The sequence below is a fragment of the Kribbella sp. NPDC051137 genome (genome assembly GCF_040682535.1).
Taxonomy (GTDB): Bacteria; Actinomycetota; Actinomycetes; order Propionibacteriales; family Kribbellaceae; genus Kribbella; species Kribbella karoonensis.
In genome coordinates this window covers 169,009-224,088 of record NZ_JBFBBI010000005.1, presented here as the reverse complement: position 1 = coordinate 224,088, position 55,080 = coordinate 169,009, and the positions used below count along the sequence as shown (strand labels likewise).

Below are 55,080 nucleotides of genomic sequence, written 5' to 3'. Positions count from 1 at the left end.
CTGGAGCGGCTGACCGACGCGCAGCTTGCTGAGGACGAGAAGCTGATCGCGTCCCTGCAGTGCCCGCTGTCGATCGCCGAGCTGTGCGGGGTCTGGTCCGAGACCGCGACCCAACTGGCTCACGGCGCCGGTCCGCGCGACCGCCAGGCAGTCGCCGAGGTCCGCCGGATCTGTCTCGACGAGTTCGAACGCCGCAACCCGACCGGCTTCCACCGTTGGCTCGACGCCGGCGCCCCCGCCAACCCCAGCCGCTACCTGCTCCCCATCCCCGGCGAGTAACCCCGCCCTACAGCCGGTTGTAGTGCTTGCGGGCTTCGCGGCTGTGTTTCTGGGCCTCTCGGGCTTCGCGACGGGCTTCGTCGAGTTCGGCGCCGAGTCTGTGGACGAGCGCCTGCGCCTCCGAGAGAGCGTCCCGGGCGTCGTCCAGCTGCTTGTCGAGGTCCTCGACCTGCGCCTCGGCTTCCTGCGCCGCGGCCACCGCCTCCTCGAACGCGCGCTTGGCCTCCGCCTTCGCGGCCGCCTCGCGCTCCTCCTGCTCCTGCCGCTGGCGCTCCTTCTGCTGCTTTTCGGCCGTGACGTCTTGCTCTTCAGCCTGCCGCGCCGCCCGCCGGTCCCGCGCGGCCTGACGGCGCTCGTCGGTCAGCGGCGTGACGTTCGAAGGCTCTCCGTTCTCATCAACGACCCCGAACCCGACATGGCGCAGCGCACTGCTCAACCGCCCCTCACGCACAGCGTCTCCGGCCGCCGGATCCACCAGTGCGGCATCCAGCGTCTCCCGAAGCTTCTGCCCGACGTCAGCACTGACCTTCTGCCCCGCCTCCCCGGCCAGCCGGGCAGCTTCCTTCGCCAGCTGATCCAGCAACTGGTGCCGCCGCGGCGTCAGCTCCCGCAGCCGCTCGCCGTCCAGGTCCGCCGTCGCCTCCCGGAACTCGTCCCCGAGCGCCAGCAGGTCGTCCAGCTGGTCGGGCAACTCCCGGGCGACCAGATTCGCGATCCAGGCCGCGACCGTCGGCTTGCGCAGCGCCTTCAGCCGCGTCGACCCGAGCGGGTCGCCGTCCGCCTTCAGCTGCTTGGCCAGCTCGTTGCGAGTAGCAATGAAGTCGGCCGTCGGCGCCGCGTAGACCGCATCCGCCGCCTCCTCGAAGTCCACACCCGCGACGCTACCGCACCGAAGAACGGGTAGTACCCGCCTCGCGCGCCACCCGACCACTACCCGTTCTTCGGTACGGCCTCCGCCAGCTCGGACCGGAGCGTCTCCAATATCCCGCGGAGCAGCCGGGAGACCTGCATCTGGCTGACGCCGAGCTCGTGCCCGATCTCTTCCTGGGTGAACCCGTTGCAGAACCGCAACTGCAGGATCCGCTTGTCCCGGTCGCCGAGGTTCGCCACCGCCGGCGTGAGCCGGTGCACGTCCTCGACCAGTTCGTAGCCGGGCTCGGCGTCCGCCACCGTCTCCAGCAGACTGGTCCCGCCCTCTGTCGTCCCGGGCGCGTCCAGCGACAGCGTGCTGAAACAGCCGCGCACCGACGCCGCCTCGGCGACCTCGGCCGGATCGGTGCCGAGCGCCTGCGCGGTCTCCTCGTCACTCGGCACATGACCGAGCCGCTGGATCAGCTCCGGCTCCGCGGCCGCGATACTGCCCTGCATCTCCTGGACCCGCCGCGGCGGGCGGATCGTCCACGCACAGTCGCGGAAGTACCGCTTCAGCTCACCGCGGATCGTCGGTACGGCGTACGACAGGAACGCCGTCGCCGCGTCCAGCCGGTATCCGTTGGCGGCCTTCACCAGGCCGAGGTACGCGACCTGTTCGAGGTCGTCGGCGTCGACGCCCTTGCTGCGGTAGCGGGAGGCGATCGAACGGGCCACCGGCGCGTTCAGCAGCACCACCTGATCGAGACAGGCCTGGTGGCGGGGATCGGGAACGCGGTCCGCCTCGAGCAACAGCTCGTGGGTGGCGTCGGCGATGCTCTGCTTGGACTCTTCGATTGCTGCGATCGTCACGGGAGGTACCTCGTCGTGTCGTCGTGCAGGGTGGCAGGGGGCTCGACCACTGCCTCCACCAGATCAAACTCGCGGAGCGCTTTCAAGTACTGGGCTGTTACGGGTGTTTCAAACGACTGTCGCCTGACAGTAACTGTCAGGTTTCGGTGGTTGGGTCTTCACCATGAACGAGTGCTGCGCCGTTGTGGACCTACGCCAGTACACGCTGCGTCCTGGGCAGCGGGACACCTTGATCGAGCTCTTCGACACGTACTTCGTCGACGGGCAGGAAGCGACCGGGATGCACGTCGCCGGCCAGTTCCGCGATCTGGACAACCCGGACCGGTTCGTCTGGATCCGCGGCTTCCGCGACCTGCCCGCGCGGGCGGACGCGCTGAACGCGTTCTACTACGGGCCGGTCTGGCGCGCGCACTCGGCGGCGGCGAACGCGACGATGATCGACTCGGACAACGCGTTGCTGCTGAAGCCGGTCCGGCTCGGACCGCCGTACCCGGTGCTCGACGCGCCGCGATCCGGCAGTACGGCGTCGGTGATCGCCGGCGCGGTGCATCACCGCGGCGCGGCGGACGACGGGTTCGTCGAGTACTTCGAGGACCGGGTCGTGCCGGTGCTGACCGCGACCGGGGCCGAGCCGGTCGCGGTCTTCGAGTCATTGGTTGCCGAGAACAACTTTCCGCAGCTGCCGTTGCGGGACGAGGTGGTACTCGCCTGGTTCGCGCGTTTCTCCGGGACCGCGGCGTACGACGAACATCGGCGGCAACTGACCGCGTCCCGGACCTGGCAGGAGCAGGTGCTGCCCGAACTGGTCTGCCGATCGACGAAGCCGATGCAGGAGCTCCGCCTGAGTCCGACCGCGCGATCCCAGTTCCGGTAAATACGTTGCGGGGCCCGGGACGGGCGGGCATCCTGGGTTGGCCGAGCGGCGACAAGCGCTGCCTGGACCTAAGGAGGGCTGACGGATGGCCATCACTGTGCTGCGGCATGTCCGCACCCACCTCACTTCACGGTTCAGGAGCACTCCCGTTGTCTTTTCCCGAGTACGAACTCACCGATAACACCTTCACCTTCCAGTTCCAGTCGATCGACGAGAACCTGGGACCGGACCAGCGGTGGTCCACCTGGCTGGACGTCGAGCGCGGCTCTCGCGGCCCGGAACCACGCCCCTCGTGGGTTGTGACGGAACAGGCCGCGATCGATACCGAGCTCGGCGTCCTCAAAACCGGCAAGGAAGCCGACGTCTTCCTGCTCGAGCGGGCCGTCGAAGCCATCGGCGACAACCCGGCGAAGTCCTCGCTGCTGGCCGCGAAGCGGTACCGCACCGAGGAACACCGGTCTTTCCATCGCAGTACGTCGTACGTCGAGGGCCGGCGGACCCGCAACAGCCGCGACAGCCGCGCGATGGCGAAGAAGACCGCCCACGGGCGCAGTGTCGCGGCCGGCGGCTGGGCGTACGCCGAGTGGGAGGCCCTCAACCGGCTGTGGAAGGCCGGCGTCCCCGTGCCGTACCCCGTGCAGGTGGACGGCACCGAGCTGTTGATGGAGTTCATCGACGACGGCCAGGGTGGTGCCGCGCCACGGCTCGCCCAGGTCCGGCCGCCGAGGGACCTGCTCGAGGTGTACTTCGAGCAGCTCCGCAACGGCATGCGCGAGCTGGCCCGGGCCGGCCTCGCGCACGGCGACCTCTCGCCGTACAACGTCCTCGCCCAGGCCGACCGGATCGTGATGATCGACCTCCCACAGGTCGTCGACATCGTCGGCAACCCCAAGGGCATGGACTTCCTGCTGCGGGACTGCCACAACATGGCGACCTGGTTCACCAACCGCGGCCTGGAAATCGACGAACAAGAACTCTTCGCCGACCTGCTCACGATGGTGTTCTGACCGGCGATACTGGTCGCATGTCCGACAACGACCGCATCACGAAACGAGGCTTCCAGTCCGGCGCCACGATCCCATACGTGGTGCCGGACTCACTGGACGACCTGAAGGGTCCGGCAAGTGGTGTCGTGTCACTTCCCCCGGAACTCCGGCCGACACCCGCCAACCGCTACGACCTGGATGTTCTCGGCAGCGCCATCTCTTTCTACGCGCACGTGATCAGTGAGGCGCGTCGCGTCGAGGACTTGACGCGGTACCTGAACCGCGACCTGCTGCTGCAGGTGTGGCCGTATCTTGTGCTGCCGCGCTACTGCTTCCCGAAATGGCACGCACGCTTCCCGGAGCTCGCCGCGGCCGGACGCCCCGATCCTCAACGTCGGCCCGCCCCTTTGCGGTGAGGAGCCGGCCCGTCGGATGGAGGAGTCGCCGTCAGCGTGTGGCGGTTGCGGCGGCTCGGCCTGCGGTTCTGCCGGTGAAGAGGCAGCCGCCGACGAAGGTGCCTTCGAGGGAGCGGTAGCCGTGGATGCCGCCGCCGCCGAAGCCGGCCACCTCGCCTGCGGCGTACACGCCGGGGAGCGGGGTGCCGTCGGCGCGCAGTACCCGGGAGTCGAGGTCGGTCTGCAGGCCGCCCAGCGACTTGCGGGTGAGGATGTTCAGCCGTACGGCGATCAGCGGGCCCGCCTTGGGGTCGAGGATCCGGTGCGGCGGCGCGACCCGGATCAGCTTGTCGCCGCGGTAGTTCCGGGCGCCGCGGAGCGCGGTCACCTGCAGGTCCTTGGTGAACGTGTTCGTCAGCTCCCGGTCCCGCGCGAGGATCTGCCGCTCGAGGTCGTCCAGGTCGATCAGGTTCTCGCCGGTCAGGTCGTTCATCCCCCGGACCAGGTCCAGAAGGTTGCCGCGGACAACGAAATCCGCGCCCTTGTCCATGAACGCCTGCACCGGCGGCGTCGCGCCGCCCCGGGCACGGCCGAGCACGCCCTTGATGTCCTTGCCGGTCAGATCCGGGTTCTGCTCCTGCCCGGAGAGCGCGAACTCCTTCTCGATGATCTTCTGGGTCAGCACGAACCATGTGTAGTCGTATCCGGTCCGCATGATGTGCTCGAGCGTCCCCAGCGTGTCGAACCCGGGGAACAACGGAACTGGCAGTCGCTTGCCGGTGGCATCGAACCAGAGTGAAGACGGACCGGGCAGGATCCGGATCCCGTGCTGCGGCCAGATCGGGTCCCAGTTCTGGATACCCTCGGTGTAGTGCCACATCCGGTCGCGGTTCACGTACCGCCCGCCGGCCCGCTCGGTGATCGCCAGCATCCGGCCGTCGACGTGCGCCGGTACGCCGCTGATCATCCGGCGCGGCGGTTCGCCCATCCGCTGCGGCCACTGCTGGCGGACCAGGTCGTGGTTGCCGCCGATCCCGCCGGAGGTGACGATCACGGCCTGCGCGGTCAGCTGGAAGTCCTCGACCTCGACCCGCGAGCTGGACACCCCGCGCGCGACGTCGCTCGGTTCGAGCAGCTTGCCCGCGACCCCGTCGACCACGCCACCGGTCACGGTCAGCTCGTCGACGCGGTGCCGGAAGCGGAACTCGACCAGCCCCTTCGCGACGGCCTCCCGGACCCGGCGCTCGAACGGCGCGACCAGCCCCGGCCCGGTGCCCCAGGTGATGTGGAAGCGCGGTACGGAGTTCCCGTGGCCGTCCGCGTGGTATCCGCCGCGCTCGGCCCAGCCGACCACCGGGAAGAACCGGACGCCCTGAGCGTGCAGCCACGGACGCTTCTCGCCGGCCGCCCAGTCGACGTACGCCTCGGCCCACTGCCGGGCCCACTTGTCCTCGTCGTCCAGCCGGTCGAACCCGGCCGAGCCGAGCCAGTCCTGCAGCGCGAGGTCCCGGGAGTCCTTGATGCCCATTCGGCGCTGCTCGGGCGAGTCCACGAACAGCAGCCCGCCGAACGACCAGAACGCCTGCCCGCCGAGCGACGCCTCCGGCTCCTGGTCGAGCAGCAACACCTTGCGCCCGGCGTCCGCCAGTTCGGCGGTCGCGGCCAGCCCCGCCAGCCCCGCCCCGACCACGATCACATCAGCGTCCATGCCGACCATGTATAGCGCACTTGCGAAGATGGGGCTGTGACGATCCTTTCTGCGCAAAACGTCGTACTTCCCGCAGCTTCGCTCGGTCCGGAGAACCCGCTCGCGCCGCTTCGCACCCAGCGCGAGGTGCATCACGTGGAGAACATCGCCGAGCTCCCGGCCGACCTGCGGGCCAACATCGAGTACGGCGGCCTGCACAGCCCGCTGCCGTGCCTGAACCAGGACGGGTACGACCGCACTCTCGTCGAGACGTCGCTGCCCGCGCTCGTCCTGGAGAACGACCACGTCCGCGCGACCGTGCTGCCGACGCTCGGCGGCCGGCTGTACTCGCTCGTGCATCACGGGACCGAGCTGCTCTACCGCAACCCGGTGTTCCAGCCCGCGAACCTCGCGCTGCGCAATGCCTGGTTCGCCGGCGGGGTCGAGTGGAACGTCGGCAGCACTGGCCACTGGACGGGGACCTGCGCGCCGATGCACGCCGCTCGTGTCGAAGGCCCGGACGGTACGCCGGTCCTGCGTCTGTGGGAACTCGAACGCACCCGGAACCTCGTCACCCAGCTGGACTTCTGGCTGCCCGACGACTCGGAGTTCCTGTACGTCGGAGTGCGGCTGCAGAACCCGTCCGACGCCGACGTCCCGGCGTACTGGTGGTCGAACATCGCCGTGCCGCAGTCGCCCGACCGGCGGGTGCTGGTGCCGGCGGACCAGGCGTGGCAGTTCGGGTACGGCAGCCGGCTGGACCTGGTCGACGTGACGACGGACCTGACGTACCCGATGCGGCATCCGCGGGCGATCGACTACTTCTTCGAGCCACTGCCGGACGAGCCGGCGTGGATCGCGTCTGTCGACGGTCAGGGCGTCGGGTTGGTGCAGGCCTCCACCGAACGGCTGCGCGGGCGGAAGCTGTTCGTGTGGGGGCAGGGGGACGGTGGGAAGCGGTGGCAGGAGTGGCTGGCTCCGGGGATGGCCGGTGACGGGTACGCCGAGATTCAGGCGGGGCTGGCGCGGACGCAGATGGAGCACCTCAGGCTGCCCGCCAGCACCTCGTGGAGCTGGCTGGAGGCGTACGGATGCCTGTCGATGGACGCTGGTGACGCGCACTCCCAGGACTGGACGACGGCGCGGGTCGCGGGCGCGGCGATGCTCTCTCCGCTGCTGGGGAATTTGGCTGAGCGGGAGCGGGAGTGGTTGCAGGTTGTCGATGCTGCTCCGGTGGAGCGGCTGGCGATGGGGTCCGGGTGGGGCGCGTTGGAGTTGAAGCGCACCGGCTGGGATGTGTCTGCCGGTACGCCGTTCAGCGAGGACACCCTGACGGAGCGGGAGCTGGCGTGGCTGCCTCTGCTCGACGGACAACTGCCCGCGGAGGGCGACGTACCGGACGGGACCCTGGTCGCGTGGCGGGAGTTGTTGGAGGCGGCTGAGGACAACTGGCTCGTCTGGTACCACCGGGGTGTGGCGCGGCACTACGACGGTGATGTGGACGGTGCCGTCGAGGCGTGGCAGCAGTCCGGCGACAACGCCTGGGCTCTACGCAACCTCGGTGTAGTTACGGGCGAGTTGGACTACTACGAGCGCGCCGTCGCGCTTCAGCCCCGGTTGGTACCGCTGGTGGTGGAGGCGGTCGCGGCCGCACTCGACACCGACGTACCCCGGGCGGAGCGGATGCTTGCCGCGGCGCCCGACGACCCGCGGGTGCAGTTGCTGCGCGTACGGCACGCGTTGGAGACCGGGAATCCGGCGAAAGCCCATGAATTGCTGGCCGCCGGGATCCAGTTGGCCACCGTCCGGGAGGGCGCGAACCCGCTCACCGACTACTGGCTGGCCGCCGAGGAGGCGCTTGGCACACAGCGGCCAGTTCCGCCGCAGTACCGGTTCGGAATGGGCGAAAACTGACAACTACAGGTCAACTCTACCTCTAGAAACACCGCTCCACCGGACTCTACTATGGTCCTGTAGAAGAAAAAGTGATCCTGTAAAGGTTTCGTGAAATTACACGGAACCAAGTGGAGTCCGGTGGCGTCCCATCGGTGTACGGCAAGGGCCGTGCAAGGCAGTTTCGACAAACGACCGCGTCGCTCGCGGGCGGCGCGTCGGGGGTGAGTGCCATGTTGACGATCGTTGTACTAGGTGGGTTCGGCCTGGTGCTGGTGGTCGCGGCTTTCATCGTGACCGAGGTTCTGGCCGGCCTGCGCCGGGACGAACTCCCCACCGGCACGGAGGAGAAGACCGCGGGACGAGTGATCCGGGTGCGTGGCCCGGTCCGCGGCCAGCTGGCGAACGGTGCCCCGGCGGTCTACACCGAGGTCATCGTCGAGTACTACACCCGCCGGGGTGAGGGACCGTACGAGGTCGCCCGGAAGTTCCCGGTCGGGAGCCGGATCACCTACGCCAAGGGCGACCGGGTGATCGTCGCGTACGACGTCCGCAACCCGCGCCGCGCCCGGCTAGCGGGCCGGGTCAGCCACTGGCCGACGATGGGGCCGTACTCCGCGGCTCCGGCGGCCTGACGGACCACCTGCTTGGGCCCTCAGGGCTCAAGCAGGCAGATGCGGGGCGAGCAGGTCGTAGAGCACCGGCCGGCCCCGGTCCAGGACGTACTCCGCCTCGTCCCCGTACAGCCGGTCCGCCAGGTGGGCCAGTGCCTCGCCCATCGTGATGCTGAGCGTCACCGCCAGGCGGAAGTCCCGGGAGTCGCGGGCGCCGAACCGCGCGGCCAGCAGCTCCGCGAACTCGCCGGCGTGCTGGTCGTCGAACTCACCCGGCTTCGCCTCCAGCTCCGGATCGCCGAGCCCGCTCAGCGCGACCGCCTTGAAACCCGGGTCCGTGCGGTGCATCTCCCGGAACGTTTCCAGCGTCACGTCCACAGCCCCGCGCCAGCTGGCCACCTCGGCCAGCCGCTCCCGGACCGCGTCGGTGTAGCGCGCCTGGTTCCGGCGCTCGATCGCCTGGATCAGGCTGCGCTTGTCCGGGAAGTACCGGTACACGCTGCCGACCGCGATCTCGGCCCGCTTCGCGACCCCGCTCGTCGAGGCCGCGTCGTACCCGCGCTCGACCACCTCGGCGCAGGCCGCGTCCAGGATCCGTTCGACCTGGCGGCTGGCCCGGTCCTGGGTGGGCGTACGGCGGAGCGGATACGCGCCCGATGTCACCATTTACTCATTGTCCACCGAACCGGGGACCGCGTTGCCACCTCTTTGTGACAGATTGCCGACAGTTGGTCATGAGGAGGGGAAGTTCTTATGCGCGTCAACAAAACTGTCGTTGCGGGCCTCGCGTCCGCCGCACTCGCCGCGACCGGAGTGGCCGGTACGGCGTACTCCCGGCACGGCTCGCAGGGCGACGACCTGCGGCTGAACCAGGTCCAGGTGGTCGGGTCGCACAACTCGTACCACCGTGAGCTCAGCCCGGCCGAGCAGAAGGTGCAGCAGCAACAGAACGCCGGCTCGGTGGACCTCTGGTACTCACACGCACCGATCGGCCAGCAGCTCGAGGACCAGAACGTCCGGGCGCTGGAGCTCGACCTGTACCCGGACCCGCAGGGCGGGCTGTACACGTACCCGCTGATCCGGAAACTGACCGGGCAGGGCCCGCTCACCGATCCCGCGATGGCGAAACCCGGGATCAAGGTCATGCACGTCCCGGACTTCGACTACAACACGAACTGCGACACGTTCGTGCTCTGCCTGCAGCAGGTGAAGACCTGGTCCGACGCACACCCGAACCACGTGCCGATCGCGATCAACCTCGAGCTGAAGCAGTCCGACCCCGCCGTCGTCGCGGCCGGTGGCGTGAAGGCGCCGCCGTGGGACGCAGCCAACCTGGACAGTGTCGACACCGAGATCCGCTCGGTGTTCAGCGAGCAGCAGTTGCTCACGCCGGACGACGTACGCAAGCCCGGCCTGACGCTCGAGCAGTCCGTGCTGACCGGAGGCTGGCCGAAGCTGAACAGTGTCCGTGGCCAGGTGATGTTCTACTTCGACAACGGCGGTCCGGGCGAGATCCGCGACACCTACACCGCGGGTCGGCCGAGCCTCGAAGGGCGGGCGGTGTTCACCCGCGGACCGGAAGGCGCGCCCGACGCCGCGGTCACCGAGGTGAACGACCCGCGCGGCGCGAACCAGGCGGAGATCCAGCGCCTGGTCCGGAAGGGCTACCTGGTCCGCACCCGTTCCGACGAGCCGATGGCGACGATCCGGGACAAGGACTACAGCCGGCTCGGGATCGCGCTCGCGAGCGGTGCGCAGTGGGTGACGACGGACTTCCCGGTGGCAGGTATGGCGGCCCGCTACGACAGCGACTACGTCGCCAAGCTGCCGGGACACACTCCCGTACGATGCAATCCCGTCACCGCATCCGCGAAGGCGGCCGTCTCGGAAGGGTGAGCCCAATGTCGGAGCATGTGGTCGACGTCAGCTGGAGCCGTGGTGAGCACGAGTTCACCTACGACAGCTACAACCGCGACCACGAGTGGCGCTTCGACGGCGGTGTCACGGTGCCGGCGTCGGCGAACCCGGCGTACCTCGGGAGTCCGGGCCCGGTCGATCCGGAGGAGGCGTTCGTGGCGGCGCTGTCGTCCTGCCACATGCTGACGTTCCTGGCGATCGCGGCCCGGAAACGGCTGGTGGTCGACTCGTACGACGACCACGCGGTGGGCGTGATGGCCAAGAACGAGGCCGGGCGGCTCGCGATCACCCAGGTGACGCTGCATCCGAAGATCGTCTGGGGCGGCGCCGAGCCGGACGCCGAGACACTCGACCGCCTGCACCACCTGGCGCACCGGGAATGCTTCATCGCGAACTCGGTGACGACCGAAATCACCGTTGCATAAAACCACCCGCCGACCGGCCTGAGCCTCGCGCAAGCGGCGTCAGGACGGTCGGCGGGTGGTTGCGGTGCACCTCTGTGGCGGTGCACCGGTAACGGATCCGGGGGCGCCTCGCACCAGGGCGCCTCTGCGTTTGGTGTGCGACTTCCGTGCGGTCTGGCTCGGTGGGCAAGACCGTCCGGGTGCGCCACCCGGTTCCGTTCGTCCGGCTGGCGCCTTACTGCTCGGCGGCGGCGTCGGTCCGGTCGTCGGTGGTCTGGTTGCTGTCGACGGCCAGCAGGTCCTCGAGATCACGTACCTGCTCGGTGGCCATCGTGCTCATCAGTCGGTGGATCGTCATGCCGGTGAGACGCGGAGCGTGACGAGGTATGACGGCGAAACGAGTTGTGACCTGAGTCACTACTTCTCGTCGAGCCCGTCCAGCCGGAGCGGTACGAGTTTGCGGGCGTCGTCGTACGACGTGCCGGTGAGTTCGAGCAGGTCGATGATCGTGGAGCGGAGCTGGCCGAGGACGACGACCGCGGACAGCCCGGTCGGCAGCGGGAGATCCGCCGTACGGCGGCCGAGTTCGCCGAGCACCCGGTGCGCCGCGACGTCGGCGGCCGGTTCGAACAGGGACTCGCCGATCAGCCGGGTGCCGTCCGCGAGCCGTTCGAGCAGCATCGGGTACTCGGCGGGCATGCCCTCGTCCCGCCACACCGACACCGCGCAGCGGCGGACCAGCACCCGGGTGTTCCGGATCGCCCGGTCGAGCGGTACGACGAGGTCCGCGATCTCCTGGACCCGCCCGCGGTGCCGCCGCCGGAACGGGGACAGCCGTACCACCGCGACGCCCTCCTCCGCGGCGCTGCGCAGGTCGTCGAGCCGCGACTCGCTGGCGCGGGCCCGGCGGAGCGCGTCGGTGACCGCCTCCTCGTCCCGGGATCGCAGGCCGTCCGCGGTCTCGTTGAGGATCTCGGCCAGCTCGCTGAGCACCCCGGCGGCCTGCTGCCGCGGACGCCGGATCGCCGCGGCCGGGGCGATCGTCGCCGCCGCCAGTGCGACCAGACCGCCGAGCGCGGCGTCCTGCCAGCGGCTGAAGCCGGCGTTCGGGTTCGGGAGCAGGGTCGTGACGATCGCCGCCTGGACGCCGGCCTGGGTGGTCATCAGGTTGCCGGCACCGAGCAGTACGGCGACGCTCATCGCGAGCGCGATCACGAAGACCAGTTGCGCGACGCCGGTCCCGAACGCCTTCACGAACAGGTCGCCGACGCCGACACCGACCGCGACGCCGACCATCACCTCGGCGACCCGGCGGAGCCGCTGGCCGAAGCTGAACCCGAGACAGACCATCGCGGCGACCGGCGCGAAGAACGGCTGCTTGTGGCCGACGACGTACCGGGCGAAGGCCCACGCCACGCCCGCGGCCAGCGCGCACTGGGCGATGAAGAAGGCCCGGCTGCGCCAGCGTTCCACCCGGCGCCGGATCGAGGCACGTGAACGCCGCGCGGCCTGCGGGGCGATGTCGTCCCGCAGTTCCCGCAACTGGTCCAACGTCAACCTGACCGGATCCACGGGCCCCATTCTCCGTTGAGCTTGATTCCGCTGCCTGCAACGCGCCAAGGTTTGCACATGAGTGACGACAATCGTGAGGACTACGGCAGCTACTCGGTGGACGACGAGGATCAGCTGCAACCGGGGGACACCCTCAACGACCGCGGCGTGGACGACCTGCTGGACGAGGGGTACTCGCCGCCGGAGAAGTGGTCCGCGGGCGAAGGCTTCGGGACGACCGCCGACGAGGCGCTGCAGGGCGAGACCCTGGACCAGCGGATCTCGCAGGAGGTCCCGGACGTCGACCCGTACGCCGAGGACGGTGAGGACGTTGGTGGACCCGAGGTCGGCAACACCCGCTCCGGCCGGCTGGTCGCGTCCGACGAGGGCACCCGCGAGGACAACGACAGCGAGCTGTACGCCTCCGACGTCGGCATCGACGGTGCGGCCGCCGGCGCCGAGGAGGCTGCCGTCCACGTCGTCGACGAGGACGACTTCGAGCTGTCGGACGACGACGAGTCCGACCGGCAGAACTACCGCGACGTCGACCTCGGTGACGTCGGGGACCTCGAGGACTGAACTGGTGTCACCGGCGGGGGTGGGCTCTTGGAGCTCACCCCCGCCGGTCGTATCTGAGGCCGTCCATCAGCAGGTGCACCATCCGCGGGCCGAACGACGGGTCCGGGCCTGGCGTACACAGATGGGCGATGGCCTGCAGCAGATCGTCGGCCGGGACGTCCGAACGAATCGCCCCGGCGGCCGCGGCCGCGTCGAGCAGCTCGGCCAGCGCCGGGCCGACCCTGATCAGGAAGTAGGCGGCCAGGCCGTCGAAGGCCGGATCGCCGGAGTGCAGCGCCGGCGCGAGCCCGCGCTTGGTGCCGAGAAACTCCGTGTAGGCGTCGATCCAGCGTCGTAGCGCCTCCTCCGGCGGGTGCGCCGCGCTGAGCGCCGGACCGAGCTCCGCGATCTTGTCGATCCCGGACTCGACGACCGCCTTGACCAGGTCGGCGCGCTTCGGGAAGTGCCGGTACAGGGTGCCGACACCGACGCCGGCCAGATCGGTGATCTCCTTCGCCGGCGCGTCCACGCTGGTCCGCTCGAACACGACCCGGGCCGCGTCGATCAGCATGTCGACGTTCCGCGCCGCGTCGGCGCGCCGCCGCCGCGTGGGCTCCTCGGGCATCCACAACCTCCACTTGCGTAACCGGAAAGGCTTTCCGTATAGTTCTAATCGGAAAGTGTTTCCACTTTACTCCAGGATAGGGGAGGGCGTTCGATGCAGTACCGCACACTGGGCCGGACCGGGATCAAGGTCAGCCCGTACGCACTGGGCACACTGATGTTCGCCACGTCGATCGGCAATCCCGATCCTTCGGACTCGGTCCGGATCGTTCACAAGGCGCTCGACGCCGGCATCAACTTCGTCGACACCGCCGACTCGTACCAGGACTCAGAGGAGATCGTCGGCCGGGCGCTGAAGGGCCGCCGTGAGCACGTCGTGCTGGCGACCAAGGTCAGCCGTCCGATGGGCTCGGATCCGAACCAGCAGGGCGCCTCCCGGCGCTGGATCATGACCGCGGTGGAGGACTCGTTACGCCGGCTGCAGACCGATTACCTCGACCTGTACCAGATCCAGCGGCCGGATCCGACGACCGATATCGAGGAGACGCTGTCCGCGCTGACTGACCTGATCAGCAGCGGGAAGGTGCGCGCCGTCGGCACTTCGGTGATGCCGGCGTCCGACCTGGTCGAGGCGCACTGGGTTTCGGAACGCCGTGGCCTGGCGCGGTTCCGGACCGAGCAACCGGCGTACTCACTGCTGAACCGCGGAATCGAGCGGGAAGTGCTGCCGGTCACGCAGCGGTTCGGTATGGGGGTGCTGGTCTGGGGTCCGCTCGGCCAGGGGCTGCTCACCGGCCGGGTGCGCAAGGGACAGCCGGTCGACCTGCGGCGCGCCGAGTTCGTGAAGCACGTGACCGACGAGCGCCGCGTCGACGTCGTCGAGGAACTGGTGAAGCTGGCCGCCGACGCCGGGATGCCGCTCACGCACCTTGCGATGGCGTTCGCGATCGCCCACCCGGCCGTCACCAGTGCGATCCTCGGGCCGCGCACGATGGCGCACCTGGACGACCTGCTGGCCGGTGCCGAGGTGCGGTTGCCGGACGACGTGCTGGACCGGATCGACGAGATCGTCCCTCCTGGCACGGACGTCGGCACACTGGATCAGGCGTATCAGCCGCCGGCCGTTCTGGACCCGGCGCTGCGTCGCCGTTCCCTCGCGGACCGATCGGCCGCATGAGTCCGGCCGCCCCTCCGGTGCACCGTGGCGGGGGAGGCGTGAGTCGGTCAGCTGTGAGTCGGTCAGCGGCGGGTGACCGTGACCTCGGCGCCGCGGCGAGGGACCAGGGTGACGTTCTTCGGCTGGGCCGGTTCGGGTCTGGGGTCGGGGGCCTGGAAGTCGAAGGCGGTGAGGGCGGCGCGGAGGATCTCGGTGCCTTCCATCAGCGAGAAGCCGGCGCCGATACACCTCCGCGCGCCGCCGCCGAACGGGATCCACGTGCCCGGTGCGGGCGGGTCGTCGGAGAGGAAGCGCTGCGGGCGGAAGTCCTCCGGGTTCGGGAAGTGTTCCCCGTCCCGGTGGACCAGCCCGATCGCGGCCATGATCGTCGTACCGCGGGGAAGCCGGTAGCCCGCGATGTCGGCGGTCTCGGTGAGCCGGCGGCCGACCTGGTAGACGACCGGGTGCAGCCGCAGCGCCTCCTTGACGATCGCTTCCAGTTCGTCGTCCGCGCCGGCATCGGCCGCCCGCTGGCCGAACGCCAGGTCCTCCGGCCGCCGCGCCAGCTCGTGGAACGCCCAGGCCATCGCGGTCGCCGTCGTCTCGTGCCCGGCCAGCAGCAACGTGACCAGCTGGTCCCGCAGCTCCACGTCCGACCAGTTGCCTGCGGCAAGCAGCCGCGAGAGTACGTCGTTGCGCCCGGCGAACGTCTCGCGGCGGCGGGCGATCTCGTCGTACAGGATCTCGTCGATCTGCTGCTGGGTGTCCAGGAACGTCTTCCACGGGCGCACCTTGAGCAGCGGCGGATAGAAGCCGCCGAGCATGATCACCGGCGACACCGAGACGATCTTGTCCAGCAACGGGCGAAGGGTGTTCAGCCGGTCCACGTCGGTGACGCCGAAGATCACCTGCAGGATGATCTCGAGGGTCAGGTTCCGCATCCGGTGGTGCACCTTGAACGGCGTACCGGTCGGCCACTTCGCGACCTCGGCCTTGGCCAGCTCGTGCACCATCCCGGCGTACCCGCGCAGCGCCGCGCCGGAGAACGCGGGCATCAGCTGCTTGCGCATCCGGACGTGGTCCTCGTCGTCGAGCAGCAGCAGTGAGTGCGAGCCCATGATCGGCTCCAGCACCGTGTTGCCTTCGCCGGCGTGCATCACCGCGGGCGAGCCGCCGAACACCTCTTTGATGTGCTCGGGCCGGCTCAGGACGACGCAGACGCGGCTCGAGGGCACCAGCCGGATCGTGAACACGTCGCCGTACTGCTCCAGCATCCGCGGGAAGAACGTCCGGCGGTGGCTCGCGAACAGCACGGTCTGGGCGAGCGTAGGCAGCTTCGGCCCGGGCGGCAGCGTCCGCGCCGTCTGCCGATCAAGCGTCCGCGAACCGAGCAAAGGTGTCGGAGCCATACTCGCCACGCTACGTCAGCCGGATGAACACCAGGAATCGAGCAGCTCAAGCCCAGCCACGCGCCGGGGCCGTGCACAAGAAGCGGGGGCCGGAGACAGGCAATACGCTGTCTCGGGCCCCCGCGCGGGGTGCAAGCCCCCGTTGTCAGGCGCGCTTGAAGCGGAGCGTCAGGATCTGGAACGGGCGGAGCTCGATCGAGACCCCGTTCGCCTCCAGGTCCCGGTCGGCGAGGTCGCGCTCGAGGAGGTCGACCTCGGTGGCGGCCGCGGCCGGGAACGACGGGGTGACCGTCGCGCGGGAGCGCCCGCCGGTGGACTCGTACAGGCGGACGATCACGTCGCCGGACTTGTCGTCGGCCAGCTTGACCGCCTCGACGATCACGTTGCCGTTGTCGACCGCCACGATCGGGTCGACCGCGCCGGCGCCGGTGACGACCCGCTCCGGGAGGTTGATCCGGTAGCCCTCCTCGATCGCCTCGGGGATCCCGGCGCCGACCACCAGCGCGTGGTTCACGGTGTGCACGCCCTGGTCGGTCTGCGGGTCCGGGAACCGCGGCGCCCGGATCAGCGACGTGCGGATCGTGGTCGTCGTACCGCCGTCCTCGCGGGCGGTCCGGTTGATGTCGTGGCCGTACGTCGAGTCGTTGACCACGGCAACGCCGTACCCCGGCTCGCCGACGTGCACCCAGCGGTGTGCCGCGATCTCGAACTTCGCCGCGTCCCACGAGGTGTTCTGGTGGGTCGGCCGGAAGATGTGCCCGAACTGCGTCTCGGACGCGGACCGGTCCGCGTGCACGTCGACCGGGTACGCCGCCTTCAGGAACTTCTCGGTCTCGTGCCAGTCCATCTCGGTCTCGATGTCGACCCGCTTCGCGCCCGGGCGGACCCGCAGCGTCTGGGTCACCGTGGACCGGTTGAAGGACCGCTTGACCACGACGGTCGCGACCCCGTCCACGGTGCTGAAGTCGACGCTGTCGACCTCGGTCACGTCCCGGACGTTGTTCTTGTAGAACGAATCGACGTCCCACGCGTCCCAGTGGTTCGGGGTGTCCACGTGCAGCTGCAGAAGGTTGCCGACGGCACCTGGTGCGATGACCTCACGCTGCGCCTCGACGTCGTACAGCGAGGTGATCAGGCCGCGCTCGTCGATGGTGACCCGGATCAGGCCGTTGTCGACGACGCCGTTCTCGACCGTGACGTCCTGGCCCTCGACCGCCGCGACGCCCGCGCCCAGGCCGGCGACCCCGTTGCGTCCGTGCGGCGCCGCGTTGAAGACGATCTGCTCCGAACCGTCACCGGCCAGTGCCTGCTGCGCCTTGGCGATGATCGCGTTCAGCTCCTCGGCCACCCGCGCGTACGTCGCCTCGGCCTCGCGGTGCACCCACGAGATCGACGAGCCCGGCAGGATGTCGTGGAACTGGTGCAGCAGCGCGACCTTCCACAGCCGGTCCAGGTCCTCGTACGGGTACGCGTCGAGCTTGCCCGCGACGACCGCCGCGGCGCTCCACAGCTCGGCCTCGCGGAGCAGGTGCTCGGTGCGCCGGTTGCCCTGCTTGGTCTTGGCCTGCGAGGTGTACGTCGCCCGGTGGATCTCCAGGTACAGCTCACCGGACCAGACCGGCGCGTGCTCGGAGTACTCGTCCTCGGCAGCGCTGAAGAACTCGGTCGGGGACTCGATCGTCACCTTCGGCGAGGACTCCAGGTCCTTGACCCGGCGGGCGGTCGCGACGAACTCACGGGTGGGGCCGCCACCGCCGTCGCCGTACCCGAACGGGACCAGCGACCGGGTCGCGGCGCCGTTCTCGGCGAAGTTCCGCTGCGCGTGCGCGAGCTCACGACCGGACAGGTCGGAGTTGTACGTGTCGATCGGCGGGAAGTGGGTGAACACCCGGGTCCCGTCCAGACCCTCCCACCAGAACGTGTGGTGCGGGAACTTGTTCTCCTTGTTCCAGGAGATCTTCTGGGTCAGGAACCACTTCGACCCGGACAGCTTCACCAGCTGCGGCAGCGCCGCGGTGTAGCCGAACGAGTCCGGCAGCCAGACCTCCTGGGTGTCGATCCCGTACTCGTCCAGGAAGAACCGCTTCCCGTGCACGAACTGCCGGGCCAGCGCCTCGCTGCCGGGCAGGTTGGTGTCGGACTCGACCCACATGCCGCCCACCGGCACGATGTGGCCCTCGGCAACGGCCTTCTTCAGCCGCTCCCAGACCTCCGGGTAGTTCTCCTTCACCCAGGCGTGCTGCTGCGCCTGCGAGAACGCGAAGACGAGCTCCGGGTACTCCTCGGCGAGGGTGGCAACGTTGGACACCGTCCGGGCCACCTTGCGGCGGGTCTCCCGCAGCGGCCAGAGCCACGCGGAGTCGATGTGCGCGTGCCCGACCGCGGACAGCTGGTGTGCGCTCGCGTGCGCGGGCCGGCTCAGTACGTCGGTGAGCTGGGCGCGGGCGTCCGCGGCGGTACCGGCGACGTCCTCGTAGTCGAGCGCGTCCAGCGAGCGGCTGAGCGCGCGGAGGATCTCCCGGCGCCGCGGGTCCTGCAGCGACAGCTCCTTCTGCAGGCCGTCCAGCGCCTCGAGGTCGAGGATCAGGTCCCACACCTCGGCGTTGAAGATCGCCAGGTCGGCGCGGGTCAGCTGGTAGATCGGGTGGTCGCCGAGGCCGGCCCCGATGTCGGTCTTCGCGTATGCGTTGTCGAGCGGGATCTCCGGGTTGGCGGCCGCCTCGACGTAGAACTCGACGGTGTCGCCGGCGGAGGCCGCCGTACCGTCGGGGCCGAGGATCGACAGCGGGGCGTACGTCTGCCGCGGGTGCAGGCCCTTGAGCGGCCGGCCGGTGGTGGTGTGTACCAGGCCCTCGGCGGAGAAGCCCGGGCCGCCGCTGAAGCCGAGGTCGATGACCGCCTCGATCTCGCTGCCCGCCCACTCGGCCGGCACCTGGCCGCTGAACTTGAACCAGGCGGTGCCCCAGGCGGGTCCCCACGGCAGGCCGATCTCGGCCTTCTCGTAGGTCTGGGAGAGCGCCTCGGCAGGGGTCACCGGCTCACCGGGTGCGTGCCACACCTCGATGTCCAGCGGGACGGCCGCGCCGTAGATCGCGGGGCGGAGCCGCTCCCGCAGGGCGCGCCTGAGCCGCTCCTCGATGAGTTGACGGTCGTCGTGCACGAAATCAGCCTCCGGGAAAGGATCCTCACACGGCCGCTACGGCCGCACGGATGACAACGCTGTCACACCAACCCCGCGCGCGTCCAGACGCAGTTTCACCACGAAACTCCGGGTAGCGGTTGGGTTGCGGGCCGACGGCACGGCTACCCGCTCGGCCTGATTGTTGTCTAGGTTGTCTGCATGGATCGCCCCCGCCTGCTCACCCCTGCCCGGCCGACCGGCCTGACCCGCCGCAGCCTGCTCGGTTTCGGCGCCGCCGCCGCGTCCGGGCTGCTGCTGCCGGGTTGCTCCCGCGGCCGTGCGGACGAGCCCGCGCCGTCGGAGAAGGCCGTCTTCGCCACCGGGAACGCCGGCGGCGTCTACAACGTGTTCGGCGCGGCGCTCAGCAAGCTGGTCAGCGAGGTCACGGGCGTGGAGCTGGCCCCGGTGGTGACCGACGGGTCGGTGGACAACCTGAGCAGGGTCGCCACTCGCAAGGCCGACCTCGGATTCTGCACGTCGGACACCGCGCTGGCGGCGTACGAAGGGACGGACGCGTTCGCCACCGGACGGCTGCACTTCAGCGCGCTGGCACGCGTGTACGACAACTACGTGCACGTCGTCGTACCGATGGCGTCCAAGGCGACCAGCCTTACCGACCTGTTCCCGAGCGAGGACGCCCCGACGCGGCGGACGGTCGTCGGCGTCGGGCCGAAGGCCTCCGGTACCGAGATCGTCGCGAACATGATCCTGGACCGGGCGAAGGCCGACGCGATCAAGGCGAACCCGAAGCTGGACCCGGCCAAGATCGACGTGATCCGGCGGAACATGTCGCTGACGGAGATGGCCGCGGCCGTCCAGCCGAAGGGGCAGGCCACCAAGGGCGTGCTGGACGCGTTCTTCTGGAGCGGTGGCGTCCCGACCGACCCGATCGCCGCGCTGCAGAAGACCATCGGGTTCCGGCTGCTGGACATCGGCGGCGTCGCGCAGGCGATCGCGCTCAAGGAGTTCGGCGGGTTCCTGGTCGCGCCGATCCCGCCGTCGCAGTACGGGCTGGCCAGTTCGGTGCCGACGCTCGCGATCCCGAACTACCTGATCGCCCGTACCGACCTGTCGGACTCGTGGGCCTGGTGGACGGTCAACACCCTGTTCCGCCGGCAGAACGACCTGGTCAAGGGCGTTGTGATTCCCGGGCAGACCCCGGCGGCCCCCGGCGCCAGCCCGACCCCCACCGGCAACCCCGAGGCCGGCGCGCTGGACCCGCGGTCCGCCATCGCGACCATGCCGGTCCCGCTGCACCCCGCCGCCGAACGCTGGTACCGCCAGAACCACATCTGACCCGCCCCGCCCACAGCAACGGTGGTCCCATCGTCTTGCCGGTTGTCAGTCCGTGACAGGACGGGAGAACCGGCAACGCGAAGGGACAACCCTCGAACGGGTCAGGCGTCGTAGTCCTCGAGGAGGGGGACGCGGACCTCGATCACCAGGCCGCCGCCGATCGGCGGGCGGGCGACCACCCGGCCGCCGACCCGGGCCGCCTCGGAGCGGACGATCGCCAGGCCCAGACCGGTACCCGGCATCTCCCGGTGGTGGGCGCTCCGCCAGAACCGCTCACCGACCTTCTTCAGGTCCCGCGAGCCGAGGCCGAGACCGTGGTCGCGGACCGACATCACGACCTCGGTGCCGTCCCGCGTGACCGAGACCTCCACCGGCGGGGCGCCGTACTTCGAGGCGTTGTCGAGCAGTACGTCGAGGATGTCGTCCACCTCGAGCTCCGGGGCGACCCCGCCCGGGACCATCTCGCCGACCACCAGCTCCATGTCGTCCGCGGCGTACACGGCCTTCCAGCCGACCAGCCGCTCCTTGACCGCCTGCGCCAGGTCCAGCGGCTCCTCGTTGCCCTCGGCATCGGCCGCCGACGGGCGGTCGGAGCCGGCCAGCCGGGACAGCCGCTGCACGATCCGGCCGAGCCGGTCGATGTCGCTGAGTGCGAACCGTGCGGTCGGGGACAGCCGGGACAGCCCCTCGATGTGGATCCGGGCCGACGTCAACGGCGTACGCAGCTGGTGCGACGCGTCCGCGACGAACTCGCGCTCACGCTGTCTCGCCTGGTGCAGGCTCAGCGCCATCGAGTTGAAGCTGTCGCCGAGGCGTCTCAGCTCCGGTGCGCGGCCGTCGGTCGAGACCCGGGTGTCGAGCGCGCCGCGGGTGATCTGGTGGGTCGCGTTGTCGAGGTCCTGCAGCGGCCGCAGCACCCAGCGGGTGATCGGCCGGACGATACCGACGATGATCGCGCCGATGCTGATCAGCAGGCCGCCGAGGAGCAGCAGCAGCCCGTTCTGCACCTGGTCACGGGCCTTCTCGGTCGGCACCCGCAGTACGGCGGCACCGAGCACGGAGCCGTTGTTGACGACCGGACGGGAGACGATCATCTCGCCGGAACGCCACGGCCACATCGCCGGCGGCTCCGGCGGCAGCCGGCCCGCGAGCGTGCTGTGCAGGGCGGTCGCGATGTCGTCCTCCTTCACGTCCACGCCGGACACCGACGTGGCGATCACGCGGGAGTCGACGTCGACGACGAAGACCGGGGTGTCGTAGAGCTCCTGGTAGCGGACCGCGAGCTCGCGCAGGTTCGCGATGTCGCCGGTCTGCAGCGGGCCTTCGGCCATCGCGGCGAACCAGTCCGCGTCGTTGCTCCGGGACAGGAACAGGGTGCGCGACGTACTCGTGGCGATGAAGTTCGCCAGCGGGATGACGGCGACGATGGCCAGCGCGACGACCATCGGGACGAGGGACTGCAGTAGTCGACGGCGCAACGGTCAGTCCGAACCCAGGCGGTAGCCGACGCCGCGGATGGTCTGGACCAGTTCGGGGCGGCCGAGCTTGGCGCGCAGGCTCGCGACGTGCACGTCCATCGTCCGCGACGACGCCTCGAACACGGACTGCCACGCGTACAGCGCGACCTGTTCCCGGGGGACCACCCGGCCGTGGTGCGCGGCCAGTACTGCGAGCACGTCGAACTCCTTGCGGGTCAGACTGATGGGCTTGTCCGCCACCTGGACCGTACGGGCCTCGATGTCCACGGTCAGGTCGCCGACAGTCACCCGGGGGCGGGGCTGCAAGAGACCGGTACGACGAAGTACAGCATCAATTCGGGCCAGTAGCTCGGAAATGGCAAACGGTTTCACCACGTAGTCGTCGGCGCCGCTGCGCAGACCCCGGACCCGGTCGGCCGCCTCACCACGCGCGGTGACCGCGATCACCGGGACGTCGGACACGGTGCGAATCTGCCGGCACACGTTGATGCCGTCCCCGTCCGGCAGCCCGAGGTCCAGCAGGACCAGGTCGCCGGGGTCCGCCGCCAGGGCGTCCGCCGCCGTCCGCACGTGCGTCACCATCAGGCCGTAACGCCGCAGGGCGGGTATCAGGGCATTGGCGATATCGAGATCGTCCTCGACCAGCAGAATCCGGACCGCGCCACTCATGCGGTGATCGTAGGCCAGGTCACGGCCTCATGTGTCAGATCTTGGTAAAGACGTAATCACGTGACTCCACGCAGTGTTCGGCAAAGTTAGCCTTCCGGGCACAGGAGGGAGCCGGTCGATGACTGTCGGTGTTGATGACGGGAAAGGGGCCACCGCGCCCTCCGAGGAAGAGTTGGCGGAGTACGAGCAGGAACGCCCGGCGCGGCGGCTGCGCCCCGGCCTGGACCTGGTGCTTTCGGTCTGGTGCGCAGTCGTCAGCGTCGGTGTTCTCGCCCAGGTCTTCTTTCCATTACCACAAGGCACGCAGTTCTACCTGGTGATCTTTCTCGCAGCGGTCCTGCCGATGACTCTGCTGTGTTACCGGGGCTTTCCGGGCCGCAGGCGCACGCACGACGACCCCGGGATCTTCGACTGGGTCCTCGTCGTGTTGGCCTTGGCTGTCTCTGTCTACCCGCTCCTGAACTTCGACGGGTACCTGGAGCGTCGCCAGGCTCCTACGGCGCTGGACGTTGCCGCAGGCGCCTTGTTGCTCGTGCTCCTGCTCGAAGCGTGTCGCCGTACGACCGGCTGGGTGCTGCCGATCTTCTGCCTGGTCTTCATCGCGTACGCCTACTACGGCGGGTACTTGCCGTACACGTGGGCGCTGGCGCACCAGGGCTTCAACTTCGACGCGATCATCGCCCAGCTCACCATGGGTACCGCGGGCTTCTACGGGACCCCGTTGAGCGTGGCCGCGTCGTACATCGTGCTGTTCACGATCTACGGCGCGGTGCTCGACTACTCCGGTGCCGGCAAGTTCTTCATCAACCTGTCGTTCGCGGCCTTCAAACGCAGTCGTACGGCGCCGGGCCGGACTGTCACGCTGGCGGGCTTCCTCCTCGGCACGGTGTCCGGCTCCGGTACGGCGACCGCGGTGTCGCTCGGCACCGTGTCGTGGCCGATCCTCCGCCGGGCCGGGTATCCGCCCGAGCCGGCCGGCGGGATGCTCGCCGCGTCCGGGATCGGCGCGATCCTGTCGCCGCCGACGCTCGGGGCGGCGGCGTTCATCATCGCGGAGTTCCTGCAGGTGTCGTACCTGAAGGTGCTCGGGTTCGCTGTGATTCCGACGATCCTGTACTACCTGGGCATCCTGCTCGCGATCGAGATCGACGCCCGCAAGCACGGGACGACGTCCGCGGAGGTGTCGAACGACTCGGCGTGGCGGCTGCTGCTGCGGTTCGGGTACCACTTCTTGTCGCTGTTCGTGATCATCGGCTTCATGGCGGTCGACGTACCGCCGTTCAAGGCCGTGGTCTACGCGGTGATCATCCAGTTCGGACTCTCGTTCCTGGACCCTGAGCACCGGTTGACCGGGCGGCCGTTGTTCAAAGCGCTTGCCCAGGGCACCCGTTCGGTCCTGCCGGTGGTGGCCACCTGCGCGACCGCTGGCGTGATCGTCGCGGTCACCACGCAGACCGGGCTCGGGCTGAACCTCGCCGAGATCATCGTGAACGCCGCGCACGGGCTGACCGACAACCACACGGTCGTCCTGATCCTGACCGTGGTGCTGTCCGGGCTGGCCGTGATGATCCTCGGGCTCGCGGTGCCGGTCACCGCGTCGTTCATCATCGCGGCGGTGATCATCTCGCCCGCCCTGGTGCACCTCGGGGTGACGCAGCCCGAGGCGTACATGTTCATCTTCTATTACGCCGTACTGTCCGAGGTGTCGCCGCCGACCGCGCTGGCCGCCGTGGCGACGGCCGCGATCACCGGCGGCCGGGTGATCCCGACGATGTGGCAGGCGTGGAAGTACACGCTGCCCGCGTTCCTGGTGCCGTTCGCGTTCGTGCTCACCGACAACGGCTCGCACCTGCTCGGTCAGGGATCGTTCGTCGGCATGGTCTGGACCACGTTGGTGTCGATGCTGGCCGTCGCGGCGCTGGCCGTCGTCACCGGCGGCTGGGTGTTCGTCCGGGCGACCTGGCTCGAGCGGGCCGTCTGCGTACCGGCCGCCGCGCTGCTGCTCTACCTCGCGCCCGTAACCATCACGGCCGGAATCTGTTTGCTACTTGTCGCCGTGGTCATCAACCTGGTCCGGCGACAGCGCCAGGCCACTGCCGAGGAAGGAACCGCATGAGATTTCGACCCCTTGTGGCGCTTCTTGCTGTCGTCTCCCTGGCCGCCTGTGGTGGACAGCGTCAGCCTGCCGGCTCCTCGGACGGCGGCGGACGGCTGACCATTGCCACCGGCAACACCACCGGCGTCTACTACCAGCTCGGCGGCGCGCTGGCCTCGGTGATCTCGCAGAAGATGTCCGGCTACCGGGCGACCGCGAGTGAGACCGGCGCCTCGGTGCAGAACATCCAGGGCCTGGTCAGCGGCAACTACGACGTCGCGTTCTCGCTCGGCGACTCCGCGGCGGACGCGGTCAACGGCGTCAACAGCTTCAAGAGCAAGCAGGACGTGGTCGCACTCACCCGGCTGTACAACAACTACACGCAGGTCGCCGTACGGACGTCGGCCGGCATCAACTCGATCGCGGACCTGAAGGGCAAGCGGGTCTCGACCGGCTCGCCGAACTCCGGGACCGAGGTGATCGCGCACCGGCTGCTCGAAGCCGCGGGACTGAACCCGGCGAAGGACGTGACCGCGCAGCGGCTCGGGCTGCCGGAGTCGGTGGACGCGATGAAATCCGGGTCGATCGACGCACTGGTCTGGTCCGGCGGGCTGCCGACCGGCGGCATCACCGACCTGGTCACCAGCATGGGCAAAGGCGTGAAGCTCTTGCCGATCACGGATCTACTGCCCAAAATGCAGGAGAAGTACGGCGAGGTGTACTCGGCGGCACCGATCCCGGCGGCGACCTACAAGCAGCCGGCCGACGTCGCGACGATCGTCGTACCGAACGTCCTGCTGGTCCGCAAGGACATGAAGGACGACCTCGCCGAGCAGCTGACGAAGACGCTCTACGACAACCTGGATGCGCTGGTCGCGGTGAACGCGGCCGCGAAGGGCATCACGCTGGACAACGCCGACAAGACCGACCCGGTGCCGTTGCACCCGGGCGCGAAGAAGGCGATCGACGGCCTGCGATAACCCACGGACCGTCCTCCCCCGCACACCAGGCGCAGCGGGGGAGGGCGCAGGGTCCCGGCACCGCACCTCAGGCGCAGCGGCGACGGGTCCCCGACCGGCTCCCACAACCAGGCGCAGTGGGAGTCGGCTCACCCGGTCCGGTTCCGGCGGAGGCATCCGCCGGGGCCGGGCCTTTCTACCGCTGTTCTTCCTCGCTGGGCATCGGCGTTCCGTAGAGGTAGTGCGAGAGCGCGGAGTCGCGCTTCGGGTGCGCGTGGTACTTGATCGGGACGACGCGGCCCTCGGCGCTGTCCCAGGCGCTGTCAGCCATTCGCCACATCCGGTGCGCGATCCGGCCGGCCATCCCGGTGTGCGGGGAGGCGGGGTGCGCCCTGGTCGGCGCGACTTCCTCGGCTTCGAGCAGGTCCTCGGTCAGTGTGTTCACGTCCGGGTCGGCGAGCTCGTCGGTGATCTGCCGGCTGTACTCCGCCTCCATCGCCTCGTGCTCGTCGAGCAGCCGGTCGATGTGCTGCCACAGGTCGTCGTGCTGGAGATGCAGGAACCGGCTGTCGCCGTACTGCCGCCCCTTCAGGTAGCGCAGCGAGCGCTCCAGTTCCTTCGCGTTCCCGACGTACTTGCCGACCAGCCCGTCCCCGTCCGGGAGCCGCCGGATGTGCGGCACCAGCACGTCCTCGGCCGCCGCGAGGTGCTGCGCGGCGATCGCGTAGAACCAGTCGGTCTGATGCCGGTGCTCAGGATGCGCCGCATCCGGGTGATGGGCCGGCTCGGCCAGCTCACGAATCCGCGCGTGTTCGTAGGTCAGGGCCATTTCGAGCGTCGAAGCGGTCACGACAACCACCTCCAGAGGTCTCCCTCCAGCCTGTGCCCATCCGTCCCAAACCGCAACCGCCCCTCACCCCTCCGTAACCTTCCGGGCACACCAGGCGGAAACGTCGAACGCCCGCCGCGGGGAGCGGCGGGCGTTCGGGGCGTGCAGGGGGATCAGGCGTCCGAGCTCTTCTTCCAGAGGTTGATGCCGGCTTCGACGGCGTCGGCGTCGATGGCCTCGAGCTCCTCGGCGGTGAAGCCCAGGTTGCGGACAGTGGCGAGGTTGTCCTCGAGTTGCGCCACGCTGGAGGCGCCGATCAGTGCACTGGTGACGCGGTCGTCACGCAGTGTCCAGGCGAGGGCGAGCTGGGCGACGGACTGGCCGCGCTGCTTCGCGATCTCGGCCAGCGCGCGGACGTGCTTGAGCGTGTCCTCGGTCAGCGAGTCCGGGTTCAGCGACTTGCCCTGCGCTGCCCGCGAGTCGGCCGGGATGCCGTCCAGGTAGCGGTTCGTGAGCACGCCCTGCGCCAGCGGCGAGAACGCGATCACGCCGACGCCGAGCTCACCCACCGCGTCCAGCAGGTCCTCCTCGATCCACCGGTTCAGCATCGAGTACGACGGCTGGTGGATGAGCAGCGGCGTACCGAGCTCCTCCAGGATCCGCGCCGCCTCCCGGGTCCGGTCGGCGGAGTACGACGAGATGCCGGCGTACAGCGCCTTGCCGGAGCGGACGGCCGCGTCCAGCGCGCCCATCGTCTCCTCGAGCGGCGTGTCCGGGTCGAACCGGTGCGAGTAGAAGATGTCGACGTAGTCGAGCCCCATCCGGCTCAGCGACTGGTCCAGGGACGCGAGCAGGTACTTCCGCGACCCGCCGCCCTGACCGTACGGCCCCGGCCACATGTCGTACCCGGCCTTGGTCGAGATGATCAGCTCGTCCCGGTACTGCTTGAAGTCCCGCGCGAAGTGCGTCCCGAAGTTCGTCTCGGCCGAGCCGTACGGCGGACCGTAGTTGTTCGCCAGGTCGAAGTGCGTGACGCCGAGGTCGAACGCCCGCCGCAGGATGTCCCGCTGCGTCGCGAACGGCTTGTCGTCGCCGAAGTTGTGCCACAACCCGAGCGAGATCGCCGGAAGCCGCAGCCCGCTCCGGCCCGTCCGCCGGTAGGTCATCTGGTCGTCGTACCGGCCCGCAGCCGCCACATAATCAGTCACGAAGCCCCAGTCTGCCCCATGGGCGAACAAGTTCAAACCCCCTTGTTTTTCAGCAGAAACGCCATCACTGACATCAAGAACCCCACCTTCTTGATCGTCAGACGAGGTCGGCCCACGGGGCGGGCGGCGTGGTGGTGAAGAAGTGCAGGAGGCCGAGCAGGCGGCTCGTCGTGGGAGCGGTCCAGTGGCGTTGGCCGGGCCACGGCGCGGCGGGGAGTTTGGCGAGCGCCCAGGAGAGGTGGAACCAGAGGATCGCGGCGGCGAGATCGTGCTCGGAGTCCGGGGAGTGGGCGTGCTGCCGGTAGGCGGGGAGCAGGGCGGCCACCTGGGTCAGCGGGAGCTTGGCGAAGTCCATGGCAGGCGGGGCCACGCGGCATCACCCCAGTCGATCAGCGCGCGGAGATCGTTGCCGGGTCCCACCAGAAGGTTGTGGGCGGCAACGTCCCCGTGGATCAGCACCTTCGGGCCGCCGGCGTCGACGCGCCGGGCCAGGCGCGTGAACCAGTCGGTCAGCCAGGTCGCCGTTCCGGGGTCGATGTACCCCCGATCGGCCAGATCGTCGATCGTCCCCCACGGATCCCCCCACCCATCCTCAGGCACGCCCACCGGCACCTCCGCCGGTCCAGACGCCGGCTCACCCGCCGGCGCGCCTGGGCGTGCGGCCGGATCGGGGTGCTTGAGATGGTGGAGACGTGCGAGCTGTTCGGCGAGTCCTTCAGGAACGTCGGTGGGCTCAGTGCCGTGCACCCGCTGCATGACCACGTACGGCGCATCGATCAGCCGGCGGTCGGCGTCGTACTCGATGACGGCCGGTGTCAGTACGCCGACCGACCGGGCGGCCGGCACGACGCGGATCTCCTTGCGCAGGTCGTCCTCGTACCCGGGCCGGCTGACCCGCAGGAACAGCTCCTCGCCGAGCACGAAGCCCCGGTTGGCCACCCCGCCGGCGACCTCCCGCACCTCCTCCGGGTCGACCCCGTGCCGCCGCGCCACCGCGGCGACCTGGTCCAGGAAGTCGTCCTGCTCGCCCAATCCACAGCTCCGTCGCTCGTGCGGACCGCCGCCCCGAGAGGTGGGTACGACGGCATCCACCGAGTTTGATGTACTGCGGGCGTGCGTGTCGATGTGGATCCGGAGAGCGCCGGGCGCCGGGAGTTCTATGCACTGCTGAACTCCGTGGTCGTCCCGCGGCCGATCGCCTGGGTGTCGAGCCGCTCCGCCGACGGCGTGCTGAACCTCGCGCCGCACTCGTTCTTCACGGTCGCGTCCGTGCAGCCGCCGATGGTGCAGTTCACGTCCGTCGGCCGCAAGGACAGCCTGAACAACGTCGAGGCGACCGGCGAGTTCGTGGTCAACTTCGCCGCCGAACCGCTCTACGAGCAGGTGAACGCCTCCGGGACGAACTTCCCGCCGGAGGTCTCGGAGTTCGAGGCGATCGGGGTCACCGCCGAACCGTCCCGGACGGTCGCGGTACCGCGGGTCGCGGAGTCGCCGGTCGCGCTCGAGTGCACGCTGCACACCACGCTGCCGATCGGCGACTGCACGGTGGTCATCGGGCAGGTCCGGCATCTGTCGATCGACGCCGCCGTGCTGGACGGCGACCATCCGGACGTCCGCCGGCTCCGCCCGCTCGCCCGGCTCGGCAAGGACGAGTGGAGCACGCTCGGCGAGGTCCGCGAGATCTCCCGGATCCGCTACGCCGACTGGCCCGGTCATTTCACACCTCCTGCTGGTTGAGGACAGCGGTCGTCAGCGAGTCTCTTCACCGGCGGCGAGGCGGCGCGCGAGCGCCTCGAGCTCGGCCGACGGTCGTAGCCGCAGTTCGCCGGGCGGAGCCGTGGTGGCGCAGTGCCAGACCAGCTCGGGCGTCACCAGATAGACCTCCGCGGACAGCGGTCCCGGATCGCGGGCGTAGGAGCGCGCCGCGAGACTCAGCATCAGCCCCAGGGCCGGGATGACGCTCAGGTCCTTGATGACGTGCAGCATCAGGTTGTCGCGGGCCGGCAGGGCGGCGAGCACGCCGTACGGCGCGTGCGGGACCTGCAGGCTCTCGCGCAGCACGGTATCGAGGACCAGCGCACGTGAGGCGCCGTATCCCGTCCCGCTGACGTGGGCGATCCGGATGTCCTCCTCGTCCAGAAACGACACGTGATCCCGGAGCCGGCGGAGGTTGGCGAGGCCGAACCGGTCCGCGTCCGTCCGGTTCAGTCCCAGGTCGGCGGGCTCCAGGAACATCGTGATGATGTCGTCCTCCTGCTTGGACGGCACCGCGATCAGCCCGGGCAGGAAGTCGGGCCGATCCACCGTCCACTCGGGCGGCAGCGAGTCCCGGGCCACGATCCGCTGGATCAGCTCGTGCTCGGGGTCGGCGGGCGGCTCCGGTGGACCCGCGCGGAACTGCTCGACAACGGCCGCGAGGTGTTCGCTGACGATCTCCGGCCAGCGGTCCTCCTCGAAACGGCCGACGACGCGGGCGAGGTTGCAGAGCCCGAGCACCGGGTCGTCGGTGGCGGGGTCGACCGGCACCAGCGCGGCGTCGTCGTGATAGGTCAGTGACAGGCCGAGCCCGGCGGCCGCGGTCAACGCGAGCTGCACCAGCCGGTCGGCCTGTCGCCGGGTCAGCGGTGGCAGCATCGGGTCGGGAAGGCCCGGAGGGTCGAGGCGGCGGTCGTTGCCGTGGTTGTTGCCGTGGGCATGTTCTGTGGTGTCGACGGGCATCGCGGGCCTCCAGATCGGCGGAGCTGCGGGGAAGTCGGCAGAGAAGGTACGAGGATCGGGCCCGCCCGGAACCGCCGATCCGAACCTGTGGACAACCGGCCGGATACCCTGCGGCAGTCCCGGCAGGAAGTCCCAAGGAGTGTGCGTATGTCCAGCAGCCCGTCGTCGCGTCCGACCTCGGAGACGCGGCTGTCGCTGTCGCACATCACCGCGCAGAACGAGACCAACCCGCTCGGCACCGTGCACGGCGGGGTGATCATGACGCTGGTCGACTCGGCCGCGGGTGTGGTCGCCGCCCGGCACTCAGGCGGGCCGGCGGTCACCGCGTCGATGGACGAGATGGTGTTCCTGGTCCCGGTCCGGGTCGGCGACGTCGTGCACTTCAGCGCGCAGGTGAACTGGACCGGACGCAGCTCGATGGAGGTCGGCGTCCGGATCACCGCCGACCGCTGGGACGCGGTCGGCCCGCAGGTACACGTCGCCTCGGCGTACCTGGTGTTCGTCGCGGTCGACGAGGACGGTCAGCCGCGCGAGGTACCGCAGGTGCAGCCCGTGACCGACGAGGACCGGCGGCGGCTCCGGGAGGCGGAGATCCGCCGCAGTCACCGGCTCGCACGCCGGGCCGCGATCATCGCCTCCCGTGAGAGCGACCGATAAAGGTCATCGGGCAGTCCGTAGCAACCGCGGCCAACCGGCAAGCAGGTCGGCCGCTGCCCGGGCCGCGACCTCCGGCGCAGAGGTCATCGCCGCCACCCGGTAACTGACGAGGGCTCCCTCGTGGAGCAGCAGCAGCCGGTCTGCCAGCTCGCCGGGATCGGCGAATCCCGCGGCCCGGGCCTGTGCCTCGAACTCCGCGCGCAACCACCGCTTCTGGCCGACGATGACCGGCATCGCGGGGTGGTCGGGCGCGGCCAGTTCGACGCTCGCGTTGATGAACCCGCACCCGTTCCGCGACCCGGCCAGCCAATCCGTCAGCGCCGCGAACAGCGCCAGGATCATCGCCTCGGGCGTCGTCGGGTTCCGCTCCGCCAGCTGGTCGTCGAGGAACCGGTGCCAGGTCCGGTCCCGTTCCTCCAGGTACGCCGCGATCAGCCGGTCCTTCGAGCCGAATCGGTCGTACAGCGTCTTCTTGGTCACGTCGGCCGCCGCGGCGATCGCGTCGACGCCGACCGTCCGGATCCCCTGCTCGTAGAACAGGGTCGAGGCGGCCGCCAGGATCCGCTCGCCCGCAGGCGTCAGCCGCGGCGCTGCAGGCACGCCGCGGTCCACGAGCAGTGTCATCTGCTGGTCCAGCATACTGACAGTATACCGACCGGTGTGGTTACTGTCTCGGGCATGAAGGTTCTGAGCTTGGCAGCCGGTGCCGGTTTCGTCGTGTTCTGGAGCTGCGGCTTCATCGGCGCCCGCTGGGGAACGGAGTACACGAACGCCTTCGACCTGCTCGCCTGGCGGTTCCTGCTCGCGGGTGCGATCGGGGTCGTGATCCTGGCCGTACGGCGGCCGCGGATCTCCCGGCGCGACCTGGCGACCCAGGTGTGGATGGCGTTCCTGACCCAGTTCGTGTACCTGGGCCTGATCTTCACCGGCATCGACCACGGCATCACCGCGGGCGTCACCGCGCTGATCGGTTCGCTGCAGCCGATCCTGATCGCGACTGTCGCCGGGCCGCTGCTCGGCGAGCAGGTGAACCGGCGCCAGTGGTTCGGTCTGGTCCTAGGCCTCTTCGGTGTCGGGTTGGTCGTCGCTGACGATCTCAGCGCGGGTCACGGCTCGCCGTTGCTGTTCCTGATACCGATCGGCGGACTTCTCGGCCTGGTGGCCGGCACGTGCCTCGACAGGCGGCGTCGCCCGAGCACGAGTTCACTCGACGCCCTCGCGATCCAGAGCCTCACCTCGGCCGTGCTCTTCACCGCATTGGCCGCGTCGACCCACAAGCTCACGGTGCCGAGCGAGCCAGGCTTCTACGGCGCGGTCCTCTGGCTGGTGCTGCTGGCGACCGGCGGCGGCTGGGGCCTGTACCTCGTGAACCTCAAGCTCTCCGGCGCCACGAGGATCAGTTCGCTGCTCTATCTGGTCCCGCCGACCACGATGCTGTTCGCGTTCCTGATCTTCCACGAGACGATCGGCGTCCTCGCGGTGGTCGGCATGCTGATTTGTGCCGCCGCCGTACTGCGGATCCGGATCGGCGAACAAGTACGCTGCGGGGATGGCGGAACCCCGGTGGCTGAACCAGACCGAAGCGCAGGCGTGGCGTGCGTACATCGCGGCGCAGCGCGTAGTGAGCAGCCGGATCGAGCAGCAGCTACAGCGCGACGCCGGCATTCCGCACACCTACTACGAGATTCTCGTCCGGTTGTCCGAGGCGCCGGGCAACCGGCTGCGGATGAGTGAGCTCGCGGTCGCCACCCTCGGCTCGCGCAGCCGGCTCTCGCACGCCGTCAACCGGCTCGAGCAGAACGGCTGGGTGAAGCGCGAGGGAATCGAGTCCGACCGCCGCGGACAGGTCGCGATCCTCACCGAGCTCGGCCGGCAGAAGCTCATCGACACTGCGCCCGGCCACGTCGAGGAGGTGCGCAGGTCGATCTTCGACGCGCTCACCCCCGAGCAGGTCGAGCACCTGTACGACGTCTGCGCCACTCTGGCCCGGCACTCGGGCGACACCGTCGACCGTGCGGCGTGGGAGCGAAACTGAGATGAGACGTCCGGTCGCGCTGATCGCGCTGACTGCACTCGTCGTCTCCGGCTGTGGTGGCAAGGGCTCCCAACCGACGGCCGGGCCGAGCACCGTCCCGTCGTCGACGGTCCCGGTGACCGAAGGACCGAGCAGCCCGGCGAGCACCCCCACCGCCGAGACAGCAAGCCCGACCCGGCCGACCCGGTCGCCCCATACCACCCAGGCGCCGAGCTGCGTGGACCAGAAGCTCAAGGCGCTCACCCTCCGCGAGAAGGCCGGCCAGCTGATCATGACCGGCATCGACGGCGCCGGTATGACGTCGGCCCAGCGCGCCGTCGTACAGCAGCAGAAGTCCGGCGGCGTGTTCCTGGTCGGCAACGGCGGCAGCCTGGCGAGCACCCGTACGGCGATGGCCGCGGTGCGCTCGGCCGGCACCGTCGAAGGCGTCCGCCCGTTCATCGCGGCGGACCAGGAAGGCGGCAGGATCCAGCGGCTCAAGGGCCCCGGGTTCGACCGCATCCCGGCCGCGACGGTCCAGGGCACCTGGTCGAGCTCGAAGCTCACCGCACAGGCGCAGGAGTGGGGCAGCCAGCTGAAGCGGGCCGGCGTCAACGTCGACCTCGCGCCGGTCGCCGACGTCGTACCCGCGTCACTCAAGTCGCAGAACGCGCCGGTCGGCCAGCTGGACCGTGAGTACGGCGACACGCCGCAGCAGGCGGGGCAGGGCGTCGAGGCGTTCGTCCAGGGCATGCGCAAGGCCGGCATCGCGACCTCGGTCAAGCACTTCCCGGGCCTCGGCCGGGTCCGTGGCAACACCGACTTCGCGGCCGGCGTGGTCGACGACGTCACAGTCCGCGGCGACGCGAACCTGCAGCCGTTCGCCGACGGGATCAAGGCCGGTACGTCGATGGTGATGGTCTCGACGGTCACGTACAGCAAGATCGACCCGAAGAACCGGGCGGTGTTCTCGCCGACCGTGATCCAGGGCATGGTGCGCGGCGACCTCGGCTGGCAGGGCGTGGTGATCACCGACGACGTCGGCTCCGCCGCGGAGGTGAAGGCGGTACCGGCCGGCGACCGGGCGACCCGGTTCGTGGCGGCCGGCGGCGACATCGTGATCAACGCCGAGCCCGGGCTGACCGCGGTCATGGTGAACGCGCTGGTCGCCGAGGCTCAGCAGGACACGTCGTTCGCCGCGAAGCTGACGAGTAGCGTGCGACGTGTGCTGACTCTCAAGCAGGACTACGGCCTCGTGAGCTGCGGATGAGCGAGGAAGAGGAGCCCGACTACCGGTTCACCCTCGCGAACGAGCGCACCTACCTGGCGTATCTGCGGACCTCGCTCGCCTGCTACGCCGGCGGGCTCTCCGCGGTGCAGTTCCTCGACCTCGGCCCGGACCGCTGGCCGGCCCGGATCATCGGGATCGTGCTGGTCCTCACCGGAATCGTCACCACCGCCGGAGCGTTCCGGCGCTGGCAGCTGAACCTGACCGCGATCCGTCGCGGCGGCGCGCTGCCGGCCAGCCGGCTGCCGCTGATGCTGGGGGCAACGATCGCGACAGTCGGCCTGATCGGGCTGCTGTTCTCCCTCTGGCGCTGAGTGTGGGAATGAGCACACCGGATCCAGGGCGGCAGCCGGAGCGGACGCTGCTCGCGTGGCGCCGTACGGCTCTCGGACTGATTGCCAACGGCACGCTGTTGCTCGCTTCCGGCCACGGATCGTCAGAGGTCCGGACCGGTCTCGGAATCGTCGTTCTCGTGCTCTCCCTGGGCTGCTGGACCGCGGTGAGCGCCGTCTACCGGCGGTCCGAGGGGGGTGCCGTGCACCACCTCGGGCACGACCGCGTACTCCGGGTCGCGGCCGGTCTGGTGCTCGTTGTCGGCCTTTTCGACCTGTACGCCGTGCTCACCAAGTGAAACCGATCGGTTACCAACCGTGTGTGATGTGCAAGGCCTGTTCATAACGACGCGATACGTTGATCCGGCCGGATGCCGCGTCAGCGGTAGGTTCCCCCTAGCATGTTCACGGTTTGTCCCTCGTTCACCCGGAGCTTGAAGTGCCGTTACGTCTGCGTCCGAACGACCCGACGTTCTACGACCTTTTCACCGAGTCCGCCAACCACCTCGTGGACGGATCCCGGATCCTGGCGGAGCTGCTCGGCAGTACGGCGGGTACCGGTCTGTCCGCCAGCCACCAGATCGCCGCCCAGATGAAGGACGCGGAACACGCGGCCGACGAGACCACGCACTCGATCATTCGCAGGGTCAACTCCACCTTCGTCACGCCGTTCGACCGCGAGGACATCTACCGGCTGGCCTCCGACCTCGACGACGTCATGGACTTCATGGAGGAGGCCGTCGACTCCGTCCACCTGTTCAACCTGGAGAAGCTGCCGGAGGAGATCGCCGAGCAGATCGAGGTCCTCCAGCGAGCCGCCCAGCTGACCGCGGAGACGATGCCCAAGCTGCGGACCATGAAGGACCTGGCCGAGTACTGGATCGAGATCAACCGGCTGGAGAACACCGGTGACGCGGTCCACCGGCGGCTGATCGCCAAGCTGTTCAGCGGCGACTACGAGGCCCTCATGGTGATGAAGGTGAAGACCGTGGTCGACCTGCTGGAGGCCGCGATCGACGCCTTCGAGAGCGTCGCGAACACGGTCGAGCAGATCGCGGTCAAGGAGAGCTGAGCGTGGAGCTCACGCTCGTCATCGCCGTCGTCGTCATCGCGCTCGCGTTCGACTACACCAACGGCTTCCACGACGCCGCCAACGCGATCGCGACCTCGGTCTCCACCCGGGCCCTGACCCCGCGGGTCGCGCTCGGCATGGCCGCGGTGATGAACTTCCTCGGCGCGTTCCTCGGCACCGAGGTGGCCGAGACGGTCGGCAAGGGCATCATCAGCGCACCGGCGGGCCGGCACGGGCTGGTGATCGTGATCGCGGCCCTGGTCGGCGCCATCACCTGGAACCTGATCACCTGGTACTTCGGCCTGCCGAGTTCCTCGTCGCACGCGCTGATCGGCGGCCTGGTCGGCGCCGGGCTGGCGTCCAGCAGCGTCGTGCTGTGGTCGGGGATCCTGGACAAGGTCGTGATCCCGATGGTGCTGTCGCCGGCCGTCGGCTTCCTCGGTGCGTTCCTGCTGATGATCGCGATCCTCTGGCTGTTCCGGAACCGCAACCCCGGCAAGACCACCCGCGGGTTCCGGCTGGCGCAGTCGCTGTCGGCCGCCGCGATGGCGCTCGGGCACGGTCTGCAGGACGCGCAGAAGACCATGGGCGTGATCTTCCTGGCGCTGCTCACCACCGGGCACGCGAACGCCAAGGACGGCATCCCGATCTGGGTGAAGCTCGCCGCCGCGACCGCGATCTCGCTCGGTACGTACTCCGGCGGCTGGCGGATCATGCGGACGCTCGGCCGCCGGATCATCCACCTGGACCCGGCCCGCGGCTTCGCCTCCGAGGCTGTCTCGGCGGCGGTGCTGTACGTGATGGCGATCGGCCTGCACGCCCCGGTCTCGACCACCCACACGATCACCTCGGCGGTGATGGGCGCGGGCGCCACCAAGCGGCTGTCCGCGGTCCGCTGGGGCGTCGCCAAGGGCATCGTCACCGCCTGGGTCCTGACGATCCCGGCGGCCGGCGTCGTCGCCGCCGGCGTCTACGGTCTGGTCCACCTGATCTTGGAGTAAATTCCCCGGGCCGGTTCATTCAGAATTCACTCACCGAGCCTACGGTCGATCGAGGTTGCAGATCGTCCGCCTAGGGGAAGTGATCGCGAATGGACCTGTCGTTCCTCGTCGTCGTGGTGATCGTCACCGCGTTGGTGTTCGACTTCACCAACGGGTTCCACGACACCGCAAATGCGATGGCGACCTCGATCGCCACCGGCGCGCTGAAGCCCAAGGTCGCGGTCGCCGTGTCCGCGGTGCTGAACCTGGTCGGCGCGTTCATCTCCACCGAGGTGGCCAAGACGATCTCCAGCGGCATCGTCGACGACGCCAAGGTGACCGTCCCGGTGATCTTCGGCGGCCTGGTCGGCGCGATCCTCTGGAACCTGCTGACCTGGTACCTCGGTCTGCCGAGCTCCTCGTCGCACGCGCTCTTCGGCGGCCTGATCGGCGCCACCTGGATCGCGTCCGGGAGCAGCGCCGTCCATTTCGGCACCGTCGTCCAGAAGATCATCGTCCCGGCCGTCGCGGCCCCGATCGTGGCCGGCGCGGTCGCGCTGCTCGGGACCTTCCTGGCGTACAAGATCACCGCGCGGGCCCGGAAGAAGTCGGTCGAGGACGGGTTCCGGGCCGGCCAGATCGCGTCCGCCTCGCTGGTGTCCCTGGCCCACGGCACCGGTGACGCCCAGAAGACGATGGGCGTCATCACGCTGGTGCTGATCGCCTCCGGCAGCCTGCACTCCGGCGCCAGGCCGCCGATCTGGGTGATCCTGGCGGCCGGTACGGCGATCGCACTCGGCACCTACCTCGGCGGCTGGCGGATCATCCGGACGATGGGCAAGGGCCTGGCGGAGATCGAGTCCCCCCAGGGCTTCTCCGCGGAGACCAGCTCCACGTCGGTACTGCTGATCTCGTCGCACCTGGGCTTCCCGCTGTCCACCACGCAGGTCTGCTCCGGCAGCATCCTCGGCGCGGGTCTCGGCAAGCGGCTCGCCGAGGTGCGCTGGACGGTGGCCGGCCGGATGGCCGTGGCCTGGCTGCTGACGCTGCCGGCCGCCGCGGTCGTCGGCGCGCTGTCCGGCGAGGTCGCGGACTCCGGCAACGTCGGGGTCGCGATCATCGCGGTCCTGGCGACCGCTGCCGGCGGCGCGATCTACGCGGCCTCCCGGCGCCGCCCGGTGACCTCGGACAACGTCAACGAGTACCCGAGCCCGGCCGCCGCCGCGACCACGCCCGCAACGGTCTGAGAGGAGTACGGGGATGCACATCAACTGGACTGCCCTCGGCGAGGTCGCACTGGTCAGCCTGATCTTCGGCGTCGGCCTGGCGGTGCTGTTCGCGTTCGGAGTGACCGCGATGTCGCGGCGTGCGGTGGCGATCGACGAGAAGCGGCAGCCGTCCTTCGTGGACACCGGCGTGGCTGCGCTGTGCTTCGCGGCCTGTCTCGCTGCCGTGCTCTACGGGCTGTACTTGATCATTCCGCAGTTCCACTAGCGGTTCCAGCGGCGTACAGCCTTGGCCACGTCCTTTGCGCGGATGGAGCCGAGGTTGTACTCCCAGGCGGCCAGTAGACGGCTGCCGAGCACCTCTGCGTCCAGGAACATGCGGGGTCGTACGGCGACCGCCCAGGTGGCCGCAGCCGCGTGGCCCTGCTGGTGGAGCAGGTCGTCAACGGTCGCCTCGATCCGGCCGCTCTGCTCGTCCGGAAGGCCGTCCGTGGCCCAGTCCTGCACGATCTGCGGGTCGTCGGCCGTCATCCGCGCCAGATAGGTCAGCGGGCCGCGCCAGAAGCCCTTGCTGCCGATGCTGTCCAGCGTCTCCAGCGGGAACCAGCCGTTCTGGTTGCGCCGTCCGTTCACCGCGGACTCGATCTCGCGGGCGCGGTCGGGGGAGAGGTCGCGGGTCGCCCAGTCCACGAAGTACGCGCCGGCGTCTGGAATGTGCTCGGCCACGTGCGGCGCAGGTGTCAGCGCACCGGGCTCGAAAAGATGCAGCTCCTCCGGTGAATCGAACACTTGCCCGCCCCCGCCTGCTCGAGTGCACGGGCGGCGGCAGCCGCCCGCCGAACAGGAACCCCCCAGGTGCCTGTCACATCAACGAATGCTTTCGTACCCTCGATCCGCCCCGAGGGTCAAGGGTTCTGCCGTCGTTCGGCCCGCCGCGCCAGCTCCTCGCGGTCCAGCCGCTCCGCCTCCGCCGGGGTCGGCGCGCCGCCGCCGTACGCGGCCGGCAGCCACCAGGCACCGTGCGGCTGTTCCGGATACCCGCGGATGCTCTGGTCGAGCATCCCGGCCATCGTCGAGCGCAGCCGGGCGGTCGCCTCCGCCGGGTCGTCGTCCGGCGTCACGGTGAGCGGTGCGCCGATGCTGATCGAGATCGGGCGGTGCCGGGTGAAGTCCCGCGGGTGGTCCTTGGTGAACATCCGCTGGGTGCCCCACAGGATCATCGGCAGCACCGGTACGCCGGCCTCCGCCGCCATCCGGACCGTGCCGGACTTGAACTCCTTCAGCTCGAACGACCGGCTGATCGTGGCCTCCGGGAACACCCCGACCAGTTCGCCGGCCCGGAGGTAGTCGACGGCCGTCCGGTACGACGCGGCGCCCGCCTCCCGGTCCACCGGGATGTGGTGCATGCCACGCATCAACGGACCGGAGTACCGGTTCCGGAACAGCACTTCCTTGGCCATGAAGCGGACCAGCCGCCTGGCCGGCAGCGCGCCGTACCCGCCGAGGATGAAGTCGACGTAGCTGATGTGGTTGATCGCGACCAGTGCGCCGCCGGAGCGCGGGACGTGCTCGGTCCCGGTCCGGCGGATCTTCAGGTCCAGGGCCAGGAAGGCGGTCTTGGCGAAGCCGATCACGGGCGGGTACACGAGGTCTCGCATGTCCCGATTATGGTGTGCGGTGACAACTACAGACCGCGGGAGCTCGCACCGTAGTGGGCTGAGAGGGCGGCTGGACCCAGGAATCTGACCTGGCCGGCGCCGCCGACCGCAGAACCTGTCCGGGTAATTCCGGCGTAGGGAGCAGCAGCATGGTCAATGTCAGCACCGGCCCGATCTCGGGGTCGGAGAAGATCCGCCGCGGCGAGCTGGGCGTGCCGGCGCGGCGCGTCAATCTCACCAACGGCGAGTACTTCGACCTCTACGACACGTCGGGTCCGTACACCGACGCGTCCGCGCGGATCGACGTACAGGCGGGACTGCCGCCGCTGCGGCGGGACTGGATCGCCGGGCGCGACCGGCGTACCCAGCTCGGCCACGCGCGGGCCGGGACGATCACCGAGGAGATGCGGTACGTCGCCGTCCGGGAAGGGCTCGATCCGGAGTTCGTCCGGGCGGAGGTGGCGCGCGGGCGCGCGGTGATCCCGGCGAACCGCTGCCACCCGGAGAGCGAGCCGATGATCATCGGGAAGAAGTTCCTGGTGAAGGTGAACGCGAACATCGGCAACTCCGCGGTGTCCTCCTCGATCGAGGAGGAGGTCGAGAAGCTCGTCTGGGCGACCCGGTGGGGCGCGGACACGGTGATGGACCTGTCCACCGGGAAGAACATCCACGAGACCCGGGAGTGGATCCTGCGGAACTCGCCGGTGCCGATCGGTACGGTGCCGCTCTACCAGGCGCTGGAGAAGGTGAAGGGCGATCCGGCGGCGCTGTCGTGGGAGGTGTACCGCGACACCGTGATCGAGCAGTGCGAGCAGGGCGTGGACTACATGACCGTGCACGCCGGCGTGCTCCTGCGGTACGTGCCGCTGACCGCGCGACGGATCACCGGGATCGTGTCGCGGGGCGGTTCGATCATGGCCGCGTGGTGCCTCGCGCATCACCAGGAGTCCTTCCTGTACACGCATTTCGCGGAGTTGTGCGAGATCTTGCGGGAGTACGACGTGACGTTCTCGCTCGGCGACGGGCTGCGGCCGGGGTGCATCGCGGACGCCAACGACGAGGCGCAGTTCGCCGAGTTGCGGACGCTCGGGGAGCTGACCCGGATCGCCTGGGAGCACGACGTCCAGGTGATGATCGAGGGGCCGGGACATGTGCCGATGCACAAGATCGCGGAGAACGTGCGGCTCGAGGAGGAGCTCTGCGGTGAGGCGCCGTTCTACACCTTGGGGCCGCTGGCAACCGATGTGGCGCCGGCGTACGACCACATCACGTCGGCGATCGGAGCCGCCCAGATCGGCTGGCTGGGCACGGCGATGCTCTGCTATGTCACGCCCAAGGAACACCTGGGGCTGCCGGACCGTGACGACGTGAAGACCGGGGTGATCACGTACAAGATCGCTGCCCACGCGGCCGATCTGGCGAAGGGCCATCCCGGTGCGCAGGCCTGGGACGACGCGTTGTCGAAGGCGAGGTTCGAGTTCCGCTGGGAGGACCAGTTCAACCTCTCGCTGGATCCGGACACCGCACGGTCCTTCCACGACGAGACGCTGCCCGCCGAGCCCGCGAAGACCGCGCACTTCTGCTCGATGTGCGGCCCGAAGTTCTGCTCGATGCGCATCACCGCCGACATCCGCAAGTACGCCGAGGAACGCGGCCTGACCTCGACGGAAGCAATCGAGGCCGGCTTCGCGGAGATGTCCGAAACCTTCCGCACCGCCGACCAGAAGCTCTACCTGCCGATCGCGGACTGAGCGGCGCTCGCATCCGGCCCGGGAGCCGTCCTCCCGGGCCGGACACGGGGAGTGATCGGGGTGAATCGGTTCAGGTTTTGGCCTTCACTCTGCGTAAATAAGGCTGTAGCCTTAACCCGTCGGAAGGAGGTACGGGCGATGGTCTTCGTTCTCACGGTAGATCAGCGGGGCAGCCGAAGCACGAGTGATCTCGTACCCGAGCTACTGACGTCCTTGAACCATCGGCCGCGGCGTACCGGGCTGTTGCGCAGGTTCGAGCGGACCGCCGGGGACGAGGTGCAGGGTGTGCTGGACGAGGCCCGTGCGACCGTCGACGTGATCGTCGAGCTGCTGCGGTCGGACAGCTGGTACGTCGGCCTCGGCATCGGCGACGTCACCGAGCCGCTGCCGCGCAGTACCAGGGCCGGTAGCGGTGACGCGTTCGTGTTCGCCCGGGAGGCGGTGACGCGGGCCAAGTCGAGCCCTCACCACGTGAACGTGGTCGGAGCGGACCCGCACGGCGCAGAGCAGGTGGAAACGGTGCTGTGGTTGATGGCGTCCGTACTGCGACGCCGTAGCGAGCGCGGGTGGGCCGTGGCCGACCTGTTGGCCGAAGGACTCACCAGGCGGGAGATCGGCGTGAAACTCGGCATCAGCCAGTCGGCAGTGACCCAACGCGCCCAGGCGGCCGGTGTCGTCGAGGAACAGCGCGGACGGGTACTTGCGGCGGACCTCCTCGGCCAGGGGGTTGCTGCGTGACGGCGCTGGTCCTCTCGCTGACCGCGGTCGCGCTTGTTCTCGCAGTACTGGCGTGGATCCCCAAGTCGGGGTCCAACTTCGAGATCGCCATCAGCGGCGTCATGCTCGCCTGCTTGGCTGCTGTCGGCGTACTGCTGCTCGTCAACGACGGTGTGGCGGGCTGGGCCGAGCACTGGTGGGACGTGCTGCTCCTGGTCGCAGGAGGGCTCGCAGTGGCCGGGGGAGGCCCGCTGACGACGTCTGTGCTGGCTTTGGCGGACAGACGGAGCACACACGCCCAGTCGACGCAGAAAGCCGGAGAGGTACTGCGTGGAGGCGCGCTGATCGGTGCGCTCGAACGACTGGCCATCTACGCGTCACTGGTGTCGGGCTGGCCGGAGGGCATTGCGATCGTGCTGGCCATCAAGGGACTGGCCAGGTACCCGGAACTGCGCAGCCCGGATCAGCCCGCCTCCGTCACGCCGCAGGCCGTTGCCGAACGGTTCATCATCGGCACCTTCACCAGTGTCCTCTGGGCAGTCACCTGCGCAGGACTCCTACGCTCCCACTGACGCCTTACGTCCGCACGACGTACGTGTTGACGACCTTGTCGTGCCAGGTCTGCTTCTGGTCGTCCCAGAGCGGCCACAGGGAGTCGAAGAAGCAGGCGTTGTTGAAGATGCCGCTCAGAAACTCGCGGAGGAACGCGCGGCCGGCTCCGATGGGCTGGCCGGTTCTGGAGTCGACCAGCCGGAGATGGAGGACGCTCTTGCCTACGCTCTGGCCGGTCTTGCCCTGGCGGAACACCCGGTTCCACAGACCCAGTCCGAGGCTCGCCGCGAAGCAGACCAGGAACACGATTCCGACCAACGGCGGCATCGAGTCGTCCGCCGAATCGTTGGCCGACTGACTGATGGCCGCCCCGATCATCGCCCCGTACCCGAGCAGGATGGGAACCCCGGTGATCAGGCCGTCGATCAACGACGCGCCCACCCGCGGCAACCAGTCCGCCAACGGCGGCACCGGCGCCCCGTACCCATAACCAAGCTGCCCATAAGGCTGACCATAGGGCTGTCCGTATGGCTGCTGACCATATGGCTGCTGTCCGTACGGCTGCTGACCGTGAGGCTGCTGTCCGTAGGGCTGTTGGCCGTACCCCGGTGTGCTCATCCGAGATTCCCTTCTGCTGGGAAAGCATCGGACGCCGCGGCCAGTTGCAGGCCACGGCGTCCGGGAGCTGTCGGTGCGGTCAGACCTTGACGACGTACGAGTTGTTGATCTTGTCCGCGAACGTCTGCTTCTTCTCGTCCCACAGCGGCCACAGGAAGCCCAGGTAGCACGGCAGGGCGTCGAGGATGTGGGTGATGTCGCGCAGGATCGTCTTGCCGATGCCGAGCGGCTGACCGGTGTCGGCGCCGACCAGCTTGATGTTGACGATCTTCTTGCCCCAGGTCTGGCCGGTCTGGCCCTGCTGGATCCAGCGGTTGTAGACGAACAGGCCGATACCGATCAGCGACAGGATCAGGCTGACGATGCTCAGACCCGTGTTGTTGCCGCTGTTCAGCGCGTTGCCGATACCGCTCGGGATTCCGACGATGAAACCGTCGATCAGGTAGCCGCCGACACGCAGCGGCCAGCTCGCCAGTTGACCCGACGGCGCACCGCCGTACCCGTAGCCGGCCTGCCCGTACTGCCCGGGCTGTCCGGGGAAGCCGGGCTGCTGCCCGTACTGTCCCGGCTGCTGACCGTAACCCGGCTGCTGCCCGTAGCCAGGCTGCTGGCCGTACCCAGGCTGCTGCCCGTACTGCCCCGGCTGCCCAGGCTGCTGGCCGTAGCCCGGCTGCTGCCCATAGCCCGGCTGCTGCTGCCCGTACCCGGGCTGCTGGCCGTACTGTCCCGGCTGTCCGGGCTGTTGACCGTACTGACCCTGTCCGGGCTGCTGCCCGTACTGGCCCGGCTGACCGGGCTGCTGGGGGTCCTGCGGGCCGTAACCCGGCGGTGGCGTCGGAGTGCTCACGACGATCCCTTCTGGCGTTAGTGCATTGAGGAGTGAGTTGCAGGCTAATCGTCGGACGGCTCAGATCCGCCGACGGATCCCTGGTATTGAGAGATACTCTTTGGGTTTGTGAGCGTCTCGCAGAGCGTCGTCCTCCGGCCAACCGGTCCGGTCCAGCCGCTGGACCGCCGGGTGTGGGGCCTGACAACTGTCGGTGTCGGCGGCTTCCTGCTCGCCGGCGTGTATCAGTTGTCCGGTCAGCGGATCGGCATTCCGTGCATCCTGCACGCGACCACCGGCCTGAACTGCCCGCTCTGCGGGTCGACGCGGATGGCCGCGGCCATGCTCCGCGGCGACTTCGGCGGCGCCTGGCACTTCAACCCCGTGGTTTTCGTGCTCGGTCCGCTGATCGGCGTTGCCGTCGGCTACCAAGTGCTTGCCTGGTCGCTCGAATCGCTCCGGCTGGTCAGACTGCCGCGGCTGCGGATGAGCCGCCGCGCCGCCGACTGGACGGTCTACGGCATCATCGCGCTGCTGATCGTGTACGGCGTGGCACGCAACCTGGTCTGACGACGGGCGGGCGGCCGTTGCCGCCCGCCGCGCTGCCTACTGGTTCTGCAGCCGGACGATCGTGCTGATGATGCCGATGATCAGCGCGACGATGCCGCCGATCCAGGCGACCCGCGCCAGCGTGTCGGGCTGACCCTGCTCGCGGAACTTTCCCTGCGCGATGAAGCCCAGGATGATCGCGGCCGGGGAACAGCAGAACCAGCAGACGATGCCGATGATCGACAGGATCCTCGGTGTGTTGCTCGGCGGCGCGGTGGCACCGTAGCCGGCGTTCCCACCGGGGTACTGGCCGTAGCCGCCGGGCTGCTGACCGTAGCCGCCGGGCTGCTGGCCATAGCCGCCAGGCTGCTGCTGCCCGTACCCACCGGGCTGCTGCTGGCCGTAGGCACCGGGCTGTTGCTGCCCGTAGCCACCAGGCTCCTGCTGACCGTAACCGGGCTGCTGGCCGTAGCCCGGTTGACCTGGCTGACCAGGCTGGCCGTACTGACCCGGCTGCTGCCCGGGATAGCCCTCCGGTCCGTTCGGGTTGTTCTGGTCGTCGCCGGGAGGTGGCGTCGGTGTGCTCACCGCGGTTCCCTTCTGAGAACGTCGTGGAATCAGCGAAGCCTATCTTTCCCACAGGTTCGCAGTCATGCCCCCACTCCGAGGGCCAGGGCGCGGTGGATCAGCCGAAACGGCCGGTGATGTAGTCCTCGGTCGCCTTCTCGGTGGGGTTGGAGAAGATCTGCTTGGTCGGGGCCATCTCGATCAGCCGCCCCGGTTTCCCGGTGGCCGCCAGGTTGAAGAACGCGGTCTGGTCGGAGACCCGGGCCGCCTGCTGCATGTTGTGCGTGACGATGACAACCGTGAACCGGTCCTTCAGCTTCTCGATCAGGTCTTCGATCGCCAGCGTGGAGATCGGGTCCAGGGCCGAGCACGGCTCGTCCATCAGGATCACCTCGGGCTCGACCGCGATCGCCCGGGCGATGCAGAGCCGCTGCTGCTGACCGCCGGACAGGCCCGCACCGGGCTTGTCGAGGCGGTCCTTGACCTCGTTCCAGAGGTTGGCGCCCTTCAGGGACTCCTCGACCACCTGGGTGAGCTTCTTCTTGTCCTTGACACCGTTCAGCTTCAGGCCGGACGCGACGTTGTCGAAGATCGACATCGTCGGGAACGGGTTCGGCCGCTGGAAGACCATGCCTACGACGCGGCGGACCGCGACCGGGTCGACCCCGCTGCCGTACAGGTCCTGCTGGTCCAGTGTCACCTTGCCCTCGACGCGGGCGCCGGGAATCACCTCGTGCATCCGGTTCAGGGTCCGCAGGAAGGTGGACTTGCCGCAGCCGGACGGGCCGATGAACGCGGTGACCGAGCGGGGCTCGATCGTCATCGACACGTCCTCGACGGCCTTGAAGTCGCCGTAGTAGACGTTGAGGCCGCTGACCTCGATGCGCTTAGCCATAACGGAAAAGGAACCTCTCGCTATTTCGACTTGACGGCGCTGAACCGGGCGACGACCCGGGCCAGCAGGTTGAGGACGAGGACCAGCAGGATCAGCGTGAGCGCCGCCGCCCAGACGCGGTCGTTGGCCGGCTGCAGCGCCATGTCGTTGCGGTCCTGGTTGATCATCGTCGGCAGGGCGCCCATGAAGCCGCTGAACGGGTTCAGGTTGATGTTCTTCGAGTACCCGACCAGGATCAGCAGCGGCGCGGTCTCACCCATCACCCGGGCCAGACCGAGCATCACGCCGGTGACGATGCCGCCGAACGCGGTCGGTACGACGACCTTCAGGATCGTCTTCCACTTCGGCACGCCGAGCGCGTACGACGCCTCCCGCAACTCGTCGGGCACCAGTTTGAGCATCTCTTCGGTGGATCGCAGTACGACCGGGAGCATCAGCAGCACCAGCGACAGCGACACCGCGAAACCGACCCGGTTGAAGCCGAACACCGTGATCCAGACCGCGTAGACGAACAGCGCGGCGACGATCGACGGGACACCGGTGAGGATGTCGATCATGAAGCTGACCACCCGGGCGGCCCGGGTCCCCTTGGCGTACTCGACCAGGTAGACCGCGGCGAGGACCGCGATCGGCACCGCGATCACGGCGGTGATCAGGCCCATGATCAAGGTGCCCATGATCGCGTGGTACGCGCCGCCGCCCTCGCGGCGCACGGTGATGCCGCGTTGCGACTGGTTCCACCAGTCCGCGTTCAGGATCAGGTGATAGCCCTTGGTGACGACCGTGTAGAGGATCCACAGCAGCGGGATCATCGCCAGCACGAAGGCCAGCACCATCAGCACGGTCGCGAGGGTGTTCTTGAACGCCCGGACACCGGACTTGCCGGACAGGTCCAGGACCTTGCCGTCGTACGCCGCCTTGTCGGCTGTCGCAGTGGTCATGAGCCGGCTCCTTCGGCAGCAGTGGACGAACCGGCGCGCCGGTTGCGGCGGGTCCGCCGCGCGCCCGGGGCGCTGCGTTCGACGATGATCCGCGCGATCGAGTTGACCAGGAAAGTCACCACGAACAGCACCAGACCGGCCGCGATGTACGCGCCGGTCTTCTCCGGTGAGTCGAACTCGGCGGCGTTGTTGGCGATCTTCGACGCGAACGTCTCGCCACCGGCGAAGATCGACGAGTTCCACGGGTCGTTGGCGTTCGGCACCGACAGGATGATCAGTACGGCGACGGTCTCACCGAGGGCCCGGCCCAGACCGAGCATCGAGGCGCTGACCACACCGGAGCGTCCGTACGGCAGCACGGCCATCCGGATCATCTCCCACTTGGTGGCGCCGAGCGCCAGGGCGCCCTCGCGGTGCGCGATCGGAGTCTGCGCGAAGATCTCCCGGCTGATCGCGGTGACCACCGGCAGGATCATGATCGCCAGCACCACCGAGGCCGTGAAGACGACGCCGACGTCACCGCCGGCCGGTGCCTTGAACAGCGGGATCCAGCCGAGCGCGTCGGAGACCCCCGTGATCACCGGGCGCAGGATCGGCGCGAAGAACAGGATGCCCCACAGGCCGTAGATGATCGACGGTACGGCGGCCAGCAGGTCGACGGCGTGCGCGACCGGAGCGGCCAGCCGCTTCGGGGCGTAGTACGTGACGAACAACGCGACGCCGACCGCGATCGGTACCGCGATCAGCATCGCGATGATCGAGCTCACCACGGTGGTGTAGAAGAGCGCGGCGATGCCGAACTGCGGGTTGTCGCCGCCCGGGTTCCAGACCCGGGAGAACAGGAAGTTGCTCTTGTCCCCGGCCAGCGCCGGGATCGCCAGCGCCAGCAGGAAGATGCCGACGAACGCGACGATCAGGACCACCAGGCCGCCGGAGCCGCGGGCCAGCCCGCCGAACAACCGGTCGCCCAGGTGACCGACCGGGCCGAGGGCCAGCGCACGGTCGTCGCCGGCCTTCGCGGCGGGCGTGACCGGCGTACCTTCCGTGCTCTCGACGCCGGACTCGGTCAGTACCTCGGTGGACTGCTGTGTTGCCTCGTGCTCGGCGTGTTCGGCGGCCAACCCGCCGAACCGCGGGGTCGGGCCGGCGTCCTCGTGGACCAGATCCTCGATCGCGGGATCGGTCCGGCCGGTGGCCGCGCCGTCCGGCCGGTCGGGCGGTGCCGTGCCGTCTGGACTACTCATCGATGGTGCTCCAAGCGCCTGAGTCGTGACGTGTGACGTCTGGTCTCTTCCGTGGCACGAGCCCCGGCCGCCTCCGATGACTCGGACCGGCCGGGGCTCGCATCAGTACTGCCTCGCGATCAGCTGATCGCCTGGATCGCGGCGGCGACCTTCGTCTGGACCTCGGACGGCAGCTGGCCGTAGTTCAGGTCGGTCAGCGACGACTGGCCCTCGGAGCTCGCGAAGTAGCTCAGGAAGCTCTTCACCATCGCGGTCTTGTCGGCCGGGAGACCCTTGGTGCAGGCGATCTCGTAGGTGACCAGGACGATCGGGTAGGTGCCCGCGGCCTTGGTCGCGTAGTCCAGCTTCAGCGCCAGGTCCTTGCCGGTCGCGTCGGCCGGCTTGGCCGCGGCGAGCGCCTTGCCGGCGGACTCGGCGGACAGCTCGACCGGAGCGCCGGAGCCGTTGTCGATCAGCGCGATGCCGAGCTTGTTGTCGATCGCGTACGACCACTCGTCGTAGGTGATCGAGTTCTTGGTGCTCTTCACGGCCTCCGCGACGCCGGAGGACTTCTCCTTGCCGGATCCGGTGCCGGCCCACTTCTTGGCGGGCTCCTTGGTCCACGCGCCACCGCCGGCGGCCTTCAGGTACTTGCTGAAGTTCTCCGTGGTGCCGGACTCGTCGGAACGGAAGAACACCGAGATCGGAGCCGACGGCAACGTGACGCCGGAGTTCAGCTTGGCGATCGCCGGGTCGTTCCAGGTCTTGATCGTGCCCGCGAAGATCTTCGCCGCGGTCGGGCCGTCCAGGACCAGCTTCGACACGCCGTCGACGTTGTACGCGATCGCGATCGGGCCGACCACCATCGGCAGGTCGATCGCCGGGTTGCCGCCGCAGCGCTTGGTGGCCGCGGTCATCTCGTCCGGCTTCAGCGCCGAGTCCGAACCGGCGAAGTCCACCTGGTTCGCGTTGAACTGCTTGATCCCCGCGCCGGAACCGGTCGGGTTGTAGTTCACCGTGACGTCGGCGCACTTCTCGTTGTACTTGCTGATGATTTCCTCGATGGCGTTCTTCTGCGCCGTGGAGCCCTCAGCATTCAGGGTGCCCTTCGGGCAGTCGGCCTCGGCGCTGGACGACGATCCGGCCGACGGCGAGGACGAGCCGGACGACGACTGGGGGTCGCTGCCGCACGCGCTGAGCGCGAGGACGCCGATGGAAGCCACGGCGACGGAGCCGACGCGGAACAGGCGGTTGACGGACACGAGAGTGTTGCCCTTCTGCGGGAATCAGACTTCTGAACTTCCACAGACGGTAGGGAGACCAGGTGACGCGGCGGTCCGTCGCTGGTGAACGAGCGGTGAACGGTTCCGGTAGCGTGCGCGACGGATGGCGTGCCGACAGGCGGCCAACAGGTGAACTGAGTTAAGAGCCGTCACTCTCCGTTCAAGGGGACACTCATTTGCTCACGTTTCGGTAACGCTCAGCGCATCAGCTGGAGAAGTCTTCCGGGGCTACCCCGTCCAGGAACTGCCGGAAGCGCTCCAGCTCGGCCTGCTCCTCCTCGGGAGTGGCGACGCCGGCCTCCCGTAGTACCTCTTCGGTGCAGCGGATCGGCGTACCCAGGCGGACCGCGAGCGCCACCGAGTCGCTCGGTCTGGCCGAGACCCGGACGCCGTTGGCGAGCACGAGCTCCGCGTAGAACACCGCGTCCCGGAGCTCGACGATCTCGACCGCCTCGATGTGTACGTCGAACGCCTGGATCAGGTCGCGCATCAGGTCGTGGGTGAGCGGGCGCGACGGACGCAGGCCCTGCTCCTCGTAGGCGATCGCCGTCGCCTCGACCGAACCGATCGAGATCGGCAGGTAGCGGTAGCCCTCGGTCTCGCGCAGCATCATCACCGGGGCCCGGTTGGGCGATTCCATCCGGATCCCGATCAGTGTCAGTTCTCGCATCATCGTCATGGTGCGCCCCGAACCTCTCCTCAGACCGGCACCCGGTGGGACGCCGGTTCCTCGGGTAGGAACATACCCGTCACCTCCAGTGTCACCCGGACGCCCCTGCCGCCGTACCGCGATCGTCACCCAGCCGTGTCGCCACAGCTAGCTAAGGCGCGCCGAACCGCTCGGTGACCACGCGGCCGTCCTGGAGGCGGTGGGCGACCAGGAACGCGCCGGTGGCGAACTTGCCCACCTTGAGGCCCAGTTCGCGGGACAGCGCCGGCAGCACCGGGCGATGCGAGCAGACAACGGTCACCTTGCCCGGGCGCCACACCCGCTCCGCGAGACCGCGCAGGCCGTCCGGGTCCGCGTCGTACCCGCGCTCGGAGATCTCCGGCCACAGGTGGACCCGGCGGTCGATCGAGGCGGCGTACGGCGTGACCGTGGCGACGCAGCGCTCCGCGTCGCTGCTGATGATCCTGTTCGCGCCGAGTGTCTGGAGCACGCCGGTGAGCCGCTCCGCCACCGCGGTACCCGGATCGCTGAGCGGACGGAGCGAGTCCTTGCCGTCCCAGTCCTTGCGCTTCACCGCGTCCGCGTGCCGTACGACGACCACCGTCGCGACCACAGGCACCACGCGCGCGAGTGCGTCCAGAATGTCCACGTCACGCGGGTAGCTGAGCCTGCCGCGGGCCTTGTCGACGCTGAGCCAGCTGATCTGGTCCACTTCGTCGTTCGGCTCGAAGCCCCCGTCGTCGACCGGTACGGCGGACCAGTAGTGCACGAGCTTCTCCGCCGTACCGCCGTTCTTGCGGATCGCGTACCGCTGCACACCGAGCGGCGGGCCGAACACCACGCGCTGCCCGGTCTCCTCCTCGATCTCCCGCTGCGCGCCGAGCAGGACGTGCTCGTGCGCGGTCAGCTTGCCCTTGGGCAGTGACCAGTCGTCGTACCGGGGGCGGTGCACCAGCAGCACCTGCCGGGTGTCGCCGCGTTCCCGCCAGACGACACCTCCCGCGGCGATAACGGTCGCCGGGTTGCTCATACAAACACCCTAGGGGTCAGCTGATCGGGTCCGACGTACGCCGGCGGCCGCGGGTCGCGATCAGCCGCTCCTGCAGGTCACGCAGCGGCGTACCGTCGGCACCGTTCAGCCGGGGCTGCCAGCTGTCGTCGGGCTGCAACCACCAGGAGCCGGTGCCGTCGTCCATCGCCAGGTCGAACATCTCGCCCAGTTCGGTGACGTGGTCCGGCTCCTTCAGTTGCACGAGCACCTCGACGCGGCGGTCCAGGTTCCGGTGCATGAGGTCGGCGGAACCGATCCACACCTCCGGTTCGCCGCCGTTCTCGAACAGGAACACCCGGCTGTGCTCGAGGAAGCGTCCCAGGATGCTGCGGACCTGGATGTTCTCCGACAGCCCCGGTACGCCGGGACGCAGCGTGCAGATGCCCCGGATCCACAAGTCCACCGGTACGCCGGCCTGCGACGCCCGGTACAGCGCGTCGCACAACGCCTCGTCGACCAGGCTGTTCACCTTGATCCGGATCCGCGCCGGACGGCCCGCGTGGTGGTGCTGGATCTCGCGGTCGATCCGCTCGACGAGTCCCCGCCGGACCGACTGGGGAGCGACCAGGATCCGCCGGTAGCCCGCGCTGCGACCGAACCCGGACAGGTGGTTGAACAGCAGCGCTACGTCCTCGGTGACCACCTTGTCGCTGGTCAGCAGCCCCAGGTCCTCGTAGAGCCTGGCCGTCTTCGGGTGGTAGTTGCCGGTGCCGATGTGCGCGTACCGGCGCAGTCCGTCCGGCTCGTCGCGGACGACCATCGACAGCTTGCAGTGCGTCTTCAGGCCGATCACGCCGTACACGACATGGCACCCGGCATGCTCGAGCTGGCGGGCCCACTTGATGTTGGCCTGCTCGTCGAACCGCGCCTGGATCTCGACCAGCACCAGGACCTGCTTACCGGCCTCGGCCGCGTCGATCAGGGCGTCGACGATCGGGGAGTCGCCGCTGGTCCGGTACAGCGTCTGCTTGATCGCCAGCACGTGCGGGTCCGCGGCGGCCTGCTCGATGAAGCGCTGCACGCTCGTCGAGAACGAGTCGTACGGGTGGTGGACCAGGACGTCGCGCTGCTTGAGCGCGTGGAACATGTCGGCCGGGTTGGCCGTCTCCACCTCGGACAGGTGCGGGTGCGTCGACGGTACGAACGCCGGGTACTTCAGCTCGGCCCGGTCCAGGCTCGCGATCGCGAACAGGCCGCGCAGGTCCAGCGGGCCGGGGAGCTCGAACACCTCCGCCTCGGTGACGCCGAGCTCGGACAGCAACAGCGCCTTCACCTGCGGGTCGATCGACTCCTCCACCTCGAGCCGGACCGGCGGACCGAACCTCCTGCGCAGCAGCTCCTTCTCCAGGGCCGCCAGCAGGTTCTCCGCGTCGTCCTCCTCGACCTCGAGGTCCTCGTTGCGGGTCACCCGGAACGTGTGCTGCTGGATCACCTCCATCCCCGGGAACAGCTGGCCCAGGTGGGTGGCGATGACGTCTTCCAGCGGTACGAACCGGCCGTCCGCGACGTTCACGAACCGGGGGAGCAGCGGGGGCACCTTCACCCGGGCGAAGTGCTCGCCGCCGGTGTCCGGGTTCCGGACCACGACCGCCAGGTTCAGGCTCAGGCCGGAGATGTACGGGAACGGGTGCGACGGGTCCACCGCCAGCGGCGTCAGCACCGGGAAGATCCGGTCCCGGAAGAACCGGGTCATGTCCTCGCGCTCGCTGTGCTCCAGCTCGTCCCAGCGCAGGATCTCGATGCCCTGCTCGGTCAGCGCCGGCTGCACCGACTTCCGCCAGGTCTCCGCGTGCCGGTCCATCAGCTCACGGCTCTTCGCCAGGCTGCGGTCCAGCACCTCCCGGGGCAGCAGCCCGCTGGCCGCCCGGACCGCGACGCCGGCCGCGATCCGGCGCTTCAGGCCGGCGATCCGGACCATGTAGAACTCGTCCAGGTTGCTGGCGAAGATCGCCAGGAACTTGGCCCGCTCCAGCAGCGGGATCTGGTCGTCCTCCGCGAGCTCCAGGACCCGCTGGTTGAACGCCAGCCAGCTCAGCTCCCGGTCCGAGAACCGGTCTTCCGGGAGGTCGCCGGCCGCGTTGATGTCGTACGGCGGTTCTACGTCGTACTCCCGGTTGTGGGACGCCAGCAAATCTCCAGCCACATCGACAAGGATCCCACCCTTTGGTGAACAACGGGTAGCCGTCCGCGCGTTGCCGAATGTGACGTTTTCGTTGCCTGCCGGAGGCTCTTGCTAGCGTCACTCCTTGTGGACCTACGACTGGACTCGGTACTGCGGGACAAGCTGAACGCCGTACAGGCGAACGCGCTGGCGCCGCTGTACGCGCTGCCCGCCGCCGTACGCCGACGCCTCGCCGGCGCACCGATCCAGATCGACGGCAACACCCTCGACCCGGACATCCAACTGCTCCTGCGCCTCGACAACCTGTTGCCCCACACAACCAAGACCGACGCCGCGACCGCCCGCGCCCACTTCCGCCAACTGTGCAGACTGATCCCCGGCACACCTCCCGAAGTACAACGAGTAACCGACCTGACCGTCCGAGGCGCCGCCGGCCAACTAGGCGCCCGCCTCTACACCCCCCGCCCCACCACCCCAGCCGAACCCGCCGCCCGAGTCGAACCCGCCGCCTCAGCCGAACCCGCCGGATCCGCCGGATCCGCTGGAGGCGCCGGACGTGAGGGACCCGACGGACCTGACAGCTCGGCCGGGGCCGGCGAGGCGGCGGCGGGAGACGCGTCTGGTGTTGCGGCGGATCGGCGGTCCCACGACGGGATCGGACGTGGTCTGCTGGTGTTCTTCCACGGCGGCGGGTGGGTGGTCGGCGACCTCGACACCCACGACGCGGTCTGCCGCTCGATCGCCGCCGAGGCCGGGATCCGCGTCCTCTCCGTGGACTACCGCCTGGCCCCGGAGGCCCCCGCCCCGACCGCCGCCGAGGACGCGATCGCGGCCTTCACGTGGGCCGTCGACCACGCCGAAGACCTCGGTGTCGACCCCGCCCTGGTAGCCGTCGGCGGCGACAGCGCCGGCGGCAACCTCGCCGCCGTGGTAGCCCAGCAAACGGTCCTGAGAAACCTCCCGCGACCGGCCCTCCAGGTCCTCCTCTACCCAGGCGTCGACCTGGTGGCCCGCCGCCCCAGCCGAGACCTCTTCTCCGAAGGCTTCATCCTCACGGAGGAAGACATCATCTGGTACCGCGACATGTACACCCCCGACCCCACCCTCCGCCCCGACCCGATCGTCTCCCCCCTCCGCGCCGAAGACCTCACCGGCCTCCCCCCGACCTACCTCACCACCGCCGGCTTCGACCCCCTCCGCGACGAAGGCCGCGAATACGCCCAAGCCCTCCAAACCGCCGGCAACCAACTAACCCACATCCACCACCCCACCCTCCCCCACGGCCACACCAACCTCCTCACCGTCCCCGGCACCACCCGCAAAGCCCACACCCACCTCACCAAATTTCTGAGAGACGCACTCCACTAACTCCTGGACAGACAAGGTGTACGGCGTCGCAGAAGCCTGCACGGACCCCAGGCAATCGCCCGCCTGTGTCCACCCGACGACGAAGCCCCCGGGACCGACCGAAGTCCGTGCAAGGACGTTCGTCCGTTGTCAGCGTTCCGGCTCTACCAGGACGGGTACCGCTTCCCGAACCTTTAGGGGTGTCTGTGGTCCGGTAATCGCCAAGGTCCCGGCGATGGGCATCGGCTGACTGCCGCCAATTGAGAATGCCGCTGCATAGTTCACGGTCACAGACAGCT

59 protein-coding genes and 1 riboswitch (2 of these 60 cut by a window edge) are annotated in these 55,080 nt (G+C 69.1%); of the genes, 29 read left to right on the top strand and 30 right to left on the bottom strand.

Annotated features, from left to right (window positions below):
* A protein-coding gene (locus AB0M51_RS27065; protein ID WP_344200451.1) for a hypothetical protein crosses the window boundary here: on the top strand, positions 1-279 show its 3' end. It extends 384 nt beyond the left edge of the window; only the last 279 of its 663 coding nucleotides appear in the window; the start codon falls outside the window, past its left edge; the stop codon is at positions 277-279.
* Between the two features lie 7 nt (positions 280-286).
* On the opposite strand, the gene AB0M51_RS27060 is transcribed toward AB0M51_RS27065, so the two are convergent.
* A complete protein-coding gene (locus AB0M51_RS27060) occupies positions 287-1,150 on the bottom strand; it encodes a hypothetical protein (RefSeq protein ID WP_344200448.1) in 864 nt (287 codons plus the stop codon).
* A gap of 59 nt (positions 1,151-1,209) precedes the next feature.
* Complete coding sequence (locus AB0M51_RS27055; RefSeq protein ID WP_344200445.1) at positions 1,210-2,001, bottom strand: sigma-70 family RNA polymerase sigma factor; 792 nt, start codon at positions 1,999-2,001, stop codon at positions 1,210-1,212.
* A 163-nt stretch (positions 2,002-2,164) separates the two neighbouring features.
* Here AB0M51_RS27055 and AB0M51_RS27050 point away from each other — a divergent pair, with 163 nt between their 5' ends.
* From AB0M51_RS27050 to AB0M51_RS27040, 3 genes are all read left to right on the top strand, one after another.
* Complete coding sequence (locus AB0M51_RS27050; protein WP_344200443.1) at positions 2,165-2,875, top strand: NIPSNAP family protein; 711 nt, start codon at positions 2,165-2,167, stop codon at positions 2,873-2,875.
* Between the two features lie 149 nt (positions 2,876-3,024).
* The gene (locus AB0M51_RS27045; RefSeq protein WP_344200440.1) at positions 3,025-3,882 is read left to right on the top strand and encodes an RIO1 family regulatory kinase/ATPase; all 858 of its coding nucleotides are present in this window, start codon (positions 3,025-3,027) and stop codon (positions 3,880-3,882) included.
* A gap of 17 nt (positions 3,883-3,899) precedes the next feature.
* Complete coding sequence (locus AB0M51_RS27040; protein ID WP_363751023.1) at positions 3,900-4,277, top strand: hypothetical protein; 378 nt, start codon at positions 3,900-3,902, stop codon at positions 4,275-4,277.
* A 31-nt stretch (positions 4,278-4,308) separates the two neighbouring features.
* Here AB0M51_RS27040 and AB0M51_RS27035 read toward each other — a convergent pair whose 3' ends face one another.
* The gene (locus tag AB0M51_RS27035) at positions 4,309-5,964 is read right to left on the bottom strand and encodes an FAD-binding dehydrogenase (protein ID WP_363751021.1); all 1,656 of its coding nucleotides are present in this window, start codon (positions 5,962-5,964) and stop codon (positions 4,309-4,311) included.
* A 36-nt stretch (positions 5,965-6,000) separates the two neighbouring features.
* Between AB0M51_RS27035 and AB0M51_RS27030 the strand changes: the two genes are divergently transcribed.
* Both AB0M51_RS27030 and AB0M51_RS27025 read left to right on the top strand, forming a co-directional pair.
* Positions 6,001-7,857, top strand: a complete 1,857-nt coding sequence (locus AB0M51_RS27030; protein ID WP_363751019.1) for a DUF5107 domain-containing protein — start codon at positions 6,001-6,003, stop codon at positions 7,855-7,857.
* Positions 7,858-8,069: 212 nt separating this feature from the next.
* The gene (locus AB0M51_RS27025; protein ID WP_344200428.1) at positions 8,070-8,471 is read left to right on the top strand and encodes a DUF3592 domain-containing protein; all 402 of its coding nucleotides are present in this window, start codon (positions 8,070-8,072) and stop codon (positions 8,469-8,471) included.
* Positions 8,472-8,498: 27 nt separating this feature from the next.
* Here AB0M51_RS27025 and AB0M51_RS27020 read toward each other — a convergent pair whose 3' ends face one another.
* Positions 8,499-9,116, bottom strand: a complete 618-nt coding sequence (locus tag AB0M51_RS27020; RefSeq protein ID WP_363751016.1) for a TetR/AcrR family transcriptional regulator — start codon at positions 9,114-9,116, stop codon at positions 8,499-8,501.
* Between the two features lie 87 nt (positions 9,117-9,203).
* Here AB0M51_RS27020 and AB0M51_RS27015 point away from each other — a divergent pair, with 87 nt between their 5' ends.
* Complete coding sequence (locus AB0M51_RS27015; protein WP_344200422.1) at positions 9,204-10,346, top strand: phosphatidylinositol-specific phospholipase C1-like protein; 1,143 nt, start codon at positions 9,204-9,206, stop codon at positions 10,344-10,346.
* 5 nt (positions 10,347-10,351) lie between these two features.
* The gene (locus tag AB0M51_RS27010) at positions 10,352-10,792 is read left to right on the top strand and encodes an OsmC family protein (RefSeq protein WP_363751013.1); all 441 of its coding nucleotides are present in this window, start codon (positions 10,352-10,354) and stop codon (positions 10,790-10,792) included.
* 214 nt (positions 10,793-11,006) lie between these two features.
* Here the strand turns inward: AB0M51_RS27010 and AB0M51_RS27005 are convergent, their stop codons facing one another.
* Both AB0M51_RS27005 and AB0M51_RS27000 read right to left on the bottom strand, forming a co-directional pair.
* Positions 11,007-11,129, bottom strand: coding sequence for a hypothetical protein (locus AB0M51_RS27005; RefSeq protein ID WP_344200418.1), 123 nt, complete (start codon positions 11,127-11,129; stop codon positions 11,007-11,009).
* Between the two features lie 59 nt (positions 11,130-11,188).
* On the bottom strand, positions 11,189-12,352 hold the full coding sequence (locus tag AB0M51_RS27000; RefSeq protein ID WP_363751011.1) for an FUSC family protein: 1,164 nt from the start codon (positions 12,350-12,352) through the stop codon (positions 11,189-11,191).
* Positions 12,353-12,400: 48 nt separating this feature from the next.
* Between AB0M51_RS27000 and AB0M51_RS26995 the strand changes: the two genes are divergently transcribed.
* On the top strand, positions 12,401-12,901 hold the full coding sequence (locus AB0M51_RS26995) for a DUF5709 domain-containing protein (RefSeq protein WP_363751009.1): 501 nt from the start codon (positions 12,401-12,403) through the stop codon (positions 12,899-12,901).
* A 34-nt stretch (positions 12,902-12,935) separates the two neighbouring features.
* Here the strand turns inward: AB0M51_RS26995 and AB0M51_RS26990 are convergent, their stop codons facing one another.
* Entirely contained in the window at positions 12,936-13,505 is a 570-nt protein-coding gene (locus tag AB0M51_RS26990; protein WP_344200412.1) for a TetR/AcrR family transcriptional regulator, read from the bottom strand.
* 93 nt (positions 13,506-13,598) lie between these two features.
* Between AB0M51_RS26990 and AB0M51_RS26985 the strand changes: the two genes are divergently transcribed.
* Positions 13,599-14,621, top strand: a complete 1,023-nt coding sequence (locus tag AB0M51_RS26985) for an aldo/keto reductase (RefSeq protein ID WP_344200409.1) — start codon at positions 13,599-13,601, stop codon at positions 14,619-14,621.
* 62 nt (positions 14,622-14,683) lie between these two features.
* Here AB0M51_RS26985 and AB0M51_RS26980 read toward each other — a convergent pair whose 3' ends face one another.
* The gene (locus AB0M51_RS26980) at positions 14,684-16,009 is read right to left on the bottom strand and encodes a cytochrome P450 (protein ID WP_363751006.1); all 1,326 of its coding nucleotides are present in this window, start codon (positions 16,007-16,009) and stop codon (positions 14,684-14,686) included.
* A gap of 145 nt (positions 16,010-16,154) precedes the next feature.
* Positions 16,155-19,169, bottom strand: a complete 3,015-nt coding sequence (locus tag AB0M51_RS26975) for a glycoside hydrolase family 38 C-terminal domain-containing protein (protein ID WP_344200404.1) — start codon at positions 19,167-19,169, stop codon at positions 16,155-16,157.
* A 180-nt stretch (positions 19,170-19,349) separates the two neighbouring features.
* On the opposite strand from AB0M51_RS26975, the gene AB0M51_RS26970 reads away from it, so the two are divergent.
* A complete protein-coding gene (locus tag AB0M51_RS26970) occupies positions 19,350-20,486 on the top strand; it encodes a TAXI family TRAP transporter solute-binding subunit (RefSeq protein WP_344200402.1) in 1,137 nt (378 codons plus the stop codon).
* Positions 20,487-20,587: 101 nt separating this feature from the next.
* Here the strand turns inward: AB0M51_RS26970 and AB0M51_RS26965 are convergent, their stop codons facing one another.
* Together AB0M51_RS26965 and AB0M51_RS26960 are read right to left on the bottom strand one after the other, a co-directional pair.
* Entirely contained in the window at positions 20,588-21,964 is a 1,377-nt protein-coding gene (locus AB0M51_RS26965) for a HAMP domain-containing sensor histidine kinase (protein ID WP_344200399.1), read from the bottom strand.
* 3 nt (positions 21,965-21,967) lie between these two features.
* Positions 21,968-22,633: a response regulator transcription factor gene (locus AB0M51_RS26960; RefSeq protein WP_012918592.1), complete on the bottom strand. Its 666-nt coding sequence runs from the start codon at positions 22,631-22,633 to the stop codon at positions 21,968-21,970.
* 118 nt (positions 22,634-22,751) lie between these two features.
* On the opposite strand from AB0M51_RS26960, the gene AB0M51_RS26955 reads away from it, so the two are divergent.
* Complete coding sequence (locus AB0M51_RS26955) at positions 22,752-24,749, top strand: TRAP transporter fused permease subunit (protein ID WP_363751002.1); 1,998 nt, start codon at positions 22,752-22,754, stop codon at positions 24,747-24,749.
* Positions 24,746-25,708 (top strand): TAXI family TRAP transporter solute-binding subunit, encoded by a 963-nt coding sequence (locus AB0M51_RS26950; protein ID WP_344200393.1) that lies wholly within the window; start codon positions 24,746-24,748, stop codon positions 25,706-25,708. Before AB0M51_RS26955 ends, AB0M51_RS26950 begins: the two co-directional genes overlap by 4 nt.
* A gap of 175 nt (positions 25,709-25,883) precedes the next feature.
* Here the strand turns inward: AB0M51_RS26950 and AB0M51_RS26945 are convergent, their stop codons facing one another.
* The 4 genes from AB0M51_RS26945 to AB0M51_RS26930 all read right to left on the bottom strand — a co-directional run bounded on the left by AB0M51_RS26945 (position 25,884) and on the right by AB0M51_RS26930 (position 28,756).
* A complete protein-coding gene (locus AB0M51_RS26945) occupies positions 25,884-26,537 on the bottom strand; it encodes a hypothetical protein (RefSeq protein WP_344200390.1) in 654 nt (217 codons plus the stop codon).
* A 152-nt stretch (positions 26,538-26,689) separates the two neighbouring features.
* Entirely contained in the window at positions 26,690-27,724 is a 1,035-nt protein-coding gene (gene mgrA / locus AB0M51_RS26940) for an L-glyceraldehyde 3-phosphate reductase (protein ID WP_344200388.1), read from the bottom strand.
* 97 nt (positions 27,725-27,821) lie between these two features.
* The gene (locus tag AB0M51_RS26935; RefSeq protein WP_363750999.1) at positions 27,822-28,094 is read right to left on the bottom strand and encodes a hypothetical protein; all 273 of its coding nucleotides are present in this window, start codon (positions 28,092-28,094) and stop codon (positions 27,822-27,824) included.
* A complete protein-coding gene (locus tag AB0M51_RS26930; protein ID WP_363750997.1) occupies positions 28,055-28,756 on the bottom strand; it encodes a phosphotransferase in 702 nt (233 codons plus the stop codon). Before AB0M51_RS26930 ends, AB0M51_RS26935 begins: the two co-directional genes overlap by 40 nt.
* Positions 28,757-28,837: 81 nt before the next feature.
* Here AB0M51_RS26930 and AB0M51_RS26925 point away from each other — a divergent pair, with 81 nt between their 5' ends.
* On the top strand, positions 28,838-29,461 hold the full coding sequence (locus AB0M51_RS26925) for a flavin reductase family protein (protein WP_344200383.1): 624 nt from the start codon (positions 28,838-28,840) through the stop codon (positions 29,459-29,461).
* 12 nt (positions 29,462-29,473) lie between these two features.
* Here the strand turns inward: AB0M51_RS26925 and AB0M51_RS26920 are convergent, their stop codons facing one another.
* Positions 29,474-30,442 (bottom strand): hypothetical protein, encoded by a 969-nt coding sequence (locus tag AB0M51_RS26920; protein ID WP_344200380.1) that lies wholly within the window; start codon positions 30,440-30,442, stop codon positions 29,474-29,476.
* Positions 30,443-30,589: 147 nt separating this feature from the next.
* On the opposite strand from AB0M51_RS26920, the gene AB0M51_RS26915 reads away from it, so the two are divergent.
* Positions 30,590-31,099: an acyl-CoA thioesterase gene (locus AB0M51_RS26915; RefSeq protein ID WP_363750994.1), complete on the top strand. Its 510-nt coding sequence runs from the start codon at positions 30,590-30,592 to the stop codon at positions 31,097-31,099.
* Between the two features lie 3 nt (positions 31,100-31,102).
* Here AB0M51_RS26915 and AB0M51_RS26910 read toward each other — a convergent pair whose 3' ends face one another.
* A complete protein-coding gene (locus AB0M51_RS26910; RefSeq protein ID WP_344200374.1) occupies positions 31,103-31,738 on the bottom strand; it encodes a TetR/AcrR family transcriptional regulator in 636 nt (211 codons plus the stop codon).
* 39 nt (positions 31,739-31,777) lie between these two features.
* Here AB0M51_RS26910 and AB0M51_RS26905 point away from each other — a divergent pair, with 39 nt between their 5' ends.
* The 9 genes from AB0M51_RS26905 (at position 31,778) to AB0M51_RS26865 (ending at position 38,279) form a co-directional block, all read left to right on the top strand.
* The gene (locus AB0M51_RS26905; protein WP_344200371.1) at positions 31,778-32,833 is read left to right on the top strand and encodes a DMT family transporter; all 1,056 of its coding nucleotides are present in this window, start codon (positions 31,778-31,780) and stop codon (positions 32,831-32,833) included.
* Entirely contained in the window at positions 32,796-33,134 is a 339-nt protein-coding gene (locus tag AB0M51_RS26900; protein WP_344200369.1) for a MarR family transcriptional regulator, read from the top strand. The genes AB0M51_RS26905 and AB0M51_RS26900 overlap by 38 nt, the downstream gene beginning before the upstream one ends.
* 1 nt (position 33,135) lies before the next feature.
* Entirely contained in the window at positions 33,136-34,383 is a 1,248-nt protein-coding gene (locus AB0M51_RS26895) for a glycoside hydrolase family 3 N-terminal domain-containing protein (protein ID WP_344200366.1), read from the top strand.
* Positions 34,380-34,715, top strand: coding sequence for a DUF202 domain-containing protein (locus AB0M51_RS26890; RefSeq protein ID WP_325041540.1), 336 nt, complete (start codon positions 34,380-34,382; stop codon positions 34,713-34,715). The genes AB0M51_RS26895 and AB0M51_RS26890 overlap by 4 nt, the downstream gene beginning before the upstream one ends.
* An 8-nt stretch (positions 34,716-34,723) precedes the next feature.
* Positions 34,724-35,032 (top strand): DUF202 domain-containing protein, encoded by a 309-nt coding sequence (locus AB0M51_RS26885; protein ID WP_344200362.1) that lies wholly within the window; start codon positions 34,724-34,726, stop codon positions 35,030-35,032.
* 140 nt (positions 35,033-35,172) lie between these two features.
* Positions 35,173-35,805: a DUF47 family protein gene (locus tag AB0M51_RS26880; RefSeq protein WP_344200359.1), complete on the top strand. Its 633-nt coding sequence runs from the start codon at positions 35,173-35,175 to the stop codon at positions 35,803-35,805.
* A gap of 2 nt (positions 35,806-35,807) precedes the next feature.
* Entirely contained in the window at positions 35,808-36,806 is a 999-nt protein-coding gene (locus AB0M51_RS26875; RefSeq protein ID WP_344200357.1) for an inorganic phosphate transporter, read from the top strand.
* Positions 36,807-36,895: 89 nt separating this feature from the next.
* Positions 36,896-38,032 carry an inorganic phosphate transporter gene (locus AB0M51_RS26870; RefSeq protein WP_344200355.1) on the top strand — a complete coding sequence of 379 codons (1,137 nt, stop codon included), beginning with the start codon at positions 36,896-36,898 and terminating at the stop codon, positions 38,030-38,032.
* Positions 38,033-38,045: 13 nt separating this feature from the next.
* On the top strand, positions 38,046-38,279 hold the full coding sequence (locus tag AB0M51_RS26865) for a hypothetical protein (RefSeq protein WP_344200353.1): 234 nt from the start codon (positions 38,046-38,048) through the stop codon (positions 38,277-38,279).
* Here the strand turns inward: AB0M51_RS26865 and AB0M51_RS26860 are convergent.
* A complete protein-coding gene (locus tag AB0M51_RS26860; protein ID WP_344200351.1) occupies positions 38,276-38,800 on the bottom strand; it encodes a hypothetical protein in 525 nt (174 codons plus the stop codon). The genes AB0M51_RS26865 and AB0M51_RS26860 overlap by 4 nt on opposite strands.
* 116 nt (positions 38,801-38,916) lie before the next feature.
* Positions 38,917-39,669, bottom strand: a complete 753-nt coding sequence (locus AB0M51_RS26855; protein ID WP_344200348.1) for a lysophospholipid acyltransferase family protein — start codon at positions 39,667-39,669, stop codon at positions 38,917-38,919.
* Between the two features lie 27 nt (positions 39,670-39,696).
* A riboswitch (TPP riboswitch) is annotated at positions 39,697-39,827 on the top strand.
* Between AB0M51_RS26855 and thiC the strand changes: the two genes are divergently transcribed.
* The 3 genes from thiC to AB0M51_RS26840 all read left to right on the top strand — a co-directional run bounded on the left by thiC (position 39,819) and on the right by AB0M51_RS26840 (position 42,709).
* On the top strand, positions 39,819-41,420 hold the full coding sequence (thiC, locus tag AB0M51_RS26850; RefSeq protein WP_344200345.1) for a phosphomethylpyrimidine synthase ThiC: 1,602 nt from the start codon (positions 39,819-39,821) through the stop codon (positions 41,418-41,420). It overlaps the preceding riboswitch by 9 nt.
* A 213-nt stretch (positions 41,421-41,633) precedes the next feature.
* The gene (locus AB0M51_RS26845; RefSeq protein WP_344200342.1) at positions 41,634-42,158 is read left to right on the top strand and encodes a transposase; all 525 of its coding nucleotides are present in this window, start codon (positions 41,634-41,636) and stop codon (positions 42,156-42,158) included.
* Complete coding sequence (locus AB0M51_RS26840) at positions 42,155-42,709, top strand: hypothetical protein (protein WP_344200339.1); 555 nt, start codon at positions 42,155-42,157, stop codon at positions 42,707-42,709. The genes AB0M51_RS26845 and AB0M51_RS26840 overlap by 4 nt, the downstream gene beginning before the upstream one ends.
* 4 nt (positions 42,710-42,713) lie before the next feature.
* Here AB0M51_RS26840 and AB0M51_RS26835 read toward each other — a convergent pair whose 3' ends face one another.
* Together AB0M51_RS26835 and AB0M51_RS26830 are read right to left on the bottom strand one after the other, a co-directional pair.
* On the bottom strand, positions 42,714-43,160 hold the full coding sequence (locus tag AB0M51_RS26835) for an RDD family protein (RefSeq protein ID WP_344200336.1): 447 nt from the start codon (positions 43,158-43,160) through the stop codon (positions 42,714-42,716).
* A 226-nt stretch (positions 43,161-43,386) separates the two neighbouring features.
* Positions 43,387-44,154, bottom strand: a complete 768-nt coding sequence (locus tag AB0M51_RS26830; RefSeq protein ID WP_344200334.1) for an RDD family protein — start codon at positions 44,152-44,154, stop codon at positions 43,387-43,389.
* A gap of 108 nt (positions 44,155-44,262) precedes the next feature.
* Between AB0M51_RS26830 and AB0M51_RS26825 the strand changes: the two genes are divergently transcribed.
* The gene (locus AB0M51_RS26825; protein WP_344200332.1) at positions 44,263-44,703 is read left to right on the top strand and encodes a DUF2752 domain-containing protein; all 441 of its coding nucleotides are present in this window, start codon (positions 44,263-44,265) and stop codon (positions 44,701-44,703) included.
* 36 nt (positions 44,704-44,739) lie between these two features.
* On the opposite strand, the gene AB0M51_RS26820 is transcribed toward AB0M51_RS26825, so the two are convergent.
* From AB0M51_RS26820 to AB0M51_RS26785, 8 genes are all read right to left on the bottom strand, one after another.
* Complete coding sequence (locus tag AB0M51_RS26820) at positions 44,740-45,270, bottom strand: DUF4190 domain-containing protein (RefSeq protein ID WP_344200329.1); 531 nt, start codon at positions 45,268-45,270, stop codon at positions 44,740-44,742.
* A gap of 97 nt (positions 45,271-45,367) precedes the next feature.
* Positions 45,368-46,144: a phosphate ABC transporter ATP-binding protein PstB gene (gene pstB / locus AB0M51_RS26815; protein WP_344200326.1), complete on the bottom strand. Its 777-nt coding sequence runs from the start codon at positions 46,142-46,144 to the stop codon at positions 45,368-45,370.
* A gap of 20 nt (positions 46,145-46,164) precedes the next feature.
* On the bottom strand, positions 46,165-47,085 hold the full coding sequence (gene pstA / locus AB0M51_RS26810) for a phosphate ABC transporter permease PstA (protein ID WP_344200323.1): 921 nt from the start codon (positions 47,083-47,085) through the stop codon (positions 46,165-46,167).
* Positions 47,082-48,080 carry a phosphate ABC transporter permease subunit PstC gene (pstC, locus tag AB0M51_RS26805; protein WP_344200731.1) on the bottom strand — a complete coding sequence of 333 codons (999 nt, stop codon included), beginning with the start codon at positions 48,078-48,080 and terminating at the stop codon, positions 47,082-47,084. The genes pstA and pstC overlap by 4 nt, the downstream gene beginning before the upstream one ends.
* Positions 48,081-48,448: 368 nt before the next feature.
* Positions 48,449-49,570 carry a phosphate ABC transporter substrate-binding protein PstS gene (pstS, locus tag AB0M51_RS26800; protein ID WP_344200320.1) on the bottom strand — a complete coding sequence of 374 codons (1,122 nt, stop codon included), beginning with the start codon at positions 49,568-49,570 and terminating at the stop codon, positions 48,449-48,451.
* A gap of 226 nt (positions 49,571-49,796) precedes the next feature.
* On the bottom strand, positions 49,797-50,261 hold the full coding sequence (locus AB0M51_RS26795) for a bifunctional nuclease family protein (RefSeq protein WP_344200318.1): 465 nt from the start codon (positions 50,259-50,261) through the stop codon (positions 49,797-49,799).
* 151 nt (positions 50,262-50,412) lie between these two features.
* The gene (locus tag AB0M51_RS26790; RefSeq protein ID WP_363750982.1) at positions 50,413-51,291 is read right to left on the bottom strand and encodes an NUDIX domain-containing protein; all 879 of its coding nucleotides are present in this window, start codon (positions 51,289-51,291) and stop codon (positions 50,413-50,415) included.
* 16 nt (positions 51,292-51,307) lie between these two features.
* The gene (locus AB0M51_RS26785; RefSeq protein WP_344200729.1) at positions 51,308-53,467 is read right to left on the bottom strand and encodes an RNA degradosome polyphosphate kinase; all 2,160 of its coding nucleotides are present in this window, start codon (positions 53,465-53,467) and stop codon (positions 51,308-51,310) included.
* A gap of 93 nt (positions 53,468-53,560) precedes the next feature.
* On the opposite strand from AB0M51_RS26785, the gene AB0M51_RS26780 reads away from it, so the two are divergent.
* Entirely contained in the window at positions 53,561-54,802 is a 1,242-nt protein-coding gene (locus AB0M51_RS26780) for an alpha/beta hydrolase (protein WP_363750980.1), read from the top strand.
* A 129-nt stretch (positions 54,803-54,931) separates the two neighbouring features.
* Here AB0M51_RS26780 and AB0M51_RS26775 read toward each other — a convergent pair whose 3' ends face one another.
* Positions 54,932-55,080, bottom strand: partial view of a PKD domain-containing protein gene (locus AB0M51_RS26775; protein ID WP_363750978.1) — the final stretch only. It continues 721 nt past the right edge of the window; the window shows 149 of its 870 coding nt (coding positions 722-870); the start codon falls outside the window, past its right edge; it ends in the stop codon at positions 54,932-54,934.

Excerpts from the sequence above, each read along its gene's own strand:
- AB0M51_RS26885 (WP_344200362.1), top strand. The coding sequence starts at position 34,724 with ATGAGCACACCGGATCCAGGGCGGCAGCCGGAGCGGACGCTGCTCGCG.
- AB0M51_RS26920 (WP_344200380.1), bottom strand. The coding sequence starts at position 30,442 with ATGCCCGTCGACACCACAGAACATGCCCACGGCAACAACCACGGCAAC.
- AB0M51_RS27035 (WP_363751021.1), bottom strand. The coding sequence starts at position 5,964 with ATGGACGCTGATGTGATCGTGGTCGGGGCGGGGCTGGCGGGGCTGGCC.
- AB0M51_RS26890 (WP_325041540.1), top strand. The coding sequence starts at position 34,380 with ATGAGCGAGGAAGAGGAGCCCGACTACCGGTTCACCCTCGCGAACGAG.
- pstA (WP_344200323.1), bottom strand. The coding sequence starts at position 47,085 with ATGACCACTGCGACAGCCGACAAGGCGGCGTACGACGGCAAGGTCCTG.
- AB0M51_RS26985 (WP_344200409.1), top strand. The coding sequence starts at position 13,599 with ATGCAGTACCGCACACTGGGCCGGACCGGGATCAAGGTCAGCCCGTAC.
- AB0M51_RS26865 (WP_344200353.1), top strand. The coding sequence starts at position 38,046 with ATGCACATCAACTGGACTGCCCTCGGCGAGGTCGCACTGGTCAGCCTG.
- AB0M51_RS26970 (WP_344200402.1), top strand. The coding sequence starts at position 19,350 with ATGGATCGCCCCCGCCTGCTCACCCCTGCCCGGCCGACCGGCCTGACC.
- AB0M51_RS26910 (WP_344200374.1), bottom strand. The coding sequence starts at position 31,738 with ATGCTGGACCAGCAGATGACACTGCTCGTGGACCGCGGCGTGCCTGCA.
- AB0M51_RS27010 (WP_363751013.1), top strand. The coding sequence starts at position 10,352 with ATGTCGGAGCATGTGGTCGACGTCAGCTGGAGCCGTGGTGAGCACGAG.
- AB0M51_RS26915 (WP_363750994.1), top strand. The coding sequence starts at position 30,590 with ATGTCCAGCAGCCCGTCGTCGCGTCCGACCTCGGAGACGCGGCTGTCG.
- AB0M51_RS26950 (WP_344200393.1), top strand. The coding sequence starts at position 24,746 with ATGAGATTTCGACCCCTTGTGGCGCTTCTTGCTGTCGTCTCCCTGGCC.
- AB0M51_RS27005 (WP_344200418.1), bottom strand. The coding sequence starts at position 11,129 with ATGACGATCCACCGACTGATGAGCACGATGGCCACCGAGCAGGTACGT.
- AB0M51_RS27020 (WP_363751016.1), bottom strand. The coding sequence starts at position 9,116 with ATGGTGACATCGGGCGCGTATCCGCTCCGCCGTACGCCCACCCAGGAC.
- thiC (WP_344200345.1), top strand. The coding sequence starts at position 39,819 with ATGGTCAATGTCAGCACCGGCCCGATCTCGGGGTCGGAGAAGATCCGC.
- AB0M51_RS26960 (WP_012918592.1), bottom strand. The coding sequence starts at position 22,633 with ATGAGTGGCGCGGTCCGGATTCTGCTGGTCGAGGACGATCTCGATATC.
- AB0M51_RS26905 (WP_344200371.1), top strand. The coding sequence starts at position 31,778 with ATGAAGGTTCTGAGCTTGGCAGCCGGTGCCGGTTTCGTCGTGTTCTGG.
- AB0M51_RS26895 (WP_344200366.1), top strand. The coding sequence starts at position 33,136 with ATGAGACGTCCGGTCGCGCTGATCGCGCTGACTGCACTCGTCGTCTCC.
- AB0M51_RS27050 (WP_344200443.1), top strand. The coding sequence starts at position 2,165 with ATGAACGAGTGCTGCGCCGTTGTGGACCTACGCCAGTACACGCTGCGT.
- AB0M51_RS26990 (WP_344200412.1), bottom strand. The coding sequence starts at position 13,505 with ATGCCCGAGGAGCCCACGCGGCGGCGGCGCGCCGACGCGGCGCGGAAC.
- AB0M51_RS27015 (WP_344200422.1), top strand. The coding sequence starts at position 9,204 with ATGCGCGTCAACAAAACTGTCGTTGCGGGCCTCGCGTCCGCCGCACTC.
- AB0M51_RS27000 (WP_363751011.1), bottom strand. The coding sequence starts at position 12,352 with ATGGGGCCCGTGGATCCGGTCAGGTTGACGTTGGACCAGTTGCGGGAA.
- pstB (WP_344200326.1), bottom strand. The coding sequence starts at position 46,144 with ATGGCTAAGCGCATCGAGGTCAGCGGCCTCAACGTCTACTACGGCGAC.
- AB0M51_RS27040 (WP_363751023.1), top strand. The coding sequence starts at position 3,900 with ATGTCCGACAACGACCGCATCACGAAACGAGGCTTCCAGTCCGGCGCC.
- AB0M51_RS27025 (WP_344200428.1), top strand. The coding sequence starts at position 8,070 with ATGTTGACGATCGTTGTACTAGGTGGGTTCGGCCTGGTGCTGGTGGTC.
- AB0M51_RS26870 (WP_344200355.1), top strand. The coding sequence starts at position 36,896 with ATGGACCTGTCGTTCCTCGTCGTCGTGGTGATCGTCACCGCGTTGGTG.
- AB0M51_RS26790 (WP_363750982.1), bottom strand. The coding sequence starts at position 51,291 with ATGAGCAACCCGGCGACCGTTATCGCCGCGGGAGGTGTCGTCTGGCGG.
- AB0M51_RS26995 (WP_363751009.1), top strand. The coding sequence starts at position 12,401 with ATGAGTGACGACAATCGTGAGGACTACGGCAGCTACTCGGTGGACGAC.
- AB0M51_RS26855 (WP_344200348.1), bottom strand. The coding sequence starts at position 39,669 with ATGCGAGACCTCGTGTACCCGCCCGTGATCGGCTTCGCCAAGACCGCC.
- AB0M51_RS26795 (WP_344200318.1), bottom strand. The coding sequence starts at position 50,261 with ATGCGAGAACTGACACTGATCGGGATCCGGATGGAATCGCCCAACCGG.
- AB0M51_RS26955 (WP_363751002.1), top strand. The coding sequence starts at position 22,752 with ATGACTGTCGGTGTTGATGACGGGAAAGGGGCCACCGCGCCCTCCGAG.
- AB0M51_RS26980 (WP_363751006.1), bottom strand. The coding sequence starts at position 16,009 with ATGGCTCCGACACCTTTGCTCGGTTCGCGGACGCTTGATCGGCAGACG.